The sequence below is a fragment of the Streptosporangium sp. NPDC002607 genome (genome assembly GCF_053592655.1).
The window spans coordinates 1-52,657 of sequence record NZ_JBSFWD010000056.1 but is presented as its reverse complement, the minus strand read 5'-3'; the positions used below and the strand labels follow the sequence as shown (position 1 = coordinate 52,657).

General features: G+C 68.6%; 46 protein-coding genes and 8 pseudogenes. 25 read left to right on the top strand and 29 right to left on the bottom strand.

All coding sequences use genetic code 11. The features are described from left to right. Both ACWD3H_RS39580 and ACWD3H_RS39575 read right to left on the bottom strand, forming a co-directional pair. Nucleotides 1–200 (bottom strand): annotated as a pseudogene (locus ACWD3H_RS39580) (permease); the annotation flags it as partial. 138 nt (nucleotides 201–338) lie between these two features. Continuing rightward, nucleotides 339–632 carry a DUF2795 domain-containing protein gene (locus ACWD3H_RS39575; RefSeq protein ID WP_350926108.1) on the bottom strand — a complete coding sequence of 98 codons (294 nt, stop codon included), beginning with the start codon at nucleotides 630–632 and terminating at the stop codon, nucleotides 339–341. An 827-nt stretch (nucleotides 633–1,459) separates the two neighbouring features. Here ACWD3H_RS39575 and ACWD3H_RS39570 point away from each other — a divergent pair. Next, nucleotides 1,460–1,849 carry an effector-associated constant component EACC1 gene (locus ACWD3H_RS39570; protein WP_451958669.1) on the top strand — a complete coding sequence of 130 codons (390 nt, stop codon included), beginning with the start codon at nucleotides 1,460–1,462 and terminating at the stop codon, nucleotides 1,847–1,849. Between the two features lie 10 nt (nucleotides 1,850–1,859). Further along, nucleotides 1,860–6,200 carry a caspase, EACC1-associated type gene (locus tag ACWD3H_RS39565; RefSeq protein WP_451958668.1) on the top strand — a complete coding sequence of 1,447 codons (4,341 nt, stop codon included), beginning with the start codon at nucleotides 1,860–1,862 and terminating at the stop codon, nucleotides 6,198–6,200. Nucleotides 6,201–6,253: 53 nt separating this feature from the next. Here the strand turns inward: ACWD3H_RS39565 and ACWD3H_RS39560 are convergent, their stop codons facing one another. Then, nucleotides 6,254–7,099, bottom strand: a complete 846-nt coding sequence (locus ACWD3H_RS39560; RefSeq protein ID WP_451958667.1) for an SGNH/GDSL hydrolase family protein — start codon at nucleotides 7,097–7,099, stop codon at nucleotides 6,254–6,256. After that, nucleotides 7,086–7,655 (bottom strand): PadR family transcriptional regulator, encoded by a 570-nt coding sequence (locus ACWD3H_RS39555; protein WP_451958666.1) that lies wholly within the window; start codon nucleotides 7,653–7,655, stop codon nucleotides 7,086–7,088. The genes ACWD3H_RS39560 and ACWD3H_RS39555 overlap by 14 nt, the downstream gene beginning before the upstream one ends. Nucleotides 7,656–7,748: 93 nt before the next feature. Between ACWD3H_RS39555 and ACWD3H_RS39550 the strand changes: the two genes are divergently transcribed. Next, entirely contained in the window at nucleotides 7,749–8,180 is a 432-nt protein-coding gene (locus tag ACWD3H_RS39550) for a nuclear transport factor 2 family protein (protein WP_350926118.1), read from the top strand. 174 nt (nucleotides 8,181–8,354) lie between these two features. Here the strand turns inward: ACWD3H_RS39550 and trpD are convergent. Beyond that, nucleotides 8,355–9,062: pseudogene (trpD, locus tag ACWD3H_RS39545) on the bottom strand (anthranilate phosphoribosyltransferase); the annotation flags it as partial. 162 nt (nucleotides 9,063–9,224) lie between these two features. Between trpD and ACWD3H_RS39540 the strand changes: the two are divergent. Further along, entirely contained in the window at nucleotides 9,225–9,785 is a 561-nt protein-coding gene (locus ACWD3H_RS39540) for an isochorismatase family protein (protein WP_355556017.1), read from the top strand. 120 nt (nucleotides 9,786–9,905) lie between these two features. Here ACWD3H_RS39540 and ACWD3H_RS39535 read toward each other — a convergent pair whose 3' ends face one another. Genes ACWD3H_RS39535 through ACWD3H_RS39525 form a run of 3 tightly spaced genes read right to left on the bottom strand, consistent with a single transcriptional unit; the run spans nucleotide 9,906 to nucleotide 11,773 of the window. Then, entirely contained in the window at nucleotides 9,906–10,694 is a 789-nt protein-coding gene (locus ACWD3H_RS39535; protein ID WP_451958665.1) for an inositol monophosphatase family protein, read from the bottom strand. A gap of 15 nt (nucleotides 10,695–10,709) precedes the next feature. Next, entirely contained in the window at nucleotides 10,710–10,844 is a 135-nt protein-coding gene (locus ACWD3H_RS39530; protein WP_451958664.1) for a hypothetical protein, read from the bottom strand. An 8-nt stretch (nucleotides 10,845–10,852) separates the two neighbouring features. After that, entirely contained in the window at nucleotides 10,853–11,773 is a 921-nt protein-coding gene (locus ACWD3H_RS39525) for a LysR family transcriptional regulator (RefSeq protein WP_451958663.1), read from the bottom strand. Nucleotides 11,774–11,889: 116 nt separating this feature from the next. On the opposite strand from ACWD3H_RS39525, the gene ACWD3H_RS39520 reads away from it, so the two are divergent. Further along, nucleotides 11,890–12,990 (top strand): diaminopropionate ammonia-lyase, encoded by a 1,101-nt coding sequence (locus ACWD3H_RS39520; protein WP_355556025.1) that lies wholly within the window; start codon nucleotides 11,890–11,892, stop codon nucleotides 12,988–12,990. A gap of 206 nt (nucleotides 12,991–13,196) precedes the next feature. After that, entirely contained in the window at nucleotides 13,197–14,363 is a 1,167-nt protein-coding gene (locus ACWD3H_RS39515) for an ArgE/DapE family deacylase (RefSeq protein ID WP_451958662.1), read from the top strand. Between the two features lie 112 nt (nucleotides 14,364–14,475). Here the strand turns inward: ACWD3H_RS39515 and ACWD3H_RS39510 are convergent, their stop codons facing one another. Together ACWD3H_RS39510 and ACWD3H_RS39505 are read right to left on the bottom strand one after the other, a co-directional pair. Continuing rightward, nucleotides 14,476–16,020, bottom strand: a complete 1,545-nt coding sequence (locus ACWD3H_RS39510) for an OmpA family protein (protein WP_451958661.1) — start codon at nucleotides 16,018–16,020, stop codon at nucleotides 14,476–14,478. Between the two features lie 369 nt (nucleotides 16,021–16,389). After that, complete coding sequence (locus tag ACWD3H_RS39505) at nucleotides 16,390–16,710, bottom strand: hypothetical protein (RefSeq protein WP_451958660.1); 321 nt, start codon at nucleotides 16,708–16,710, stop codon at nucleotides 16,390–16,392. A gap of 187 nt (nucleotides 16,711–16,897) precedes the next feature. Between ACWD3H_RS39505 and ACWD3H_RS39500 the strand changes: the two genes are divergently transcribed. Continuing rightward, nucleotides 16,898–17,257, top strand: a complete 360-nt coding sequence (locus ACWD3H_RS39500) for a DoxX family protein (protein ID WP_355556035.1) — start codon at nucleotides 16,898–16,900, stop codon at nucleotides 17,255–17,257. 58 nt (nucleotides 17,258–17,315) lie between these two features. Continuing rightward, complete coding sequence (locus ACWD3H_RS39495; protein WP_355556038.1) at nucleotides 17,316–17,885, top strand: TetR/AcrR family transcriptional regulator; 570 nt, start codon at nucleotides 17,316–17,318, stop codon at nucleotides 17,883–17,885. Nucleotides 17,886–18,081: 196 nt separating this feature from the next. Here ACWD3H_RS39495 and ACWD3H_RS39490 read toward each other — a convergent pair whose 3' ends face one another. From ACWD3H_RS39490 to ACWD3H_RS39480, 3 genes are all read right to left on the bottom strand, one after another. Then, entirely contained in the window at nucleotides 18,082–18,441 is a 360-nt protein-coding gene (locus ACWD3H_RS39490) for a VOC family protein (RefSeq protein ID WP_451958659.1), read from the bottom strand. Between the two features lie 133 nt (nucleotides 18,442–18,574). Next, nucleotides 18,575–19,375, bottom strand: coding sequence for a helix-turn-helix domain-containing protein (locus ACWD3H_RS39485; RefSeq protein WP_451958658.1), 801 nt, complete (start codon nucleotides 19,373–19,375; stop codon nucleotides 18,575–18,577). Between the two features lie 175 nt (nucleotides 19,376–19,550). Beyond that, complete coding sequence (locus ACWD3H_RS39480) at nucleotides 19,551–20,204, bottom strand: hypothetical protein (RefSeq protein ID WP_451958657.1); 654 nt, start codon at nucleotides 20,202–20,204, stop codon at nucleotides 19,551–19,553. Nucleotides 20,205–20,651: 447 nt separating this feature from the next. On the opposite strand from ACWD3H_RS39480, the pseudogene ACWD3H_RS39475 reads away from it, so the two are divergent. The 3 pseudogenes from ACWD3H_RS39475 to ACWD3H_RS39465 form a co-directional block, all read left to right on the top strand. Continuing rightward, a pseudogene (locus ACWD3H_RS39475) lies at nucleotides 20,652–20,936 on the top strand (hypothetical protein); the annotation flags it as partial. Between the two features lie 107 nt (nucleotides 20,937–21,043). After that, nucleotides 21,044–21,325 (top strand): annotated as a pseudogene (locus ACWD3H_RS39470) (recombinase family protein); the annotation flags it as partial. A 178-nt stretch (nucleotides 21,326–21,503) separates the two neighbouring features. Further along, nucleotides 21,504–21,596 (top strand): annotated as a pseudogene (locus tag ACWD3H_RS39465) (IS5/IS1182 family transposase); the annotation flags it as partial. Here the strand turns inward: ACWD3H_RS39465 and ACWD3H_RS39460 are convergent. Then, complete coding sequence (locus ACWD3H_RS39460; RefSeq protein ID WP_451958656.1) at nucleotides 21,597–21,974, bottom strand: winged helix-turn-helix transcriptional regulator; 378 nt, start codon at nucleotides 21,972–21,974, stop codon at nucleotides 21,597–21,599. Nucleotides 21,975–22,094: 120 nt separating this feature from the next. On the opposite strand from ACWD3H_RS39460, the gene ACWD3H_RS39455 reads away from it, so the two are divergent. Further along, on the top strand, nucleotides 22,095–22,970 hold the full coding sequence (locus ACWD3H_RS39455; protein WP_451958655.1) for an NAD(P)-dependent oxidoreductase: 876 nt from the start codon (nucleotides 22,095–22,097) through the stop codon (nucleotides 22,968–22,970). Between the two features lie 21 nt (nucleotides 22,971–22,991). Here the strand turns inward: ACWD3H_RS39455 and ACWD3H_RS39450 are convergent. From ACWD3H_RS39450 to ACWD3H_RS39425, 6 genes and pseudogenes are all read right to left on the bottom strand, one after another. Further along, nucleotides 22,992–23,833: pseudogene (locus ACWD3H_RS39450) on the bottom strand (IS5 family transposase). A 205-nt stretch (nucleotides 23,834–24,038) separates the two neighbouring features. After that, nucleotides 24,039–24,206 carry a hypothetical protein gene (locus ACWD3H_RS39445; protein ID WP_451958654.1) on the bottom strand — a complete coding sequence of 56 codons (168 nt, stop codon included), beginning with the start codon at nucleotides 24,204–24,206 and terminating at the stop codon, nucleotides 24,039–24,041. Nucleotides 24,207–24,697: 491 nt separating this feature from the next. Further along, nucleotides 24,698–27,217 carry an excinuclease ABC subunit UvrA gene (locus ACWD3H_RS39440; RefSeq protein WP_451958653.1) on the bottom strand — a complete coding sequence of 840 codons (2,520 nt, stop codon included), beginning with the start codon at nucleotides 27,215–27,217 and terminating at the stop codon, nucleotides 24,698–24,700. Between the two features lie 172 nt (nucleotides 27,218–27,389). Further along, nucleotides 27,390–27,917 (bottom strand): pyridoxamine 5'-phosphate oxidase family protein, encoded by a 528-nt coding sequence (locus tag ACWD3H_RS39435; RefSeq protein WP_451958652.1) that lies wholly within the window; start codon nucleotides 27,915–27,917, stop codon nucleotides 27,390–27,392. A gap of 605 nt (nucleotides 27,918–28,522) precedes the next feature. Continuing rightward, the gene (locus tag ACWD3H_RS39430) at nucleotides 28,523–28,765 is read right to left on the bottom strand and encodes a hypothetical protein (protein ID WP_451958651.1); all 243 of its coding nucleotides are present in this window, start codon (nucleotides 28,763–28,765) and stop codon (nucleotides 28,523–28,525) included. A 110-nt stretch (nucleotides 28,766–28,875) separates the two neighbouring features. Continuing rightward, on the bottom strand, nucleotides 28,876–29,163 hold the full coding sequence (locus tag ACWD3H_RS39425; RefSeq protein ID WP_451958650.1) for a MerR family DNA-binding transcriptional regulator: 288 nt from the start codon (nucleotides 29,161–29,163) through the stop codon (nucleotides 28,876–28,878). Between the two features lie 79 nt (nucleotides 29,164–29,242). On the opposite strand from ACWD3H_RS39425, the gene ACWD3H_RS39420 reads away from it, so the two are divergent. Continuing rightward, on the top strand, nucleotides 29,243–30,448 hold the full coding sequence (locus tag ACWD3H_RS39420) for an erythromycin esterase family protein (RefSeq protein WP_451958649.1): 1,206 nt from the start codon (nucleotides 29,243–29,245) through the stop codon (nucleotides 30,446–30,448). A 434-nt stretch (nucleotides 30,449–30,882) separates the two neighbouring features. On the opposite strand, the gene ACWD3H_RS39415 is transcribed toward ACWD3H_RS39420, so the two are convergent. Together ACWD3H_RS39415 and ACWD3H_RS39410 are read right to left on the bottom strand one after the other, a co-directional pair. Then, nucleotides 30,883–31,386: a hypothetical protein gene (locus ACWD3H_RS39415; RefSeq protein WP_451958648.1), complete on the bottom strand. Its 504-nt coding sequence runs from the start codon at nucleotides 31,384–31,386 to the stop codon at nucleotides 30,883–30,885. Between the two features lie 251 nt (nucleotides 31,387–31,637). Beyond that, nucleotides 31,638–32,165, bottom strand: a complete 528-nt coding sequence (locus ACWD3H_RS39410) for a DUF2306 domain-containing protein (protein ID WP_451958647.1) — start codon at nucleotides 32,163–32,165, stop codon at nucleotides 31,638–31,640. 378 nt (nucleotides 32,166–32,543) lie between these two features. Between ACWD3H_RS39410 and ACWD3H_RS39405 the strand changes: the two genes are divergently transcribed. Continuing rightward, complete coding sequence (locus ACWD3H_RS39405; RefSeq protein ID WP_451958646.1) at nucleotides 32,544–35,270, top strand: ATP-binding protein; 2,727 nt, start codon at nucleotides 32,544–32,546, stop codon at nucleotides 35,268–35,270. A 161-nt stretch (nucleotides 35,271–35,431) separates the two neighbouring features. Continuing rightward, entirely contained in the window at nucleotides 35,432–35,674 is a 243-nt protein-coding gene (locus ACWD3H_RS39400) for an imine reductase family protein (protein ID WP_451958645.1), read from the top strand. 108 nt (nucleotides 35,675–35,782) lie between these two features. On the opposite strand, the pseudogene ACWD3H_RS39395 reads toward ACWD3H_RS39400, so the two are convergent. Beyond that, nucleotides 35,783–36,271: pseudogene (locus tag ACWD3H_RS39395) on the bottom strand (transposase); the annotation flags it as partial. Nucleotides 36,272–36,427: 156 nt separating this feature from the next. Here ACWD3H_RS39395 and ACWD3H_RS39390 point away from each other — a divergent pair. Continuing rightward, nucleotides 36,428–36,745: a hypothetical protein gene (locus ACWD3H_RS39390; protein ID WP_451958644.1), complete on the top strand. Its 318-nt coding sequence runs from the start codon at nucleotides 36,428–36,430 to the stop codon at nucleotides 36,743–36,745. A 191-nt stretch (nucleotides 36,746–36,936) separates the two neighbouring features. On the opposite strand, the pseudogene ACWD3H_RS39385 reads toward ACWD3H_RS39390, so the two are convergent. Beyond that, nucleotides 36,937–37,323: pseudogene (locus ACWD3H_RS39385) on the bottom strand (tyrosine-type recombinase/integrase); the annotation flags it as partial. Between the two features lie 935 nt (nucleotides 37,324–38,258). Between ACWD3H_RS39385 and ACWD3H_RS39380 the strand changes: the two are divergent. Both ACWD3H_RS39380 and ACWD3H_RS39375 read left to right on the top strand, forming a co-directional pair. Beyond that, on the top strand, nucleotides 38,259–42,140 hold the full coding sequence (locus tag ACWD3H_RS39380) for a metallophosphoesterase (protein WP_451958643.1): 3,882 nt from the start codon (nucleotides 38,259–38,261) through the stop codon (nucleotides 42,138–42,140). A gap of 134 nt (nucleotides 42,141–42,274) precedes the next feature. Next, on the top strand, nucleotides 42,275–42,706 hold the full coding sequence (locus ACWD3H_RS39375) for a hypothetical protein (RefSeq protein ID WP_451958642.1): 432 nt from the start codon (nucleotides 42,275–42,277) through the stop codon (nucleotides 42,704–42,706). Between the two features lie 238 nt (nucleotides 42,707–42,944). Here ACWD3H_RS39375 and ACWD3H_RS39370 read toward each other — a convergent pair whose 3' ends face one another. The 5 genes from ACWD3H_RS39370 to ACWD3H_RS39350 all read right to left on the bottom strand — a co-directional run bounded on the left by ACWD3H_RS39370 (nucleotide 42,945) and on the right by ACWD3H_RS39350 (nucleotide 46,417). Further along, on the bottom strand, nucleotides 42,945–44,375 hold the full coding sequence (locus ACWD3H_RS39370) for an aldehyde dehydrogenase (RefSeq protein WP_451958641.1): 1,431 nt from the start codon (nucleotides 44,373–44,375) through the stop codon (nucleotides 42,945–42,947). A gap of 1 nt (nucleotide 44,376) precedes the next feature. After that, on the bottom strand, nucleotides 44,377–44,583 hold the full coding sequence (locus ACWD3H_RS39365; protein ID WP_364221861.1) for a tautomerase family protein: 207 nt from the start codon (nucleotides 44,581–44,583) through the stop codon (nucleotides 44,377–44,379). 1 nt (nucleotide 44,584) lies between these two features. Further along, nucleotides 44,585–44,818, bottom strand: coding sequence for a hypothetical protein (locus ACWD3H_RS39360; protein WP_451958640.1), 234 nt, complete (start codon nucleotides 44,816–44,818; stop codon nucleotides 44,585–44,587). 67 nt (nucleotides 44,819–44,885) lie between these two features. Then, the gene (locus ACWD3H_RS39355) at nucleotides 44,886–45,776 is read right to left on the bottom strand and encodes a VOC family protein (protein ID WP_355556069.1); all 891 of its coding nucleotides are present in this window, start codon (nucleotides 45,774–45,776) and stop codon (nucleotides 44,886–44,888) included. Further along, nucleotides 45,773–46,417: a class II aldolase/adducin family protein gene (locus tag ACWD3H_RS39350; protein WP_355556072.1), complete on the bottom strand. Its 645-nt coding sequence runs from the start codon at nucleotides 46,415–46,417 to the stop codon at nucleotides 45,773–45,775. Before ACWD3H_RS39350 ends, ACWD3H_RS39355 begins: the two co-directional genes overlap by 4 nt. Nucleotides 46,418–46,519: 102 nt before the next feature. Between ACWD3H_RS39350 and ACWD3H_RS39345 the strand changes: the two genes are divergently transcribed. The 7 genes from ACWD3H_RS39345 to ACWD3H_RS39315 form a co-directional block, all read left to right on the top strand. Next, nucleotides 46,520–47,098 (top strand): PadR family transcriptional regulator, encoded by a 579-nt coding sequence (locus ACWD3H_RS39345; RefSeq protein ID WP_451958639.1) that lies wholly within the window; start codon nucleotides 46,520–46,522, stop codon nucleotides 47,096–47,098. Between the two features lie 242 nt (nucleotides 47,099–47,340). Further along, nucleotides 47,341–48,192, top strand: a complete 852-nt coding sequence (locus ACWD3H_RS39340; protein ID WP_451958638.1) for a helix-turn-helix domain-containing protein — start codon at nucleotides 47,341–47,343, stop codon at nucleotides 48,190–48,192. Nucleotides 48,193–48,390: 198 nt separating this feature from the next. Next, nucleotides 48,391–49,227: an aldo/keto reductase gene (locus tag ACWD3H_RS39335; RefSeq protein ID WP_451958637.1), complete on the top strand. Its 837-nt coding sequence runs from the start codon at nucleotides 48,391–48,393 to the stop codon at nucleotides 49,225–49,227. Between the two features lie 385 nt (nucleotides 49,228–49,612). Further along, the gene (locus tag ACWD3H_RS39330; protein ID WP_355618943.1) at nucleotides 49,613–49,981 is read left to right on the top strand and encodes a BlaI/MecI/CopY family transcriptional regulator; all 369 of its coding nucleotides are present in this window, start codon (nucleotides 49,613–49,615) and stop codon (nucleotides 49,979–49,981) included. Beyond that, nucleotides 49,978–50,928, top strand: coding sequence for a M56 family metallopeptidase (locus ACWD3H_RS39325; RefSeq protein ID WP_451958636.1), 951 nt, complete (start codon nucleotides 49,978–49,980; stop codon nucleotides 50,926–50,928). Before ACWD3H_RS39330 ends, ACWD3H_RS39325 begins: the two co-directional genes overlap by 4 nt. A gap of 49 nt (nucleotides 50,929–50,977) precedes the next feature. Beyond that, nucleotides 50,978–51,862 (top strand): F510_1955 family glycosylhydrolase, encoded by an 885-nt coding sequence (locus ACWD3H_RS39320; RefSeq protein ID WP_451958635.1) that lies wholly within the window; start codon nucleotides 50,978–50,980, stop codon nucleotides 51,860–51,862. Nucleotides 51,863–51,956: 94 nt separating this feature from the next. After that, nucleotides 51,957–52,657 (top strand): class I SAM-dependent methyltransferase (locus ACWD3H_RS39315; RefSeq protein WP_451958634.1); only part of this gene is annotated, 701 nt, incomplete at its 3' end.

Here is a 52,657-nt window from a genome sequence, read left to right as displayed (position 1 = left end):
ATCGTGGCCCACGTCTGCAGCGCGGGCGCCGTCAGATACGGCGCCAACGTGAATCGGCCCACCACCAGCAGCACGATGACGAGCGTGAACCCCCATGGCAGAGCGCTTCTCGCGGACCCCGCGCGTCCCCAGGAGTCAGGGGGGAGCGGGCTGTCGTCGTCGGTCCACACGCTCCGCTGACCGGTTCGAAGCTCAGACATGCGCCCTATCGTGTCAGGTCGTCCCAGTGCTCCCGACGGAATCCTGATCTCTGAGCTTGGACTTGCCGCCTGGGCTCGGGTCACCTACTTGGCCAGGGGGAAAGCCATGAGTCGTCCGAACGGCCGTGAGCGGTGCGGTCAGTCGTGCTGCTCCCCGCCGAGGCCGAGTTCCTGGGCGACGCCTTCCATGTTCTCGTAGGTGCGATCGGGCAGCGACCGGATGGCCGAGAGCACCTCGTCGGGTGCCGACTGGGCGCGCGCCCGCTCCAGTAAAGTCTCGCGATCGGCCGGAAACGCGTGCGTGCCGCTGATCCAGGTGGCCAGGTCGCTTCGGCTGTCCATCTCCTGCGCGCTCAACCCTTCGGGTGAGCCTGGCTGGTGCGCACGATCGGTGCCCAGTTTTTGCCTGTCGTTGGCGTTGTCCCGTTCCATCCGCTGTTCCCTTCGTGCGTTGTGACAGGGGGGCATACCCGCCTTACGCTGGGCAAACATCTCCGCCACCTCGAAGCTCCCCCGCGACTCGGCAAGCTGGACTCGTGGGACGGTAGCGGCTCGTGTTTCTCTGGGAAACGGCGGACATAATTTCAATATTTAGCATGAAACGAATAACCTGCTCACAGTAATCCGCTGTACGGACGGGCCGCCCCATGGGGCGGGAGAGAGGAAGAGAAAAGCGTCGTCGCGCCCGGCCGGGCCCGCTGGCCTGGAAATACGTCTCAGGAGTGCGCGCCGCCGCGATCCGCCGAGAAAGACAGCTCTTTCCGAATCGATCGAACTTCCACCGGAACAATTTCAACAGCGGGCGTCGCCGACCTCGTTTCGCCCGGCACAAAACGCGATGGTCAAGGCCGTCCCGGCTTTCCGCCGTTTCGTGATGGGAAGGACGCGGTTGCTCGCCCGGACCTTTGCCGGGGCTCCCGCGGAAGAATCGGTGACCTGTGTGGAGCGAGAGGTCCGGAGCCCCCGTCCTTTGGCGTCGAGGTGCCCGTCGGCCTCCGCCCGAACCCGGCCGCCCGGCGGTTCCGGCGGCGGTGCCACGAAAGGGCATGCGCACCGAACGCAATCCGTTTACAAAACGAGCCTGTGACGGCATCCTCGGATACAAACAAAACCTCCTTGGCCGCGCCGTGAAGCCGAGGAGGCCCGAAGGTCGTGCCAGAGATAAGCGTCAGCCTGGAGTTCCAGGTGCCTCACATTCAAAGCGGTCCGCAGCCGGTATTTCCAGTGCGTTCATCGGATAAGCGCGAGACGAGCAGCCCATGGATATTGAGATTTCCGTTTCCGAACCGGATTCGGTAGACGCCGCGAACGATCTGTACGAATGGCTGGTTGAGGAACCCGAGCTCGCGGGCCGGGTTCGCTCCCTTGAGGCCCCGCCGGTCCCGGGCACCCTCGGGCCTTTGACCGAGGCGCTGCGGATCGCGCTCGAACCGGGTGGAGCGGTGATGGTGCTGGCCACCCTGGTGGTCGCCTGGCTGCGATACCGGACGGGCAAGGTGACGATCACGATCGTCACCAAGGACGGGGAGTCCAGAGTCGACGTGCTCGCGGAACGGGTGAAGGCCCTCGACGCGGCGGGCACCCAGGCGCTGGTGTCGGAGGTCGTCCGAGCCGTCGAGGGCCAGATGCCTGACGAGGGAGGTGCCTAGGATGCCGGGCATGCTCGCCGGCCCCGGCTCCCGGGCCCTGCTGGTCGGATCCTCCACGCACTCTCCCGACTCGATCCTCCAGCCGGTCCCGTCGGTCGCGACGACGGTCGCGGCGCTCGCCGACTGCCTGGTGGAACGGGCGGGACTCGACCCGCTGAACCTGACCAGGGTCATGGACCCCCAGACCCCGAACGCGATCGGCGCCGCCCTGGTGTCGGCGGCCGAGTCGGCCACCGACGTGCTCTTCCTCTACTACGTGGGGCACGGCCTGATCGGCCCGAACCGGGAACTGCATCTGGCCACGCGGGCCACCGTCGATCTGAGCCGGGGCGTGGCGGCCTACCAGGCACTGCCGTTCCCGACGGTGAGAGAGGTCCTGTCCCGCTGCCGGGCCCGTCTCATCGTCATCGGCCTGGACTGCTGTTTCTCCGGCAGGGCGTCCGGGCCGGTGGCGGCGGCGACTGACGAGGTGTTTGGGACCACCTGGCGGCACGGCACCTACCTGCTCGCCTCGGCGAGCGGGCAGGAAAGCGCCTGGACCCGTCCGGGGCAGCCGCACACCGCCTTCACCGGCGAGCTGATCCGGCTGCTCACCGAGGGAGATCCCCGAGGTCCGCGCGAGTTCACCCTTGACGCGCTCTACCGCTCCTTGGATCGTTCCCTGGCCGGGGAGGGACTGCCACGGCCACGCCGCCAGGCCACCGATCACACCGACACCCTTCCACTGGCCCCCAACCCCGCCTACCGGGCTCCCGTTCCCCCCGACCTGCCGTCCGAGGCAGGCGGCCCGGATGGCTTCAGCCCCTACCAGGGACTGGCCGCGTTCGGCCCGCAGGACGCCCACCTTTTCTTCGGCCGTGACGAGCTCACCGAGGTGCTGCGGGCCCGGGTGATGGAGGGCCCCGCCGGTGGTGTCCCGCTCGCGGTGGTGGGGTCCTCGGGCTCGGGGAAGTCGTCGCTGCTGGGGGCAGGGCTGATCCCGGCCCTCCGGCAGGCCGGCCGCCCGCATCTGCTGATCACCCCCGGTGACGACCCTCTGGGCAGACTGGCCGAACGCATGTCGAGGCTCCCGGCGGAGCCGTCCCGTGTTCCGCCCACCGAGATCGCGAAGAATCCGGATGCGCTGAGCGCCGTCCTGCGAGAAGTGCCTCGCGTGTCCGGCAGGCCGGTGGTGATCGTCGACCAGTTCGAGGAGGTGTTCACCGCCTGCGCCGACGAGCGCGCGCGGCGGGCCTTCGTCGAGGCGATCTGCGCGGCCTGCCGCGGGGAGCGGGAAGAGCCCGCGGCCACCGTCGTCATCGGCGTGCGCGCCGACTTCTACGGCCACTGCAGCCGGTACCCCTGGCTGGTCGCGGCCCTGGAACAGCCCATCGTCGTCGGGCCGATGACCGCCGCCCAACTGCGTGAGGCGATCGAGAGGCCGGCGATGCTCTCCGGCCTGGCTCTGCAGGACGGCCTGGTGAATCTCCTGCTGCGTGAGCTCGGCGCGACCAGCAGCGCCATGGCCGCGAGCGCGGGGGCCTCCCTGCCCCTGCTCTCGCACGCGCTGCTCGCCACCTGGCAGCACCGGGAGGGACAGATACTGACCCTGGCCGGGTACCACGCCACCGGCGGCATCGACCGTGCCATCGCCGCCAGCGCGGACGCGGCCCTGTCACGGCTCGACGACGACGGTGCCAGAACGGCACGGCGGATCCTGCTGAGGTTGGTGCATATTCAGGAGGGGGCCGAGGACACCCGCCGGGTCGTCGCGCTGCCTGACCTGCTCCCACCGCCCGCCTCGGCCGGTCATGCGCCCGCCCGGCGAGCGCTGGACGAGTTCGTCGCCGCGCGCCTGGTCACCGTCGACGAGAACACCGTCCAGATCGCCCATGAGGCCCTCATCCGGGCCTGGCCCCAGCTGGGGGCGTGGATCGGCGACAACCGGTCGAACCTCATGATCCAGCAGCAGCTGGCGGAGGACTCCGCCGCCTGGGACCAGCACGGCCGCGACCCCTCGTACCTCTACACCGACACCCGCCTGGTCGCGGCGCGGACGATCACGGCCGAGCTGGAGCAGGGGGATCTCCAACCGCTGGAGACCGCCTTCCTGGACGCGGGCACCCGGCTGGGTCGCCGCCGCACGCGGATCACCCGCCAGGTGATCGCGGCGCTCACCCTGCTCCTGCTGGTCGCCATGGGGGCGGGAGGGACCGCCTTCCTGCAGCGCAGGACCGTCCAGGAACAACGCGACGACGTGACCTCGCAACGGGCCGCCGACATCGGCAACCGGCTCACGGACAGGACGCTGGGCGCCCAGTTGAATCTCGCCGCGTACCAGGTCAGCGTGACCCCCGAATCGCGGGGAGCGCTGCTGTCGACCCTCTCGCGGGCCATGCCGACCAGGATCATCGCCGATCACGCCCAGGCGTACGATGTCACGTTCGCCCCTCAGGGGGGAAGCGTCGCCGTGGCCTACGCGGACGGTGCGGTCGAGATGTGGGACATCTCCGACCGGAGCCGGCCAGGGAAGCTGGCGGAACTGAAGGTGGATTCCCGCCCCGTGACCGGGGTCGCGTTCAGCCGAGACGGTCACCTGCTCGCCACGGCCTCCAGCGGTGGCGTGGCCCGGCTCTGGGACGTCGCCGTTCCCGGGAGGCCGAAGATGACGGCTGTTGTGGCCGGGCATCGGGAAACGGTCACCGGCATCGCTTTCAGTGCCGTCGGGACGATGGCCACCGCCTCGGAGGACGGGACGGCGAAGCTCTGGAATGTCTCGGACCCGGGGCGACCCGGGCTCCTCTCCACGCTGAAAGGCCACCGGGCCGGAGTGCGGGAAGTCGCCTTCAGCACAGACGGGCGGATGCTGGCCACGGCCTCCAACGACACCACCATCCGGCTGTGGAACATCTCGGACGGCAGGCGGCCCAAGCACGTCTCCACACTGAAGGGGCACGTCAACGCGGTGAGCGCCGTCTCCTTCAGCCCTGACGGGAAAACCCTGGCCAGCGCCTCAGAAGACTGGGGCATGTCCCTGTGGGACGTGTCACGACCAGCTCGGCCGGCGAGGTTGAGCAGTTCCTACCCCGCGAAGGAGCGTCTCTACGGAGTCGAGTTCAGCCCGAACGGGTTCATGGTCGCCGCAGCCTCGGCTGACAACCTCGCCTACCTGTGGAACGTGGCCGACCCGAAGAAGCCCTTGTTTCTCCTGGCACTGGGCAGTCACCTCGCGGAGGTTCAGCAGGTGGCTTTCAGCCCGGACGGACATACCCTGGCGACGGCCTCCTCGGACGGCGCAACCCGCCTGTGGAACATAGACGGCCCCGGGATCATCACATCCCTGCCCACACTCAGGGGGCACACCGACGCCGTCACGAGCCTGGCGCTCAGCGCCGACGGAAGGTTCGCCGTCACCGGGTCCATCGACCGCACCGCTCGCCTATGGGACATCTCAAACTTCTCAAAGGCGACATTCCTGGCCAGCCTCCAGGAAGAGAACAACACCATCGAGGGGGTCGCGCTGAGCCGCGACGCGAAACTGCTGGCCACGGCGTGCGGCTGTGGGCTTGGGCGCCTGTGGGACATCGCGAATCCCGCGAAACCCCGGCTCCTGTCCACGCTCAGGAGCAATGCCGGCAGGGCCGACGCGGTGGCGTTCGCCCCGGACGGGAAACTGCTGGCCATGGCGTGCGGGTGCGGTTCCGTCCAGCTGTGGGACCTGTCCACGCCGGCCAAGCCGAAACTGTTGTTCGACAGGCGCGTACACGGCGACGCCGCCTGGGACATCACCTTCAGTCCAGACGGGAGATACCTGGCCACCGCGTCCGCCGACAGGACCGTGACGATATGGAACGCCTCGGACCCAGGTCACCTCTCGATGCTCTCCAAGATCACCGCCCACTCCGTCGACGTCAACTCCGTGACCTTCAACTCCGACGGCACCCGCATGGCCACGGCGTCCAACGACGGAACCGCACGCGTATGGGATGTGTCCACCCCTTCCAAGCCGCGGCAGCTCTCCGAGGTGCGCGGCCACTCGGCGGCGGTGAAGTCGGTGGCGTTCAGCCCCGACGACCGGATGCTGGCGACCGCCTCCGCCGACCAGACGGTGCGCCTCTGGAAGGTGGACGACGTGACGGATCCGCGGCTCTGGGCGGTCCTGTCCGGCCACTGGGGAAAGGTGTCCAGCGTACTGTTTCATCCCAGGACCGGCACCCTTGCCACCACCTCGGCGGACATGACCGCCCAGTTCTGGAGCACCGACGTCACACTGGCCGAGAAGAGGATCTGCGCGGCCTCCGGCACACCCATCACCAGGAAGGAATGGGGACAGTACCTTCCGGACAACTCCTACGCTTCGCCATGCGGGTGAGCCGCGGGGTTTCAGCAAGCTGTGGGCGCGTTCGAATCCGGACAAAGGATCGTTCATGAGAGCCGGGGAGCGTCGCCGGGGCGTGTGCCGTTCTCCTTCGTCTCGCCACTTGCGAAAGCAGCGTGCAGGGGAAGGAGATTCGGGCGTTTGGCCGTGCGGCCGTCGCCGGAGGAGCGGCCGCGCAGGCGCCTGCCGAGCCAGGGACCGAGGAAGGAGGCGGCCCATCGTAGTTCGCCTGCCGCGGTGCGCCAGCCGGCGGGGACGGCTGCTCGCGGGTCGGTCAGCGGCTGGGTCCAGGAGTCGTCGCTACCGGGCAGGTCGAGGGCGTGGGCGACGGCGGCGGCGATCCGTTCGTGGCCGAGCGGGCTGGCGTGGAGCCGGTCCGGGCACCACAGCCGGGGGTCGGTGACCACCGGATGGTGGAAGGTCTCGGCGACGACGACGCGGTGCCGGTGTGCCGCCTGCCGGATGCGGTGGTTCAGGGCGATGACGCGGGAGCTGATCGGGCGGGCGAGCGGGGTGATCCGTGCGACGTCGGGGAAGGTGACAGTCGCGACGCGGGCACCTTGGGCGGTGAGCGCCGCGAACATCGCCTCCAGGTGGCCGGCGACCTCGTCAGCGTCGAATCGGGGCCGCAGCAGGTCGTTGACCCCGGCGACGACGGTGGCCAGGTCGGGGCGTAGCGCGAGGGCGGGTGCGAGCTGTTCCCGGTGAACCTGCGCGGCGAGGCGGCCGCGTACGGCCAGGTTGGCGTACTGGACGCCGGGGTCGTGCAGCGCGAGCCGCTCGGCGAGCCGGTCGGCCCACCCCCGCAGGCCCACGGTGTCGTCGCCGTCGCCGAGCCCCTCGGTCTGGCTGTCGCCCAGGGCGACGAAGCGCAGGTGGTCATCGCTGGGCATGGGCCGCCCGCCGCTCCCGCAGGATCGCCACGGCGCGTTCGCACCAGTCCCGGTTGCCCCGTTCGAAGTCCAGGCCGCGCAGGCAGGTCAGATAGGGCCCGATCCGCTCGCCGTAGCGCAGGAAATCCTCCTCGCTGCGGTCACCGCGTATCTTCCGCAACAGTGCGTCGAACAGCGCGATCTTGGCCTCGGCGAAGGTGGCCCGTTCGGTGAGCTGCGCGATCAGTATCTCGGTGTCGACGTGGCCGGCGGCCTGGACCTTGACGAGCAGGTCGTCACGGATGAAGGAGGGCTTGGGGGTGCTCGCCGCGAACTGTTCCAGCTCGGCCAGTCCGGCGTCGGTGACCCGGAACAGGCGCTTGTTGGGCCGGGTTTCCTGGACCACCTCACGGCCGGTGATCAGCTCTTCCTTCTCCAGCCTGGTCAGCTCGGCGTACAGCTGCTGTGGCAGCGCGTGCCAGAAGTTCGCCACCCCCAGGTCAAACGCCTTGGCCAACTGGTATCCGCTCAGCTCCTCGTCGAGAAGCGCCGCCAGCACGGCGTGACGCAAAGCCATCGGACCACCTCTTTTCCACCTCTGTCCACGGAACTCACGCCCATGGTAGTAAAGAAACTGACTAATCACATCCATGACTATCTGGGAGAAGCCATGGCCACCGCGGACCGCTTCCGCGCCGCTGTCGACAGCCGCGACCTCACCGCTCTGGACGACCTGTTCACCGAGGACGTCCGGCTCTACAGTCCGGTGAAGTTCAGTCCCTTCGAGGGCAGGCCGATGGTGTTGGGGCTCTTCGGGGTCCTCATGCGTACCTTCGAGGACTTCCGCTACATCGGGCACTTCGACGGCACCGCCGAGACCTGCGCCGACGGTACTGAGGCCCCGTCGGTGGTCCTGCTCTTCCGGGCCACCGTGAACGGCAGGCAGATTCACGGCATCGACCTGTTGCATCTCGACCACGAGGAGCGGATCAAGGAGTTCACCGTGATGGTCCGTCCGCAGTCCGCGGTGCACGCCCTGGGCGAGGCGGTCCTCGCCGGTCTGGTCGCCGACGGCCTCGTCCCGGCCCCGGCCGATCACTAGAAAGAGTCATGGCAGCACGGGCGGCCCTGCCTTCAGGCTGACCGGTGTGAGCCGCCCGGCTCTGCCGACGCGGCTGCCTCGGCAGAGCGCGAGTGACATGCCGACCGGAAACCCCGGGTCGAGCCGCTTGTCCATGACACCGAACAGGTCCCTTCCCTGATGGGCCGGGTCAGGTCAGGTCCGCGAAGGCCGATCGGTGTGATTGGTGGAGATCCATCGGCCCAGTGTCGCCTCGGCCGCTCCGTTGTCGACGGCCTCGGCGCAGCGTGCCATCCCCGCGGCGAGCCGGTCGGTGAGGGGGGCCGTAGAAGGGGTGACCGTCACCAGGGCGGCCGCGGCGTTGAGGAGGACGACGTCGCGGATCGGTCCGCGTTCTCCGCCGAGTAGGGCTCGCAGGACGCGGGCGTTGCCGGCCGCGTCGCCGCCGCGCAGCGCCGAGGGTTCGGCACGCGGCACACCGAGGTCGCGAGGGTCGAGCAAGGTCTCGGTGACGTCGCCGTCGCACACCACCCAGACCTGTGACGTGGTCACAGTGGTGAGTTTGTCGAGTCCGTCGTGCCCCCGAACGACCAGAGCGGACAATCCGTGTGCGGCCAGGAGTTCAGCCACCACCGGTGTCATCCGCGGATCCGCCACGCCGACGACCTGGTGCCGGGGGTCGGCCGGATTGACCAACGGTCCCAGGATGTTGAACGCGGTCGGCACGGCCAACTCCCGGCGTACCGCGGCGACGTGGCGCAGGGCGGGGTTGAAGTTCGGGGCGAACAGGAAGGTGATGCCCGCTTCGGCGGCTTCCCGTGCCGCCTGCTCCGGGGCCGAGGCCAGGGACACGCCGAGGTGTTCGATCAGGTCGGCGGCCCCACCGGACGAGGGTGACGCGACGCCGGAGGCCCGCGGTTCGCAGGCGAGGGCGAAGGCCGCGGGAGGGTTTCCTCCTCACCTCCATGTCATTGGGCGGGGCGGTCCGAGGTTCGTTCCGCCCGTTGTCGGTGGGCCGGTCTACCGTGAGTGGGCACAGAAACCCAGCGTGAGTAAGGGGAGACCATGACCACCCTCGAGAACCGGCCGAACACCGCACTTCTCGTCGTCGACGTGCAGAACGGTGTCGTCGTGGGAGCTCACGAGCGCGACGCGGTCGTCGCGAACGTTGGCAGCCTTGTCGAGAAGGCGCGGCGGGAGCGGGTCCCCGTTGTCTGGATCCAGCACTCCGATGAGCAGCTCGCGAGAGGGAGCGACGACTGGCGGATCGTCCCCGAGCTGACTCCGGGCGACGCCGAGCCGCTTGTCGAGAAGAACTACGGCGACTCCTTCGAAGACACCGCGCTGGAGACCGTGCTGTCGGGCCTTGGCGTCGGGCGACTCGTCGTCGTCGGCGCGCAGACCGATTGGTGCATCCGCTCGACGCTCCATGGCGCGTTCGTCAGGGGATACGACACGACCCTTGTCGGCGACGCCCACACGACGGAGGACCAGACGGCATGGGGGGCGCCGCCGCCGGACCGGGTCATCGCGCACACGAACCTGTACTGGACCCACCAGACGGCGCCGGGGCGGACGGCTGGGACGGTCGAGACCAAGGATGTCGACTTCGGCGGCACCTCCTGAAGCCTGTGCGACACGGACCGGGTCCGTCCGCGGGCTGAGCGGTCAGGACTCGGACAACAGTTGACCTGCGGCGATGTACGGTTCTGTGGACGAGCTCTCGATTCGCTCCCGCTGACGGGACTACTGGTTGCGGATGAGGTCCAGCAGCGCCGCGTGGGTTTCCTGGTCGGCCGCGACGATGAGCCCGCCCGCGCCGGTATGCGGCGGCCGACCGTCGAGGCCGGTCAGCACACAGCCGGCGGCCCGGCACAACGCGATCCCGGCGGCGAAGTGCACGCTGTCATGGAGCCGGCCGTCGGTGACGTAGGCGGCTCGCCGACCGGCGGCGACCCAGGCCACCGCCAGGGTGGTGGAGACGACGCGCGGGCGGAACCGCTCGGCGAACCCCGGATCGGCGAGCAGGGCGGCAGCACGGAAGGCGGGTGAGTTCGGGAACGGCGGGTCGAGGTTGACGTCCACCAGCCGCGAATCCGGCGACGGCTTGAGCGGCTCGTCCAGGCCGCCGCGGCGGATGTAGGCGCGGACGCCGTCGGTCCAGAACACTTCGTCGGCGAACGGGTCGGCCGAGGCCGCCACCGTGATGTCCGGGCCCACGCGCAGGGCGACGTTCACCGCCGCCAGCATGGTGTGCACGGCGTAGTTCAGCGTGCCGCACAGAGGGTCGACCAGCCACATGCGCTCCGCCCCCGCCGGGCCCGTAGACCCGCTCTCCTCGCCGGTCACGGCATCACCGGGCCGGGCGGTGCGAATGACATCAAGGATGGCCTGCTCCGCTTGCACGTCGGCGGCCGTGGCGAAGTCACCACCGGATTTCTCCAGGCGCGTCAGCGGCGCGCCGAACATGGTGCGCACGACGGCTGCTCCCGCCTGCGTCGCCGTACGGGCCAGCTCAACGTCGGTGATCGGCATGAGCCGCAGGATAGATCAGGCGGGGTCGGCCGCCTGACACCGGTGCACAGTGCGGCGGAAGGCCGCGAGCTCGTCGTAGACCTTGCGGCCCCGCAGGCAGCCGAGCATCCGGTACTCGACGGTGGCGGCCTTGATGACCCGGTTGCGCACCCTCCCTGTCAGGTGTCGATCGGGGCCGTCGCTTCTGTGGCGGCCTGCCGGAGTGCGTGGCGGCATGCCTTGATGGCGGGGTGCTGGCTGCGGCCTCGGCGTACCGCGGTGAAGATGCGGCGTGTCCGCTGGCCGCGGGGAAGTTGCCGCAGTGTGACGGTCGGGGACTGTCCGATCCATACGAGGTCGGGAAGCAGTGCGACGGCGTGGCCCTGTTCGACGAGGCGAAGATGGATCAGGAGGTCGGTGGTCTCGAACCGTACGTCGGGTTCGAAGCCGGCGTTCCGGCACAGGGTCATGGCCCAGTGGCGGGCTGCCGTACCCTCGGGTTCCATGGCCCAGGGACGGTCGGCGAGTGAGCGCAGCGACGCCGTGGGGCCGTCCGCGTCATCGGCCGGTTCGGGCAGCGCGAGGCGGAGGAAGTCGTCGAGCAGGTCTTCCTGTTCCAGTTCGGCGGGCCGGGGGTTGGGATTGCCCGGGTACTCCTCGGCGATGACCAGGTCGAAGTCGCGGGCCTGAAGTGCGGGCAGGGCCGTTTCCGGCGGCATCTGTGTGACGTGGGTCCGAAGGCCGGGGTGAAGATCGCGCAGGATGTTCAGTGCGCTGGGTATCAGGGCGAGGGTGGCGGTCTGGAACGAGGCGACGCGCAGGGTCCCGGTCAGATCGGTCAGGGAGGCGGCGATGTCCGCCTCGGCGCGCTCCAGGCGTTTCAGCACCGCTTCGGTATGGGCGACGAGGATCTCCGCCTGCTCGGTCAGCCGCACGCGTCGCCCGATCGGCTCCAGTAGCCGGACACCGGCCTCCGCCTCCAGTTGGGAGAGCTGCTGGGAGACGGAGGAAGGGCTGTAGGAGAGGGCGGCGGCGACGGCCGCGAGGGTGCCGCGGTGCTTGAGCTCGCGCAGCAGGCGTAGTCGGTGCAGGTCGAACATCGGCGGACCGTTCTCTTCGTCGCCGCGGCGAGCTTTTGATCAGTTGGTTTCTCCGATGAATATAGGTCGGAAACATTCGCTGGACCGATTGGAGTGTGTGCCGCACGCTGGCTGCGATGCCTGAGATCGCTTCTTCCGTCCGTACGCTGCCGTGGTTCGCGCGGCCCGCCGCCAGGTTCTGGACCTGTGCGCCCGCCCCCGCCGAGGTGCGGGAGTTCCATGCCTCCCTGTTCGAGTACGCCCCCACCTCGCTGATCGAACTTCCCTGGCTCGCCGTCGAGCTGGGGGTTGGGCGGGTCTTCGTCAAGGATGAGTCGTCTCGTCTGGGGCTTCCCGCTTTCAAGGTGCTGGGCGCATCCTGGGCGGTGCACCGTGCCCTTGCCGAGCGGGCGGGTCCGGTCACGTTGGTGACCGCCACCGACGGCAACCATGGCCGCGCTGTGGCTCATATGGCACGTCTGCTCGGCCAGCGCGCCCGCGTTTTCATCCCGTGGGGTGTTCATCCGAGGGCTGTGGCGGCCATCGCCGCCGAGCAGGCCGAGGTCGTTCAGGTCGCGGGCTCGTACGACGAGGCGGTGCGCCGGGCGGCCGAGGCGGCCGCCGCGTTGGATACGGTTCTGGTCCAGGACACCGCCTGGCCGGGCTATGAGCAGATCCCCGGTTGGATCGTCGAGGGCTATTCCACCCTCTGTGCCGAAATCGACGAGCAGTTGACGGCGGCTGGAGCCGGGATGCCCGATCTTGTCGCCATCCCGGTGGGCGTGGGCTCGCTGGCCCAGGCCGTCGTCACCCACTACCGCAGTCGTCCGGCGGGGCCGGCCCCGGCGCTGTTGTCGGTGGAACCTGTGGCCGCCCCCTGTGTCATCGAGAGCCTCGTGCGTGGCGAACCGGTCAGCGTTACCACCGGTGAGACCATCATGGCCGGTCTGAACTGCGGCACACCCTCCACTATCGCCTGGCCTTACCTGCGTGATGGGCTGGATGCCGCCGTGGCCATCGCCGATGCCGACAGCGCCCGCGCAGCCGGTGACCTCGCCGCCCTCGGTGTTTCCTGTGGCCCCTGCGGTGCGGCCTCGCTCGCCGGCGTCCGCGCTGTGCTCACCGGCGACGGCGCCGGCGAGCGCCGTACCACGCTGGGGCTTGGTCCTGCCTCGACGGTGGTGTTGCTGTGCACCGAGGGCAGTGCGGCCAATCCGCATGCCACTCCGGATGTCTGAGCTCATCTGTTTTGGCCTGTCGGGCTGGTTCGCATACGTCGACGCAGGCCCTTCCCGGCTTCGAGACGGCGACCGTTCGGGGCTTCCGAAGCGTACTGCTCAGAATTTTTCGCTGGACGAGGTGAAACGAGTGGTGCACGGTGCTCGAAGGTAGATCGTCTCGCACTCCTTACCGTCTCGCCCGTTCCCGTGCCAGGGAGGCGACAGTGCTGTGGAAGGTCCGCATGCTCCCCGATACGTCAGACCCGGCTGCCCTCCTCGCCAGGCTCATCGCCATCGACTCCGTCAACCCCGAACTGGTGCCCGGCGGTGTGGGCGAGACGGTCATCGCCGATTTCTGCGGTGAATGGTTGGCCACCCGTGGCTTCGAGGTGCACCGCCTGGAGAAGCGTGCCGGCCGTCCCTCACTGGTCGCGATCGCTCGTGGCACCGGCGGTGGACGGTCACTGATGCTCAATGGCCATCTCGACACCGTCGGCCTGGCCGGCTACGAGGGCGACCCGCTCGAACCGCGGATCCGTGACGGAAAGATGTTCGGTCGCGGAGCCTTCGACATGAAGAGCGGTATCGCGGCCATGATGATCGCCGCCGCGCGCGCCACGGCCCAGGGGCGCCTCCGGGGAGATGTCGTCCTCGCCTGCGTCGCCGACGAGGAGCACGGCAGTCTGGGCACCGAAGAGGTCCTCAACTCCTTCAGCGCCGATGCGGCGATCGTCACCGAGCCGAGTCATCTCGAAGTGACCCTCGCGCACAAGGGTTTCGCCTGGTTCGAGGTGGAGATCGAGGGGCGAGCGGCTCACGGGTCCCGTCCTGAGCTGGGCATCGACGCCATCGTCAAGGCCGGTCACTTCCTCGTCGCGCTGGAGGAGCTGGGGCAGCGCCTCGCCCGGGGGCCGGCGCACCCGCTTCTGGGGACGGGGACGGTGCACGCCTCCGTTATCCAGGGTGGGGAGGAGCCGTCCACCTACCCGGCGCGCTGCCGCGTCACGCTGGAGCGCCGCACCGTACCCGGCGAGAACGCCGACACCGTGGAACGGGAGCTGACCGCGGTCCTCGACCACCTGGCCGCCGTGGTCCCGGACTTCCGCTACCGGCTGTCCCGCGGTCTGTGTCGCCGGCCCTTCGAGGCCGACCCGCAGGCCGCGATCGTATGCACCCTCACGCGCCACGCGACAAGGGCCCTCGGCCATCCGCCTGTGGTGCGAGCCGAGTCTTTCTGGACCGACTGTGCGTTGCTGGATCGGGCCGGCATTCCCTGTCTGCTCTTCGGCGTCGACGGCGGGGGTGCCCACGCGGCCACTGAGTGGGTCGACATCGCCTCCCTGCACCGAGTGGCCGAGATCCTCACCGACACCATCGCGGACTTCTGTTGATGATGTAGCGATCACTCACAGCTACTTTGCCTCTGGTGGCGTCGACCCGAGTGGAGGGCCTACATGTCGAATCACTATCTGTGTTGTGCCGATCGCCGCATCCCCCCGGCCGTTACTGGATGGGGACCTGGAGGTCGCGGAACGGGCCGATCTTGACTTTGAGGGTGTCGGCGGTGTCGGGCAGGGCGAAGAGGTTCCAGAACTGGCGGGTCTGGCCCGGTGCGAACTTCTCGGTGCTGATGCGGACGCCGGAGACGTCGGTGCATGCGCAGTAGGAGTCCACGCCGTCGTCGGTGGGGACCTCCAGGCGGCCGGGCAGGTACTGGCGGCGGGCGGCGGCGTCGGTCACGCGGACGTTGCTTGCGGCCTGGTATTTGTACGCCTCCCAGTCCTGGGCGTGGTGAAGGTCGTTGAACCAGGTCTCGGCCGATCCCCCGTTGGTGATCTTGTAGGTGAGCAGGCCGAGGCCGCCGGGCAGCCGGCGCAGGCCCGTGACCTCCATGGCGATGGGCTGGCCGTCCGCCTTGGTGGTGCCGGTCAGGCCGGTCGCGCCGGGGGAGGTCGTGGCCACCGGTTCCTGGGCAGCGGGCTGAGGTTTGGGGAAGGTCACCGTGACGCGGCGGTTGCGGCGCCTGCCCTCATCGCTGTCGTTGTTGTACAGCGGGCGGCGCGAGCCGTACCCCTTGGCCTGGAAGCGGACCCCGTCCCGGGACAGCAGTGCCGACAGGGTGCGCTGCACCGCCTGGGCGCGGCGCAGCGACAGTGGGTCGTTGATGGCGTCGTTGCCGGAGGAGTCGGCGTGGCCCGCCACCGTCACCACGGTGGAGGGGGAGGCGTCGATGAGTTTGGCCGTGCGGGCCATGATCGTCTTGGCATTGGGGGTGAGGGTGGCCTTGTCCACCGCGAACAGCACGTCGGAGGAGAGGTTGACCTGCAGGTCCTTGCCGTCATCGGCGGTCTCCTCTGATTTGTCCAGGGACTCGGAGGGGAGGATGAGGCGGCGGGTGACCGGGGTGACGGGCTCGGCATCGGGGTCGGGAAAGTCGCCGGTCGGAGCTTCGTCGCTGATGGGCACGTTGAGCATCGGCGGGCCCACGGGGGTGACGACGGTGGTCGTCGCAGGGTTGCCCGCCGGTGCGGGCAGCACCGCGTAGACGGTGATCGACTGGCCAGGGTCGATGAAGCGGCCGAGGCCGTCGCGGTCGAGGTCGCTGCAGAGGCACGGGGAGCCGACGGGTTTGTACGGCAGGATCCAGGTGCGGGCCTGCGCGTCGAGGACGCCGATGCCGGAGGCCCACTTGATCTCGCCAAGGGGGCGGGTCCGGTCGCCCATCTCGCCGGCCCAGGACAGGTGCTTCTCGGTGCCGGTGTTGGACAGACGGATCTGGGCGATGAGGTGCTTGCCCTTGACGCTATTGAGGCCGACGACCTCGACCTTGAGATTCTCGGTCATGGTACTGCGGGTTTCGGCCAGGGCCGGCCGGGTGTCTTGACCTGATGCCGTGGCGGTGGCGGGCGGAGCGCTGGTGGCCGGGGCACTCGACGTCGGCGTGGTGGTGGCGGCGGGCGGGGGCGCGGCTTCCTTTATCGGCAGCACCCCACACCCGGCCGCTGCCAACGTGAGTACGGCGGTCAGGGCCAGGATCCGATTAGGCATGGGGGAGAATGTATCCGTTCCGAAATGTTGGTGCTCAGGCCGCGTGAGAGCGGTGCACACGTCCCGGCCTGAGGTGTGCCGCCCGTCAGCCGCGCGCATCGGCGAGCGCATGCGACACCACCAGGAACGAGCTCGGAGCCACCACGTCCATCACCGACTTGACGATCGCGTGCGGGGCGTACTCCTGCACGCTGGTCCCGGTAGGGATTGCACCAGCGAGGCCTGCGGCAACTCCTGCAGCCCGTAGCTTTCTTTGCATTAGAGACCCCTTTTTCGGATGGCCTTGGGTAATACGTGCAGAGTGGGGACGGCGAGCTACGGCAGCTCGTCGTCACCGGCGCGCTGCGGTCGTTCGAACGTGGTCCTTACTTACTCAATGCGAACCCGTAGCAACCAAGCGCTGTCCCAGTCGCACTTGTAGTCGATGACGATTCCAGCGCCCGTCATGTCGCGTTCGCGCTGCCTGCAGCCTTCGTGCGTGGGGTAGTTCGCGAAAGGCGCCCACACGGCTTCGATCGAGGTCCGGACCTGAAATCGCTGCGTTGATTCCGCTTGAGCGGCCGCGGTCGTGAAGAGAGCTCCGCCGCGCACATCAGGACTGCCGCCGACATCAGCGTTGTGGCTGACTGCGCCACTTTGCGCCGCGCACTCTTTCTCTCCCAAACGCGCACAGTCGATCGTGTCACGCACACCTCTTCCTCATAGGCGGCAGGACCGGCGCATCGCCCATCCGGTGCCCGGTCGGCCGCGAGATGGCCGCTGAGGACAAGATCGCCCACGTCTGGCTCCGGCAAGGCTAGTCCTCATAAAACAACCGTACCATACGGTATAGTATGGTCCGAATGCATCGTGATCAACTCATTGTCCGAGGAGAGATATGTCGGCATTGCCCGATCCGGTTTGGCCGGTTGTCGTCCTAGCGATCATCCAGGCCGGTGACGCCGTCATGTGCATCAAGCCCGTTCCGTTCATCGCCCAGTGCTTCGAAAACGTGAACTGGCCGCGACGTTACTGGTGGATCATGCCACCGCTGAAGTTCGCCGCCGCGGCCGGTCTGATCCTGGGCATCTGGCTTCCGTATCTCGGCGCTGCGACCTGTGCTGCGCTCGTCCTCTACTTCATGGTCGCCATCGCGATGCACATCGCGGCCCGAGACTTCGGCCGTAACCTCTTCCTCAACGCCACCGCCATGCTGCTGATCTGCATCGCAGTCGGCTTCTACAGCTTCATGGCATGAAGCTCGCATGCGCCTCGGCGAGCGCGGACCGCTCCATACCTGGTGGTACGTTTGCCGGATGAGCACGGCACGCGAGCGGTGGCTGAACGAAGGCCTGAAGGTCCTCGCAGAAGAAGGTGCAGCAGGGATTCGAATCGACCGGATCGCCGCTCGACTTAACCTGTCGAAAGGGTCGTTCCACCATCACTTCGATGGCGCCGAGGGATACAAGAAAGCACTTCTCGCCCATTTCGAGCACCTATCGATCGAAACTCTCGAGAATGCAATTGCCGACGTCGGGGAATCGGCCGGAGCCCGTGTAATCCTCGCACGGCTGACGAAACTCGTTCGCCCTGGCGGCACAGGACTCTATCGTCCAGAAATCGATATCGCATTGAGGGCATGGGCGACATGGGATGCGGATGCGCGTGCCGTGCAGACTCGCCTTGACGAGGCCAGACTGTCTGCACTCCAGCGGGTGTGGCGATCAGCCGTCGCCAGCGACGAGGAGGCCCGGACGGCGGCCCTGTTGCCCTACCTGCTTGCGGTTGGAGCAACTGTCGTCTTCCCCCCGGTCGACGCTGACCAGCTTCGCGACCTCTATGAAATCCTCCTACCACTCGTACCGGATAGCTCCAGCCAGAAATGAACACCGAGGCCTGGCTCGCGATCATCTGGACCCGCCCCGGACCTGCGAGAACTCCGCTAACGGCGGTTTCCGTTCCGATTCACTCCGAGCCCCGATCCCGGCCGCGGAACTGCTGATGGACGGCACCACCGAGAGCTCCGCGGCCGGGTCGGGTCGGGCCTGGACCGGGTGCCCACCTCCTACGCCCAGCCCACCCTCAGCGAAGCCCACCAGTGATGATCCACAGGTGGCCGAACGGGTCACGGACGCGGCCCGAACGCTTGCCGTAGGACCGGTTCTCGATCGGCACGACCACTTCGGCGCCGTGGGCGATCATGCGTTCGCCGACCACGTCCGGGGCGTCGACCTCGATCTCGAGGAGGACCGCGGAGCCGCCGAGGTCACCGGGTGAGAGCCACCCCCACGAGGAGACGGCCGGGGAGACCCGGAGGGACGAACCACCGATGCGGTGATGAACGACGCTGGGTCGGCCGTCGTCGCTCAGGGGAGCACGGAACACTTCCTCGGCGCCAAGGGCGTCCTGGTAGAACGCCGACGCACGGTCTGGGTCGGGCACGATAAGACGAGGGCAAATGTGTGTGTTCGGTGTCATGGACCCATCGTTGGGCCTGGTGCCGACGGGGTCTTGAACATCTGGGAACGAACCGCGCCCGGATGGGGTGTCACCTGAACGCGCGCTCTTCGTTTGGCTACCGGTCGCCGACCGGCGGTCCCTGCACGGCCAGGCCTTCGGCGCGTAGCCACTCAGTGGGCGTACACCCGGCCATGGCCCGCCACTCCCGGGTGAGGTGCGCCTGATCGGCGAATCCCGACGCGGCGGCGACCGCCGCCAGACCGACCCCCCTGGAACGAGCGGCGTCCACGAGCCGGCCCCGGGCAGTCTCGAAGCGGACGAGCCGTTGGTACTCCTTCGGCGTCACCCCGAACTCGGCTCGAACCAGACTGCTCAGGTGCCGCCGGGAGCACCCGAGCCGGTAAGCGGCCTCCTGCACCCGGGTGGTCCCGGACAAGGCTGCGATCGCGGATCGCAGTTCGTGGTGGTTGGCGCGTTCGCCGTGCCGGCCGAGGCCGGTGAGCAGGGACTGCGCGACGAGGGCGCGACGCTGCGGCCATGTCCGGCAGGCCGCAAGCCGCTCCGGCAGGTCCGCCATCGCCGGGACGACGTCGGCGAGATCCACGATGTGCCCGGCCAGCGCCGACGCCGGGAGCCCCAGCAGTGCGTCGGCGCCCAGCGGGCTGAGCGTCAACCACACCCCGCGCGTGCATCCCACCTGCCTCAGCTCGGCCGCGTCCAGATGGAGCCCGGCCACAACAGCCCGGCGCCGCTGGCTCGAGCCGGGCCGCCCGACCCACGAGATCTCGAGCGAGTCCTCCTCGGGGATCGTGATCGACACCGTGGACGAGGGAAGTCCGCGATGGACGGCGACCGGGCCGGACCCAAGTTCGTACGCACCCAGCGTCGCCACGAAGGGCGCCAGGGCGGTGGGCATTGGGTCAGCGGGCACGGTCACTCTGGCACAGTACGACGGCTGAGGTGGTGCAGGTGAATTCGAGTGATCATCGCCACGGGGTCAGTTTTTTTCAGGCGGCGTCGACAACTAGGGCTCAGCCGCCGTGGTCGCGGCGGTGATATTGCGATAACCGGCCCCGCTCAGCCTCGCGCGCCTATTCGTCCACGTCCGGATAGTTCGGCTTGCGCGCCAACCACCACCAGCCGTCACTCAGCCGGCTGCACCACCAGTAATCGTCGAACGTGGTCGCGGTGAGATCACAGGGACTTACCCGCGCGGCGTCAGGCTGGTCATATATGTAGAGGAACATGTTCTCCGACACCTCTTCGTTCGACAGACCCATCATGAGAACACGTCCGGGATACAGCTCGATCGGCACATCCTGCGTATTGAGATGATCAAAATGCAGGACATCGAACTCATCAGGCAGATGCACCCAGCCACCCGAAGGCATGTCCGCCGACAGCTTCCTGTCCTTGGCCAGCTGGGCCAGCGCGGTGAACTTGCCGCGATGGACCGCGAACCACGTACGCCCGAAGATCCCATTCCAGGGCAGCAGCACAACGGCAGCGCACAGGACGACCGCCGCACCGACCGCGACGTAACCGCGGATGTCACCACAGCGGCGTACAAGTCTCTGCACCCACCACGACGTGGAAAGCACGGCCACGATGAACGCGATCCCAAGGGTCAGCTGCTCGCTGATCCGGCCGTAGTACTCCAGCCACAGCAGATACCGTCCGGTCACGACCACGATCCAGCTCGCCACCATGGTCGCGGTCAACGCATACGATCGCTTCTCGATCACGCCTCCAGACCCGGTCGGCGAGCACTGCCCCACGTGAGGACGGCCTCCCGCCAACCTGTGAATCCAACCCGCGCACTGCAACCCGCCTCATCCAACAGGACACCGCACAACCCGCCGCCCTCCGCGACGTACCGGACCTCGAACGCGCCGTCGGTGAGGAGCGTCTAGCCCGCCAGCCAGCGCACGCAAAGCCGTCATGGCCGCCAAGCATTCTGCAACACCAAGATCAGAGATAAAGCGGAATCCGACAACTCAACCTGAACACCGGCACCAGCAACGACAACCACACGCGAACAACGACACCTTCAACTGCAACGGACACCCATCGACTCGCGAGCCCGACGGGGTCGAGAGCCGGTTTCAACACCAGCAAGATATGTGATCCGGCGCCGGATCACTTTGCGGGTTTTCACCCGGTTGATCTCCTCTCCTATCGTCTGAGAGGAGATGTCCCGCCGGGGGGCGGGTCGCTCCGCTGGGGGAGGCCGGGTGACGGCAGAAGACGATCGGGGCGCGGATCGTCAGCGCGCGGGCAGGTCGCCGGTGCGGCAGCGGCGCCAGCAGGGCGGGCGGCCGCACAAGCATTCGGTGCGGATGTCGAATGCCGAGCAGGCCGTCGTTGAGGCGCGGGCCGGGCGGGCGGGGGTGAGCGTGCCGCGCTTCTCGGTGGAGGCGGGCCTGGCCGGGGACGCGGCGACCGCGAGCCAGTTACGCGCGAACGCGGCGGAGTTGTTGGCCGCGCGGCGGTTGGTGGCGGCCGCGGGGGCTAACCTCAACCAGCTGGCCAAGGTCGCCTCTGCCGCGGGTGCGGTGCCGGCCTCGCTGGAGGCGACGCTGCGATTCCTGGAAAGGCTGGACGCGGCGGCCGCCGTCTACGGCCCGGGAGGCCTAGCTCAGACACCCTCATCGTTCCTTCCCTGGACCGCTATGGCCGTTCCATGGCCGACCTCGTCACCATGGTCGGAGACCTGCGCGTCCGGGAGATCGGGTTCACCTCGCTGCACGAGAGGCTCGACACCACCCCCGGTGGCCGCCTGGTCTTCCACGTCTTCGCCGCCCGGGCCGAGTTCATCCGCGAGCTCATCGTGGCCGGCACCCACGAGGGCTTGGCCGTCGCGCGTGCCCGCGGCCGTACCGGCGGACGCCCCACCGTCGTCACCGAGGACATCCTGTCCGCCGCCCGCACCTTGCTGCCCGAGCCGGGCCGCTCGGTCACCTCGATCGTCAACCTCAGGAGCAGAACAGGCACCGAGCCTGGTGATCATGGAGTTGCGACGCTCTGTGATCGCCGGGATACCTGTGCCTGCACTGCCATCATGGCTGACCGACCCCCTGTGGGACCGATTCGTGGTGCTGTCACAGCGCCCGATCTACGGTCCGCCCCATTCACTTCTATCGACGAACCGTCGCGGCAACGTTAACGGAGACCTTTTCGGCCCCGATCCGCTGCATGCGTTCGGTGCCCCATTTTCCCAAGGGGGCCAGGGCCGCGTTGAGCGAGACGCCGTGCTCCGTCAGGGAGTACTCGACCTTCGGTGGCACCTCACGGTACACCTCACGATGCACGAGCCCGTCTTCTTCCATCTCCCGCAGATGTTGAATCAGCATCTTCTCACTGACGCCCGGCAGACCGCGTCGGAGCTCGGCGAACCGGCGTGTCCCGTAGTTGTGCAGCTCCCAGAGAATTAGCGACTTCCACTTGCCGGCGACTACGTCCATCGCCGCGTCGATGCCGCAGAAGTAGGGACCTCGTCGTGCTGATGTCGCCATCCGCCCTCTCCAAGACGTACTTACCCACGGGTGAGTACCTGACTAAATAGTCCGTACTGGTCAACTCTACCGGTGACGGAAAGGATTGGCCGAACGATGAATTCGAGGGGAGCCCCAAGAATGACAAGCAACAACAGCGTCCAGGTGAGCGTTCTCGGGCTGGGGGCGATGGGTAGCGCTCTGGCAGGCGCCCTGGTGAAGGCCGGATACGCGACAACAGTCTGGAACCGCTCACTAGGCAAGGCGGACGACCTTGTGGCGCAGGGCGCGCAGGCCGCTGCCACGGCCGGTGACGCGGTCCGGGCCAGCCGACTGGTGATCGCATGCCTGCTGGACCACGCGTCGGTCCATGAGGTGCTTGATCCGCTCTCCAATGAGCTGGCTGGCCGAACCTTGATCAACGTAACCACGACGACGCCGGCTCAGTCACGGGAGTTGGCCGCCTGGGCTGCCCATGCTGGGGTTGCGTATCTGGACGGCGGCATCATGGCCGTACCGCAGATGATCGGCCAGCCTGGGGCATCGATCCTCTACAGCGGATCGGCCGATGTCTTCAACGAGTGCAAGCCGCTGCTCGACCTATGGGCAACCAGTACCTACTTCGGTGAGGATGCCGGGCTGGCGTCCCTGTACGACCTCGCCCTACTCGCGGGCATGTACGTCATGTTCGCCGGGTTCATGCACGGCGCCGCCATGGTTGCGCCGGCCGGTGTGACGGCGGGCCAGTTCGCTGCCATGGCCACACCTTGGCTGACCGCCATGACCGGTGCCTTCCAAGGGTTCGCCGCAGTCATCGACGGTGGGAACTACACCGTCGAAGGGCAGCAGAGCCTTGAGTTCTCCAACCTCAGTGACCTCTTGGCTGCCAGTTCCGACCAGGGCATCAGCACCGAGGTAGTCGCCATGGTCCAGAGGCTCATCCAACGCCAGATTGATGCAGGCCACGGAGAGGAAGGCTTCGCCCGGATCATCGAGAGCATCAAGCAGCCGGGCTAAAGCTCGCGCGACGGCGTGGGGTCATGGTCGCCTGGTGGGGCGCTCGTCCCAGCGGTGGGGGGCCAGGCGCGGCGAATGAGGCTACGGACGGTGATGACCGCGTCGGCCAGGTCGAAGAACGCCTCGATGACGCATGTACACCGTTCGTAGCAGCGCGCCAGCCGGGTGAAGGCGTTGTGCCAGGCGTTGGTCCGCTCGATGTGTCAGCGCTGCGTCGCCTGCACGGGGGCTTTGACGCCCTTGCGAGCGATCTCGCCGGTCAGGTCACGGCCTTCCAGCAGGTCGCGGGTCTTGTCGGAGTCATAGCCCGCGTCCAGGTGAACAGTGATGTTGTCGGGCAGCGGTCCGAGGTCGTCCAGCAGGTCCAGGGTGGGCGCCAGGAGAGGTGAGTCGTCGCGGTTGGCCGGGGCCGGCACCCGGCCCAGCGGGATGCCGTAGCCCCCGACCGGCAGAGACCGCTTCATGCCGAGCTTGCGACGATCCACGGGGGACGGTCCGGCGAGTTCGCCGCCGCCAGGCGCCTTGCTGATGCATCCGTCGATGGCCACGTCCTCCAGCAGGAGGCCGACGATCCGGTCGTAGGCATCCAGGGCGATCTGCTTGAGCTGGGCGAAGATCCCCAGCTCGATCCACTCATCGCGACGGGTGCGCAGCGTGGTGGCCGAGCAGGTCGTGTCGGCGATCGCGTCATACGAGCAGCCGAACCGCAGGACCTGCAGGAGCTTGTCGAACACGATTCGATCCAGGACTCGGCGCCGGTGACAGCCCAGCGGATGGGCGGGGTCGTAAGTCAGACGCTCAGGCAGCAGCACTTCGAACTGGATCCACAGCGGTTCAGCAAGCCATGATGGCAGGACGGGCACGGATGATCCTCGTTGTCGATCACGGAGCGTAGACAACTACGTGATCTTGAGGCTCCGTGTCTGTGTTACATTCTCGCCCGGCAGACGCCCCCTATCCGCGCGACCTCATAGGCGGAGTTACCGCCGCCCACCCTTCCGATGCGGGTCAGCGGGGCCTGCACGCGGCGGGGTCGGCGTGGGCGGCAGCCCGGAGATCGGCGCCGCGTCAGCGGAAGCGGTCAAGCGCGTCGGAGTGGCTCGCCATCCTGTGACTCGCGCTGTCCAGGGCGCTTGCGTGCTCGTTCAACGCCGTCGAGTGGTCGGCCAGCGCCACCGTCTGCGCGGCCGCCTGGTCGTGGCCGTGGCGCAGCTCGTGGTAGATCGCCTGGAGCATCAGCAGCTGCGCATCGGCCGGCCGCTCGCCGGGAGTCCGATCGGCCAGCTCAGCCGCGGTCCTGTCCTCGTAGCCGATTTGGCCGTAGGCGTGCTCGGCGAGCTAGAAGGGGGGCCGGTAAAAAACGTGTCATGAGCCCCAAACGAGCTTGATCGCGGGACCAACGACTTGAGCGTCAGGCGCTGAGGGCTGAGGGCAGCTTCTTACGACCTCAACTGGGTGAGCACGACGATGAGTTGGAGCATGCCGTAGGGCGGCCGTCATGGTCTCGGCGTCGAACACGACGGTGCGCCCGTTTCCGGTGACAGGGCTCGGAGCGAATCGGAACGGAAACCGCCGTAGCGGGGGTTCTCGCAGGTCTGCGCGGACATGTTGTTCGGCGGCGGCCAGATGCTCGCAGCGCTCCGGTGCCGATTTCAGGCGCGGGCGCTCGTCCTCGGAGAGGGCGCGGACGACAGTGCAGGACGTGACGCAAGACGCGCCCCGCCCCCTCAGCAGCGCGCGCCTTCCCGCACTTCCAGGAGCGGCAGGCCCGCCGCGTACCGCCGGAAGAAACCGGCGGTCTGGGTGTCCGCGGTCGCGACGGCGTCCGGGGTGCCCTCCGCGACCACCGCACCCCCGTTCGGACCGGCTCCCGGCCCCAGGTCGATCACCCAGTCCGCGGACGCGGCGACGGGGATGTCATGTTCGGCCACGACGACGGTGTTGCCCGAGTCGAGCAACACATCGAGCGCATCCACCACACGCTGGATGTCAGACGGGTGCAGGCCCGAGACGGGTTCGTCGAGAACGACAAGGCCGGCCTTGCGGCCCGCGGCACCGCGCTGGATCGCGGACGCCAGCTTCAGCCGCTGCGCCTCGCCGCCGGACAACTCTGTGGCGCTCTGGCCGAGCTGGAGATAGCCAAGCCCGACCTGGTTCAAGGCTCCCAGGGTTTCCGCGAGTTGCCGGGGTTCGGAGAACTGCTCCACAGCCTCGGCGACGGTCAGCTCCAGCACCTGATCGACGGCCAACCCCTGATACCTGATTTCCAAAGCCTCCGGCTTGTAGCGCCGACCCTCGCACGCGTCGCAGACCACCCACACATCCGGCAGGAAGTGCATGTCGACCAGCTTGCGGCCATAACCGGTGCAGGTTTCGCAGCGGCCGCCACCCGCCGTGTTGAAGCTGAACCAGGAGGCATTGACCCCGCGTCCGCGCGCCACGTCGGTTTCGGCGAACAGCTTGCGGACAATGTCGAACGCCTTGCTGTAGGTGGCCGGGTTGGACCGCGGCGTCCGCCCAAGCGGTTCCTGATCGACGACGGCGACCCAGTCGAACCCCTCGAGGCCGGTCACCTGTCGCACCGTGTCGGTCGTCGTCCCGTTCAGGGCGGCCTCCACGCTCGCCGCGAGCGCGCCGAGCAGGCTGCTCTTGCCGCTGCCGCTCACCCCGGTCAGGCAGGTGAGCCGACCGGCGGGGAAACGCACCAGGTCCGCGGTCACGTTGTGCGCACGCAGGCCGTGCAGTTCCACCCAGCCGGTGTCATCCCCGGCCGGACGGCGGGTCCGGCGCAGCCGCGGCCCCTTACCGGCCAGATAGCGTCCGGTCAGCGACGTCGGGTGGGCGGCCGCGTCGGCGGGAGGCCCCGATACCAGGATCTCACCGCCGAGGCGGCCCGCACCGGGCCCCATATCGATCACCCAGTCGGCCCGGGCGATCAGTTCGGGGTCGTGCTCGACCAGGAGCACCGTGTTGCCGGCCTTGCGTAGCTCCAGGGCGATGTCGAGCAGGTGCGCCTTGTCCGCCGGATGCAGTCCGGTCCCAGGCTCGTCCAGGACGAAGACGATGCCGCTCAGCTCGGTGCTGAGCTGCGCGGCGAGCCGGGTTCGCTGCAACTCACCCCCGGATAGCGTCGCCGCGCTCCGGGACAGCTGGAGATGGGCCAGGCCGAGCCGGTCGAGGATCCCGAGCCTGCGGCCCAGGTCCTGTAGCAGCGGCTCACCCACCTCGCGCTGCCGGGCGTCCAGGTCGTCCGCCACGCGCTTCGCCCAGCTGCGCACCTCCCGTACTTCCACCTCGAGCAGGTCGGGATAGGTCAGCCCGCCGAGCCGCACGGACCGGGCCACCTGGTCGTACCCGCTGCCGCCGCAGGTGCCGCACGGCTGCTTGCGCATGTACGGCAGGTAGCGCTGCTTGGCGCCGGAGGTCTGGGCGTTCACGAACACCCGCTCCACCTCGGCGAGCGCGCCCCGCAGCGGCTGACTCGAGGTGTAGGTCACCGAGACCGTCTCCTTCTTGTTCGACATGTCGACGGTCGCCTCGACCTTCTCCTCACCCGTGCCGTACAGCACACAGTGACGGAACTCCTCAGGCAGCGACTGCCACGGCCGACCAAGGTCCACACCCCGCTTCTCGGCAAGCGCCGGTACGAACGCGTGCTCCCCCGACCGCCACTTCGCGTACCAGGGCGAGGCCCCCTCGAAGAGCGGAAGCTCCGGATGGGTGATGACCAGGTCCTCCTGCGCCTGCCAGCGCCCGCCCACCCCGTGGCAGTCCGCACAGCTCCCTTCCGGCGTATTGCGGTCGAAATGAGCGGTCGTCAGATGCCCGTCCCCACTCTCCGCCGCCGGGTCCGCGCCGATCCCCGGAAGGCGCGAGTACAGCAGACCTAGATGCCCGTCGATGCCGGTGATCGTCGCGACCGTGGACCGGGGGTTGCGGTTCAGACGGCGCTGGTCGACCGCGAGCGTCGCGCCGAGTCCCAGGATGCGGTCGACCTTCGGCCGATTGCGCTGGGTGATGTACTGCCGCACGAACGGCGAAAGCCCCTCCAGATACCGCAGCTGGGCCTCGTTGTGCAGGGTGTCGATGGCCAGCGAGGTCTTGCCGCTGCCGCTCACTCCGGTGAAGGCGATGAGCCGCCCCTTGGGGATGCTCACCGACACGTCCCGCAGATTGTTGGTACGAGCCCCCACCACCTCGATGGCCTCGCACCCCATACTCGCGACGTCCCGTACGAACGCAGTCAACCTTCGTCCACCCTCTCGCAACACAGCGGAACATGGGCGGACAGGCGTCCCACCCATGCCGAACAAACCGATCACGCCACTACGCGGCGGCCGCTCGTCACAATGACGCTGAGCGGCCGCTTCACCAGATCTCTCAGCACGTGGCCGGTCTCGATGCGGCCCGTGCTGCAGATCAGGACCGGAACACCGCGGTGAGCTTGTCGACGCAGGGGGCGTAGACGGTCATCCAGTGCGGATGCAGCCGGTAGTAGACCACGTCGTTGTCCCAGTCGAAGGAGTCGTCGCCGTAGAAGTCCTTGAAGTAGGCGAGCAGGTCCGGCCAGTCTGCGGCCGGCTCGCTGTGCTGGGGGTTGAGGATCTCCACCGTGCCGTGCGTGAACACGCCCAGGTCCTCCCCGCGCATGTGCGCGGCGCTGACGGCGGGGCGGGCGGCGAGGTGGCGGGCCTTGGCGGCGCCGCGCGCCGTGCCGAAGTGCCACTTTCCGTGCAGGAAGTGCCCGTCCACACCGCTGATCCGCGGCTCGCCCTTCGCCGTCACGGTGGACAGGGCGAGGGTGCACATGCCGGTCAGGATCCGGGTGACCTGCTCCGCGGTCAGGGTGTTCTCGGTGACGATCGAGCGGAGGTGCGAGGTGGAGCGGGAAAGGGAGGCTTCGAGGAGAGCCTGAAGCTCCTTGAGCTCCTCGGGCGTTTCGCGCATTGAGGTCCTTGTCTATCCGTGAGGCCCCGGTCCACGTCTACATCGGTGCCGACCGGTGAACCCATGATCGCTCTAAAACATGACGTCTTGTGTCATGTTTTTCATCCGTTCTGCGGACGCCGCCGGGCCGCCTGGCCAGCGTCCTTCCTTCGGACTTGTCCCCAGCCGCCCAGATTGGCGAGCGGTCGGTCAAGTCGTCTCGATGGGCGTTCTCCTCCCGAACGTGCCCCCAGCCACCAACTAGCGGCGCGCTCCTGCTCTCGGAAGTGCCGAGCTGGGGCTTCGCCTCTCAGTCGTGCGTGTTCTCGGAGGTCGTGGCCGTCTCCGCTTCCAAAAACACGATCTTTTCGGAAGTCCGGTGACCTGCGCAGATCGGCTCGCTTTGGGGTTAGGGACACGTTCGGGAGGAGGACGCCAACTCAGGTCGGGCTCGGCCAGGCGGCGACGCCGCTCGGCACGGCGGCCGGTGGCCACGGCTGCTTGGTCCAGGTCTTCTACGGTGCGGGCGAGCTCATCGGCGTCGTAGGCGATGCGGCGCAGCGCCGCCACCCGGGGCAGGTCGACGGCCCGGTGGCAGGAGTCCTCATCATCGGCCGGGCGCAGGTTCATCGCTGGCGGAAACCTGTTGGTGGCGAGGTGCTCCAGCCATCCGGCGCACTCCAGTAGCCAGCGCACCTCAGCGACGAGGCGCTCAGCGACGGTGTCGCGGCCGTCGAGTTCGTCGTCGTCGCTGCCGTGGTGCCTTCGCCGAGATCGACGCGCGCCACGACGACGTCGTCGCCCTCCTGCACATGCCGGTAGTTCACGTCACTTTCGGGATGGCGTAGCTCGGCAGGGAGAGCTTTCATCAGCCGCGGGGATCCATCCTGTAGCCGCGCACGCAGCCACGGCCCGTCAAACAGCGTGACCGGACCGACCTGCTTCGGGGGGTGACGAGCATGCGAACGAAAAGTCTCGTTTAGCGGGGCTCGGAGTAGGGGTTAGCGTGAACGGCCGCTTTAACGTGCTTACCTGCGGAATCGTGCTGCTCGGGACGTCGTCTGGGCCGCTTGCGGGTAACGGTTCGCGTGACCGTGCGCGGGATCAACGCCAGGAATGTCCGCAACGCCGCCGAATGGCGCGGAGCGTAAAGGCGGTAGCCGTGCGGCGAGCGCTCGGCCGGCGGCAGGATTCCCGCCTCCTCGTAGTTACGCGCCGCTTGGTGTGCAGGCCGTACTCGCGCACCAGATCGATGAGCCTCAATCATGCTTTGAAGGTATGCCATCATTAACAGGCGGAAAGGCCATCAAAGTTTACACTTTGGGTTCAAAGATACAGTCGAAGGCATGACAGTTTTGATCCGGGACGCCGCCCATCCCTTCACCGGCGGCGCCCTCGCTGCGCTCCTGTCTCCCGCCACCCGGCTGCTCGGCCTCGGCGAGCCCACCCACAGCGTCGAAGTCTTTCCCGAGCTGCGCAACGAACTCTTCCGCTACCTCGTCGAACACGAGGGCTACCGCTCGATCACTATGGAGAGCGACTGCCTGTCGGCCCTGGCCGCCGACGCGTACGTCACCGACGGCATCGGGACCCTCGACGACGCGATGAGCCTAGGCTTCAGCCACAGCCTCGGCGCCTCACCCGCCAACCGCGAGCTCGTGCGCTGGATGCGCGCCTACAACGAACAGCGTCCGCCGCACGAGCGGCTCCGCTTCTACGGCTTCGATGGCCCTCTGGAGATGACCGGTCCCGCCAGCCCCCGCCCAGCTTTGACCGCACTGCACGACTACCTCGCCGCCCACCTCGACCTGGCCTGGAGCCGCGAGACCCTCGACGATCTGCTCGGTTCCGACGAGCGCTGGACCAACCCGGCCGCCACCACGGATCCCACCCAGTCCGTCGGCCGCACCCCCGAGGCCAAGGAACTGCGCCTGGTCGCCGACGACCTGCGCGTGCTGCTCACCGCGCACGCCCCCCACCTGACGGCCGCCACCTCCCCCGACGACCGGTGGCGCGCCGACCTGTACGCCCGCACCGCGGCCGGGCTTCTGCGCTACCACGCCGGCATGGCCGACACCGCGGCCACCCGCGTCGGCACGCTGATGTGCCTGCGCGATGCGATGATGGCCGACAACCTCGACGCCCTCGTCGGCCGCGAGGCCCTACGCGGCCCCACCCTCGCCTATGCCCACAACCGCCACCTGCAGAAAGACAGGAGCCGCTGGCTGCTGCCGGAGGGCTGGGGCCCCCTGGCGGGCCGGACGCTGGAATGGTGGAGCGCCGGGGCGATCGTCGGCACACGCCTCGGCGACCAGTACGCCTTCGCCGCCACCACCTTCGGTACCCGCGGCTCCGACATCCCCCAGCCCGACACCCTCGAAGGGCTACTGTCGGCCCTCCCTGACGCCCGCGCCGTCATCGATCCCGTCCGCCTCACCGCGGCCCTCGACTGGAAGCCGACGCCCCGCATCCCGGTCGACCACGCTTACCTCCCCCTCGACCCGGCCACCACCGACCAGGCCGACGCCATCGTCTTCGTCAAGGAAATCTGAGCCACCCTATGGCCAGGGTGTCCACTCGCGACTGTTCCGTAAGAGGATCCCCGCCGGAACACCAACCGCCCGGACAACCGCCCCAGGTCAGGGTGTTCCGTATAGGTGTTCTGCGAGCTGTTCCGGTGAAGGGGGCTATGCGGAACACTTGAGGGGGTGAACGGAACCCGTGCCGGCTACGCCCGCTGCTCCACCGACGAGCAAGACGTCATCATCCAGACCGAGCAACTCTTGGCCCTCGGCGTACCCGAGGACCGGATCTAGGCCCCCACTCGGGTCCGCGTCACCAGCCGCAAAGTAGCGCTGAGCAGCCATTACTGCTCTGTGTGATCGCGAGGTTGGTCATCTCGGTGTCGAATAACGAGGGTCTGTCGACACTCGCGCCGGAAACCGCAAGGTCGCAGGTGGTGAGCGTCGAGAACCCGTGCCGAGAATCAATGTCGGTGAACGGTTCGGTGTGTGGATTCCGACAGGCACCGGTACGACGGCCTGACCTCGGGATACGCCCCTACTTTGCGGCCTATGACACCGGCCCGAGTGGGAGGCCATAACCGTGGACGGTTGACCTCATCGAGCGGACACTCGACGACCTGGCCGGTGAGATTATGCAGCTCAACCTTGTGCCTGAGCTCCAGAAACCGGAAGAACACCGTCAGAGCCGCCGCCCGCCCGGTGCGGGTGGAGGGCTTGGTATCCCGCAACACCTTGCCAAAGTAGACGTCGGCGTCTTCGGACTGCATCTCCCGCAGCGGTTGGCCGAACCAGTCCCGGATCAGCTCCAGATGATTGGCGTCGTTGCGGATGGTGCTGTCGGTCAGCCCGGCCGACGCGCGAGCCAGCACGAACCCCGTCAGGACGTCGGTCTCGAGGGCGGCAAGATCTTCTTCGCTGTTAGGGGCTCGGTGCTCGCGTAGATCTCGTACGACTCCCAGCGCCAACCCACACCCCCGACTTCACCGGCGCTGCTGTCTCGTCGCTCCTGTGACAGAAGCTTCACGGAGAGTGAAGTTGCTTCGGCATGCGGTGATCGATCCGGCAAACGGAAGAAGACGCAGTTTGCAGACAGCGAGCGTGCAAGGAGAGGAGGGTCCAGTGCCCTCAACTCAAGAACTGTTGCTTACCCGAATAGTGATCTGAACCTGGAACAGGCCCTTAGAGCGGGGAGCTTGGTAGATGCGGACGCAACGCGTCACCGCGGCCGCCTGCGGGACTTGGGCTTGCCGGTATGGTCCGTGTACTCCAGCCACCATTCCGCGATCACCAGGTTGACGACCCAGCTGAGCCAAACACCGGCGGCTCCGATCGCCATGATCATCGCCTGCTCGTCGCCGCCGTAGGCGGTGTCGACCCGCGGAAGCTGGACGGTGAGCAGCACAACGGCCCAGAGACGACTCACAACGATGGACGTGGTTAGCGCGAAGCTGCGGATCATCCACCTGCGGTGCTCGGGGAACCGCCGCTGCCGCGCCATCCGCCACCCGGCGAAACCGGTAATCAGCCACATCACGCCCAGCATGGTGTTCCCGGCGTTTCCCCCGAACCCCGTGTGGCCGAACGGGGCGACCCCGAGAACGGTGATGCCGGCGGGGAACACCCCGCCGAAGAAGTACGCCCGCCCCATCCAGCGGTGCACCTTGGGGTACGAGCGGCGGAACCACGGCCACACCTGGAAGCACCCCGCCAGCAGGGCCACCGTGCCGAAGATGATGTGCGCCACGAGCAGGGGATAGAAGAATGGGGGAGAATCGGACACTTCGACCCGTGATTGCGCCGGGTCGAAGGTGAGGTACGGCGGTACGGAATACACCACGAATGCGAGCATCACGATGAACAGTGGAATGATCCAGCCGAGCTGGCGCCGCCGCGGTGGCCGCGCCCTCGGGCGAGGAGGGGGCGACCCTGCCCCCTCCTCGTCGGGTACCGGGCCCGGTATTCCCAGTGTCGTGGCCACAGAAGGTCTCCTCATCGTCGTCGGGGCCGGCGCATCTTGCCCGCCCAATGCCGCCAGCCTCGCGGGGACGTGGCTGCGGGGCCAGAGTCGAACCGACTGCAGTCACCCGGGACACCCCCGGCGGAGACCCGGGACTCGCACGTGATGCACGGTCGGAACGGGGAACAAGAGGCCATCGCCCGGCTGCTCGCCGACGCGCGGGGCGGACACAGTGGGGTGCTGATCCTGCGCGGCGAAGCGGGGATCGGCAAGAGCTCGCTGCTGCGCCATGCCGTCGAGACCGCGGCCGCCGAGCCTATGCGGGTGCTCGCGTGCGCCGGGGTGGAGTCCGAGGTCGAGCACGCGTTCAGCGGGCTGCTCGGGCTGCTGCGGCCGGTGCTCGATCATCTCGACGCGTTGCCCGGCGTCCAGGCCGAGGCGTTGCGCGGCGCGCTCGGCATCACCGACTCCGCGGCCTCGGACTTCCTGGTCTCGGCGGCGGTGCTCACACTGCTCGCGGCAGTGGCGGCGGACCGTCCTTTGCTGGTCATGGTCGACGACGTGCAGTGGCTGGACCGCGCCTCCGCCTCCGCCCTGTTGTTCGCCGCCCGCCGACTGGCCGACGAGCCCGTCGCGATGCTGCTCGCCGTCCGTGATCCCGAGCCGCTGCCGGTCAACACGGCCGGGCTGACCGAACTGGTGCTGCACGGGCTGCCATCCGAAGACGCCGCGCGGCTGCTCGACGCGCACGGCTGGACGCTGCCCACCCGGCAACGCGACGCCCTCGTCGCGGCGACCGGCGGCAACCCGCTCGCGCTGATCGAGTTGGCCCGGCTCGACGACCTCGACCGGGCCATGCCCGACCTCGCCATGACCGGAACCCTGCCCGTGAGCGCCCGCGTCCGGGTAGCGTTCCTGCGCCAGGTCGGTGCCTTGCCCGCGGACGGCCGCGCGGCGCTGCTGGTGGCGGCCGCGGAGGAGACCGGGGACATCGGCACCGTCCTCGGGGCCGCCGCCCGGCTGGGCCTGCCGGCCGACGCCCTGGACCTGGCCGAGCGGATGGGGTTGGTGCAGCTCACCGGGGCCGAGATCCGCTTCCGGCATCCGCTGATCCGCTCCGCCGTCTACGCTGACGCCCCTTTCGACCGCCGCCGCGCCGCGCACCTGGCCATCGCCGCATACCTGAGCGTCGACGGAAAGGACGACCAGGCGACCTGGCACCGCGCCGTGGCCACGACCGCACCGGACGAGAAGATCGCCGACGCGCTGGAGCGCAGCGCCGATGCCGCCCGGCGGCGCGGCGGCGCGGCGGCGGCTATCTCCGTCCTGCAGCAGGCCGCGCGGCTCAGCGAGTCGCCCGCCGACCGCCGCCGCAGGACGGTGACCGCCGCGTTCCTGGCGCTGGACGCCGGCCGGCCCGCCCTGGCCCGGAGGCTCGTCGACCAGGTCATGGCCGAGCCCGTGCCCGCCGTGACATTGGCCCAACTCAACGGGACCATCGAGCTGTACAGCGGGGACCCCGCGATCGCCTACGCACACTTGATGCGGTGCGCCGAGCTCATGGCGCCCAACGAACCCGAGGAGGCCGCCTGGACCCTCACACTTGCGGCGGGATCGGCGCTGCACGCCGGAGACATGGAGGCGACGCTGCTGGCGACCCTGCGTATCACCGATCTGGACTGCGCACCGGCGACGCTCCGCGCCGCCAAAGGTCTTCTCGAGGGCTCCGAGGGCGTCATCACCGGCGCCGAGCTGTGGGAACTGCCGGGTGCTCTGGCCCAGGCCCAGGGCCGGAACGGGGGCGGTGAGCGGCCGTGGATGTGGGCGACCGTGATCGGCTGGATGGGGCCCGACGACCACCAGGCCCTCCGGCTAGCCGAAGCCACCGGCCGCCGGGTCCGCGCCGCAGGCTCTCCCGCGCTCCTGACCGAGGTGCTGTTCTACCACGCCGACATTGAGTTCCGGCTCGGGCGCTGGCTGGAAGGGGCCGCGCATGCCGAGGAGGGCCTGCGGTTCGGCTACGAGACCGGCCAGCAGGGATGGACAGCCAATTTCCTCGCCCAGTTGGCCCGGTTCGCCGCAGTGCGCGGCGAGGCGGCGGAATGCCGCAGGTATGCCCGGCAGGCGCTGGAGATCGCGCTCCCGCTGCGCGAGCGCGTCGCCGCGGCGATGGCGACCGGCGCCCTGGGTCTGCTGGCGCTGGGGGAGGGCGCGTCCGGGGAGGCGTTCGCGGAGCTGATGCGCCTGGTCGACCGGGGTTCGCCTCGATCCAATGATTTCGTCGCCTTCGCGATGCTCCCGGACCTGATCGAGGCCGCCGTGGGTGCCGGGGACCCGGAGCCGGCCCAGCGGGTCGCCGCGGCCATGGAACCTCGGACTGGCGGTATCCGCGGGCCCGCCGCCCTGGCCCGGAAGCACCGCTGCCGCGCGATTCTGGCGGACGACGCCCAGGCCGAGTCGCACTACCGGAGCGCGCTGGCGAGCAGCGGACTCGACCAGCGCCCCTTCGACCGGGCGCGGACCGAACTCCTCTACGGCGAGTGGCTGCGCCGCAACCTCCGTAGGGCGGAGGCCCAGTCGATGCTGAGGGCCGCAGGCGAGGCGTTCGACGCGCTGGGAGCGGCACCGTGGACACGGCGCGCGGTCGCCCAGTTCCGCGCGGCCGGCGGCGCCGTACCCCGCAAGAGCAGGGCGGTCGCCGTGCTGCTCAGCCCGCAGGAGTTGGAGGTGTCCAGGTTGGCGTCCGAGGGGCTGAGCAACCGCGAGATCGGCAGCCGGATGCACCTCAGCCCGCGGACGGTGGGCTCGCACCTGTATCGGGCGTTTCCCAAACTCGGGATATCCACGCGCGCTGAGCTTCGCGGCCTCGACCTTGACCTCGACCTCGGCTGACGAGGGCGCGACCGGTGGCGGAGTCCGGGTAGTAATCGCCGCAAAGGCAACGTATATGCTGGTCAGACCCTCGGCGAACGACCTTCCAAGGCCAACCTTGGAAGAGCTCCTGGCCGGTATTTACGTTGGAAACTCGTTGGGTACCACCGGAATCCAAGACCATGGACCTCCGCTATTTCCTGGAGTTCTACGCGCCACGCATCACCGCGGGCAACCACGAGGGGGACGTTGACCGAATCTCCATGGGCGTGGCGAGCGTGGAACACGTGCTGCGCATCACACAGGCATCCGGCGTTGATGACTCACTTCCCGCCGCAGTCCTGAAGATCTTCCGCCAAGGCGTCACCGCCGGCCACAGCCAGAACAGCCTCACGAGCTTGATCGGCGTGCTGAAGCGGCGCTGATGTATCACCGATCCAGCCCCAGGAGAGGGCCTCGACGCTTCCATGTGCGCTTGCCTGCTCGTCGGACGGGGCCGTCATCTTGACCTGGCCGATGTAGTGCTCCGTTCCTCAAAGCAGGTAGATAAAACGACGTCGGCGCTGACGAGGCTCGGGGGCCGGGCGACCCCAGGTCCAGGGGCGGGCGAGGGTGTTGAGCTGGGTGGTCGCCACAGCGGTGGCGTAGGCGATCTCGTCGGGGTCGGCGAAGGTCTGCCCGGCCAGGGCCTGGCGGCGGAAGATGCGCCACCAGGCTTCCTGCAGGTTGAGCCGGCAGGCCCCCTTGGGGATGAACACCTGCTGAATCCGCGGGTGCTCGGTGAGCCATTCGCGGGTGGAGACGCTGTTGTGGCTGGACAGGTTGTCGATGATCACCACAATTGAGCCGGCCGGGTTGGCCTTCTCCAGCAGGGCCAGGAAGCGCTGCCAGCCGATACTGTTGCGCGATGCGGCGGTCATGGTGACTGTGTGACCGTCAGCGATGCGCAGGCCACCGTACACCCAGGTCTTCTCCGGCCCGCGACTGTATTCCAGACTGACCTTGATCCGTCGGCCGTCGGTGCTCCAGCTGGCGCACCAGCCTGTGGTGCCCTCACATCAGAGCAGGTTAGAGGCATATCCGTTGGGTTTTCCGCGATTACTACCGGGACCCCCATTCGGGGGTCCTCCTTCGGTAGCGGGGGTGGACCGGCCAGGGCGGGAACGAAGGCGCCGGCGGTGCGGCCCGGTAGGGCCGTCCCTACCATTCTCGGCAAGCTCGGCAAGCCCACGGGCCGGTTGCTGAAGGCGATCAGGGAGAACGACACGACGTGCCGCGACCTGCGCGCCGGGGCGCCGGTGCGGCTCTTCGCCGCCGCCGGTGACCGCGACGTGGTTCTCGCCAACTCCGCGAGCTGCCTGAAGGATCTGCGGGCGCGGCACGTCGACGCGACCCTCACGGAGGTGGGCGACGTGAACCACTTCACCTCGCTCAGGCTCTCGCTGCCCAAGGTGCTGGCCTGGTTCCAGCAGAGGTCCGGCACCGCTGCCGGCTGAACAGCCGGCAGGCGGTGCTTACGGGTCGCCATCCGTGGCAACCCGGCGGGGGAAACCGCTCCCCTGCGGCCGTCGAGCGGTTCGAGATCGAGGGCGAGAAGATGACGTTCGGTGCCCAGCGCGCCGCAGCGGGGTTCCCCGCCGCGAGCACCGCGCGGGCCCCGGCGTTCCTGACTCAAGTGGGTTGGTGGTCATCTCGCCCAAGCTTGCCAGCGGTCAACGGTGAGGTGGCGCAGGGCGACCTGTTTGTCGTCGTCGGTGGGTTGGCTGTAGACGCGCAGCGTGTCGAGGCGGGCGTGGCCAGCCGGTTCGGCCATGGTGACGAGGTCTTCGCCGCCGCGAATCAGCTGGGTGACGAAGGTGTGCCGGCCGATGTGGGCGGTGGTGGAGTCTTCCAGCCCGGCGGCCTGGGCGATGGCGCTGAATACGGTGGAGGCGGCGCGGGCGGACAGGCGGCCGCCCCGGCGGTTGAGGAACAGGGCCTTGCCGGTGGCGGCGCCCGGCCAGGTGCGGCGCTCGTCCAGCCAGTCGAGCAGGGGCTGGCGCAGCTGGGGGTGGGCGGGCACCTCGCGCACTTTGCCGCCCTTGCCCTACACGATCAGCACGCCCTTGCGGGCGGAGATGCGGACGTCGGGCACGTCCAGGGCGATGGCGTCGCCGATGCGCAGGCCAGCGTAGAAGGGCAGCAGGGCCAGGGCGCGGTCGCGGGGTGCGGCCAGTCCTCGATGGCGCGCAGCCAGCGAATCCGGGCGGGGACGTTCATCGCTTTGGGCGCTGTTTGGGGATGTCCTCGCGGGCGATGTCGGCCTTGCCCAGGCCGCGCCGGACATGGAAGTCGTCGAGGGCGGCCAGGATGTTGTTGACGTGGCGCACCGAGCGTTTAGGGCCCCTCCCGAACGTGACCCCAGACAAAAGTACTTCCCGGAGTTGAACCCCGGCGAGTGGGGCTGGAAGAACTGAAACACGACCGCGTCTGAAGTCGTCGGCGCTGGGAGTGTTTCGCCGCTTTCGGAAACCGCCGGGAGTCGTGCACGGATTCTTCGTCGATCCCAGGCTCGCCTACGTCGCCGGATAGCCACGATCAGTCCAGGTATTAGCAGCTTCGGGAGTCCTGGGCCTTCGCTGCTGGAACAGGGCGGCCACACCACCACCCTCTCCGCGACGCGGTACTCCAGCGCCGCCGATCCGGGGGCCTGATGGTGACGGGTTTCTCGGTCAGCCGCCGATGTCAATGTTCAGATATATGGCTATTTGTCGACCTTGTGACCTATTTGGTCCCGTCTCGTAATAGATGACCAGAATGAGTCGATAGTTTCGCTTCCCTTCAGTCCCTTCATGCACACCGTTCACTCGCCCGCTCCAGTGTGTCCGCCCGAAGGGCAAACCGCTCGATCGGTGCTTGTCGGAATAGAAGGGACTGCACCTGATGCAGCCAATGGCAGCGCGAAAGTTACTGGGTGGCCTGGGGAGCCGACGGCGTTTCGCCGCAGCCGGCGCAATCGCGGTGCTGCTGGTGAGCAGCCTTGTGACGGCGGCCTACGCCGACCCGGGACCGGGGGAACAGAATCGGGGACGGCCTAGCCCGACGCCGACGAGCTCGCAGATCCCTCCGACGCTCACCCCCGCCAACGGTTCGTACCTCGTAGGCACGGCGAAGGTCGCGGCGGTCCCGGCCGCGGCCGGTGACAGTGTCACGAAACTCGCCATCGACGACACCGCACTCGACGCCACCCGGACGGTGGGCGTCTCCAAGCTCAGCTTCGACGTCGGCTCGAACTCGACGGAGGCGCAGTACCACAGCTACGTGCTCGTCAACGGCGGGTACCGCAGCGACATCGGCGACCATGTGAACGAGCGGGCGACCATCGAGATCCCGAACGAGCACCTCGTCAGGGGAGAGAACACCGTCGAGATCGTCGTCGGTACGATCCAGTCCTCATGCGGCCTCAACTACGACGACTTCGTGCTGTCCGATGTGGGCCTCGAACTGCTCGGTGAGGTCGCGGACGGCGAGGAGAACCCCTATACCCTCTCCTTCGGCGACGGCAGCTGCGGCACGAACTCCTCGCTGCTGAAGCGCGCCACGCTCAAGTTCTTCGTCCAGTCCGACCCGCAGGGCACCACGGGTCTCACCGCGGACGTGGACACGACGGAGCTGGCCAACGGCGAGCACGTCATCACCGCCACGACCGCGGCCGGGGCGACCGTCAAGAACACCGTGACCGTGAACAACGCACCGGCCGGGGCACCGTGGCTGCTGCCCGTGGACGGCACGCTCGTGGCGGGCACCAAGCCGGTCTTCGCGACGGTCCCGGCCGGCGGCGAGGGCGGCGTCGCGTCCCTGACCGTAGACGGCGGCAAGCCTGCCACGAAGGCCACGCTCGGCAACGGCGCCGCGAAGTTCAGCTTCGACGTGGGATCGGACTCGATCGACGACAAGTTCGACAACTTCCTGCTCGTCAACGGCAAACGCATCGACCTGGGCGGCTCCTGGGTGAGCCGGCGCGTGACCATCGCGGTTCCGGCCCGGTTCCTGGTGCCCGGCGACAACACGATCAAGGTCGTCACCGGTGACTTCAAGGAGTCCTGCGGCAACAACCGCGACGATTTCACGATCGCCAACCTGGACCTCGCCCTTGACGGCGCCACCGTGACCGGCCAGGACGTCAAGCCGTCGTACGACATGGGCGACGGCGACTGTGGCAGCAGCCAGACCCTCTTTCGCGAGGTCGAGTTGCGCTACACGATCGACGCCCCGGCGGTGAACGTCATCGAGACGCTCGGCTCGGGTAACGCCACTCTCAGCTTCAACGTGGGCAGCAACTCGATCGAGGCGCGCTACCAGAACTTCGTCCTCGTCAACGGCCAGAAGGTCGTACTCGACGGCGACTTCGTGAGCCGGCGCGTCGACCTCACGATTCCGAACGAGTACCTCGTGCCCGGCTGGAACACGATCGACTTCGTGACCGGCACCTTCCCGACGTCGTGTGGCAACAACCGCGACGACTTCGCGATCTCGAACATCGTCCTGACCCCGGTGCGGGGCACGGCGACCGGCCAGATGCTCAAGACCTCGTACGGCATGGGCGACGGCAACTGCGGCGACAACGTGAACCCGCTGACCGAGATCGACCTCGAATTCCTGGTGGACGCGCCGGCCCGCGGCCTGCGCGCAGACCTCGACACCACCGCCATCAAGGACGGCAAGCACACCCTCGCCGCGGCGTCGACCACGGGCGAGGTCGCCACCCGCCTGTTGATCACCGACAACTCGGCGCCGACGGTCGCCAAGAGCGTCCCGGCCGCGGGTGAGAAGATCAACGCCTCGGTCGTGCTGGACGTCAAGCTCGAGGACGCCTCCGGCGTCGTGTCCGGGCCGGACGTCAAACTCGACGGCCGGCCGATCGAACTGGGCGCCCAGGTGGGCCCGGGCCTGCACGCCGGTAAGCACACCCTGGCGGTGACCGGCACAGATGGGCTCGGCAACACCACGAGCCGCGAGATCGTGTTCGAATCCGCGGGCATCCCGGACGTCCCCACCGAGCTGACCCCGGCGTTGGGGGCCGTCGGGGTGTCGGATCCCGTCACCCTCTCGGCGAAGGTGGCCGAACCTGATGGCGGCCAGGTGACGGCGACGTTCTCCGAGGCCGAGATCCTGACGCCGAACCAGGTGTTCCAGGGCACGGCCAGGTCCGTCCCCACGACCCTGAAGGTCCCGGGCGAGAGGAAGGTCAAGGCCGAAGGGCTCGAACCCGCCGATGGCAGGACGCTCGACGCGCCCGCCGGCCAGGACGTCACCTACCAGCGGTACGACGTCCAGGTGAAGGGGCACGCGGACTCCCCGGTCCTGCGCTGGGAGGGCGTCATCGACCCCGAGCGCCTGGCCTCGCTGCGGGCGTGGAACACGAGGACCAAGGCATGGGATCTGCTGACGAGCGCCCGTGGCGCCGCCGAGGGCAAGACCGTTCTCACGGCCGTCGTCGATGGGGACCACATCGACAAGCAGCAGGTTCACGTCATGGTGACGGGCGAGGACCCGTTCGCCGACGACATCGAGCCCGGTGACCCGAACGGTTTCGCCGACCCCGCCTCCTACGACTTCTCGATCGTCCACTTCACCGACACGCAGTACATCTCCGAGGGCGCGGTGGAGCAGGAGAGTGCCGAGGAGCGCGCGGTGTGGGAGTCCGCCTACGCCGGCATCGTCGACTGGATCGGCGCGAACAAGGACCAGCGCAAGATCTCGTACGTCGCGCACACCGGCGACATCATCGAGAACAACATCCGCAAGCCCGCCGACGAGGCCATGCAGCAGCAGGTCGTCGGCGAGTTCGAGGTGTCCTCAAGGCAGCAGCGCGTGCTGGACGACGCGGACATCCCGAACGGCGTGATCGCCGGCAACCACGACAACCAGTCGGGCACCGAGAACGGGCCGGACGCGATCTACAACAAGTACTACGGCCCCAGCCGGTATCAGGAGGCGTCACAGGGCTGGCAGCACGCCAACTACGGCGGGCCGTGGAGGGAAGGCGACAACCAGAACCACTACGACCTGTTCTCCGCGGGCGGGCTGGACTTCGTCGTGGTCGGCCTGTCGTACGGTGTGACGAGGGAGGAGGCCGAATGGGCCGACTCCATCTTCAAGAAGTTCCCCGACCGCAACGGCATCCTGCTCTCGCACGACTACATCGTGCCGAGCACCAACCCCGACGGGCGTGGCGCTGGATTCTCCGCCCCCGACGGCTCGATGCTCTACAAGACGGTGGTTGAGAAGAACTCGAACGTCTTCCTCATCCTGGCCGGACACGAGCACGGCGTGGGCACCAACGTGAAGCCGAAGGTCGGCCAGGTCGGCAAGGGCGTGGTCGAACTTCTGGCGGACTACCAGTTCTACACGGTGTCGGCCGACCGGCTCGGGCTCACCGAGATCGGCGGGTACAACCCGACGGACCAGCTCCAGTTCGGCGCGAGCTTCTTCCGGCTGCTGCAGTTCGACGTCGAGCGAGCGGAGCTGACCGTGGACACCTACTCCCCGCTGCTCAACGACTTCGGCGCCACCGAGTTCGACCCGCTGCGCCGCTACAACGGGCACGAGGACAACATGGTGCTGCCGGTCGATCTCACCTCCCGCACGACGAGCTTCCAGACCGACTCGCTGGCGCTCTACAAGCCCACCCGGGTCGTCGGCAGGAGCAAGGTCGCGTCGGGTCAGGTCGCCTCGGTGACCTGGGACCGTCTCAAGGACGACACGGCCTACGCCTGGTTCGTCACGGCACGCTCCGCCGGCGGCGGCGTGACCGCCTCCGAGCCGAGCGTCTTCGTCACGAAGGACGAGCGCGGCCGTCCCGGCAAGTGGGGACCTGACTCGCCCATGTACCACTGGTTCCGCCGCTGACCCATCACCGCCGCCCCGGACCGGGTCCGGGGCGGCATTCACCGTAATTGCAGTGTGGAGGCCTCGTCGTTCACGGCGGGAGGAAACGCGGGAAAACGGTGCCGTCCGGTGGCGGTGAGTGACAGACTCGGTGCGTGCTGGTGACGGAGCTGTTGAAACTCGCGCCCTCCCCCGAACAGGGGCAGGCTTTACTGGCGACGATGCGTGCCTGTAACGCCGCCGCGACCAGGGCCGCCGAGGTCGCGTTCGCGCACCGCACCGCGAACAAGATCGCCCTGCAAAGGCTCGTCTACACCGAGCTGCGTCACGAGTTCGGGCTGTCGGCGCAGATGGCCGTCCGTTCCATCGCCAAGGCCTGCGAGGCCTACAAACGTGACAAGACCATCAAACCGGTCTTTCGGGAGTTGGGGGCGGTCGCCTACGACCCGCGCATCCTCACCTGGAAAGGCTCTGATGCGGTCAGTCTCCTCTGTGTTTCGTGCGGGCTCGCTGGTCCCGCGGACTACTTCGCGGCGATCAACATCGGTCGCCGGGCAGTGTGTCACGCTGCCGACGACGCGGCCTGAACCGTACCCGCCAGGTACGGCGAGGAGTTGCAAGCTCGGTTCCTTCAGGGCCGAGAAGTTGACTCATCCCCGATCTGGAGAGACGAGACATGTCCTGCAGGCGCTGGCTGTTCGCCGTCGTCCCCGCCGTCATTCTCGGCGGTGTGTCGGCCACCCCACCACCCGGTTCGCCGACGGCCCCACTCACCTGGTTGTGACGCCGCAAACGCCACTCGCCGCAGTCAGGTCCCGCCGCGGATCAGTCGATCTGCATGACGACGGCCTTCGGCTCGGTGAAGAACTCGCGGCTGAAGGTGCCGCCCTCGCGCCCGACACCTGAGTCGCCCGCCCCGCCGAACGGGGCGCGCAGGTCGCGGACGAAGAAGCAGTTCACCCAGACGGTCCCGGCCCGCAGGCGGGCGGAGACTCGGTGCGCCCGGGACAGGTTCTCGGTGAACAGCATCGCGTTGAGCCCGTAGCGCGTGTCGTTCATCAGCGTCACGACCTCGTCCTCGGTGTCGAACGGCGTCACCGTGACGACCGGGCCGAAGATCTCCTCGCGCTGGTGGCGGCCGGTGGCGGGCATGCCGGTGATCACCGTGGGACGGACGAACCAGCCGTCGCCGAGGCCGCCGGAGCGGATGGAACCGCCCTCCTCGGCGACGGTCTCGACGTAGCCGCGCACCTTGCGGTAATGGGTCTCCGAGGCCAGCGGGCCGAGTTGGGTGGAGTCCAGCTTGGGGTCGCCCAGGCACATCGCCTCGGCCGCGGCGGTGAAGCGGGCGATGAACTCGTCGAACACCGGACGCTGGACGTACAGACGCGAACCCGCCAGGCACACCTGCCCGGCGTTGGTGAAGATCGCCTTGATGGACCAGCTCACCGCGTTGTCGAGGTCGGCGTCGGCGAAGACCGCGTTGCCGCCCTTGCCGCCGAGCTCCAGGCTGACCGGCACGAGGTGCCCCGCCGCCGCGGCCGAGATGACCCGGCCGGTCGCGGACTCGCCGGTGAACGTGATCCGGTCGATCCCAGGGTGCTCGGTGAGCGCCTGCCCGGCGGAGTCCGGGCCGTGGCCGTGGACGACGTTGAGCACCCCGGGCGGCAGGCCCGCCTCCAGCGCGAGCCTGGCGAGGATGGTGGCGGAGGCGGGGGTGTCCTCGGCGGGCTTGAGCACGACCGTGTTGCCCCAGGCCAGTGCGGGCGCGATCTTCCAGGTCTCCAGCATCAGCGGGAAGTTCCACGGGGCGATGGCGGCGGCGACCCCGACGGGCTCGTAGCGGGTGTAGGCGTGGTGGCCGGAGTCCATCGGCAGCGTCTCGGCCGTGGTCAGCCGGGCGTGGTCGGCGAAGAAGCGGAAGTTGTCGGCGGCGCGGGGCACATCGTTGCCGCGGCTCTGGGTGATCGGCTTGCCCATGTCGCGGGTGTCGGCCAGGCCGAGCTCGTCGGCGTGCTCGAGGATGAGGTCGGCGAGGCGATGCAGCAGCCTGCCGCGCTCGGCGCGGCCCATGCGCGGCCACGGCCCCTCGTCGAATGCCCGCCGCGCCGCCGCCACGGCCCGCTCCACCTCGGCCGCGCCGCCGAGCGCGACCTCTGCCCACGGCTCGCGGGTGTAGGGGTCGACGCTGGTGAACGTCTCGCCGCCGGAGGACTTCACTTCAGCACCGTCGATCACGTGTCCGAAGAATTCCATGTCAATCACCTTTGTTGATCTCGTCGCGTTCGGCGAGCGTCTGGTCTCCGGCCGCCCAGTGGGTGCGCGGCACCTCGCGTACGATCACCCGGATGCTCTGAGCAGGGGCGCCGAGCGAGCGCTCGACGGCGGCGTGCACCTCGTGGATGAGCGCCCGGATCGCGCCGGGTTCGCGGCCCTCGGCCAAGGTCACCTCGACCAGCGGCATGTCACACCCCCGCCACGGACACGGAGCCGAGGCCGCTGAAGCGCAGGGTCACCGACGAGCCGCGCTGGAGCGGCATCGCGCCGGTCATCTCGCTCGTCAGCGGCGCGTGCTGCGACCGGTAGGCGGTGGCCGGGTCCGGACCCGGCCGTTCTTCGGTGGTGGGGCCGTGGTCGGCGCGGTTCCGCCCGGCCTCCAGCAGCACCTCGGCGGTGCGTTCTATGGTCCATTCACTCATGCGATCGATCACTTTCCGATGGCCGCCGTTTCGGCCGGGTGAGGCGCGGGGGAGTAGGGGAGAGGGCTCAGCTCTGGCCGAGAGGGCGGCGGATCTGAGGTTGGCTGTGGACGCGGCGTGTGGGGCCCTGCCACATGTCGATCGAGCCCGGCTCGGCCGGGTCGAAGTAGCGGGGCCGCCAGGCGTCCTCGTCGGTGATGAGCCGCACGCCCCAGGAATACTCGTACGTGATCCCCTCCGGCCCCTTGAAGTAGACGAACACCGCCGTCGACTGCGGATGGCGGCCGGGGCCCATCTCGATCTCGACCCCGTTGGCCTCCAGGAAGTGACAGTTGCGCATCAACGCGTCGAGCGAGTCGACCTGGAAGTTGATGTGACACAGCCCCGGCTGGCTGCCCTGGAACACGGCCAGCTTGTGGTGGACCTGGTCGATGCGCATGAGACAGGCCCAGTCGCCGATCCAGTCCGACACGCGGGCGTTGAACAGGCCGGACCAGAAGCGGTACGCCTCGCGCACGTCCGGGGCGTCCAGGCACAGGTGCCCGAACTCGGTGATGCCGGCCTCGCGTCCGTAGCGGACCGGTGCGGTTAGCGCCACCTGGTCGATCACCAGGTCGATGCGGTTGCCGAACGGGTCGTCGAACGACAGGAAGTCCCGGACCCGGCGTGAGTTGGCCTCCTTGGCGTCGCCCCGTACGACGGTGACGCCGGCCTTCTCCAACTCGGTCTCGGCGGCGGCGAGCGCGTCCTCGTCCCGGACGGTGAACCCGGAGCTGATGACCCCGGACTCCCCCTCGACCAGGGCAAGGCAGTGGTGGCGCTGGTCGGCGCGCAGGTAGGCGACGCCGTCCTCTTGGGCGGTGAGCTCCAGGCCGACGATGTCCACGGCGAACCGTATGGCGGCGTCCAGGTCGGCGGCGCCGGACCGGACGTAGGCGATGTCGTCGAGCTCGATCATGACAACTCCCGGAGATAGGACCAGATGCGGTTGGACAACTCGGATCGCACGGCCCGCCACGCCTCCTGCTCGGCGGGCGTGAGGGGGGTGGGGGTGCCGGAGGCGGTGGCGGTGGCGTTCATGCGGGCGGAGGCCTCCAGCACCCACATGAGGGCGACGGCCTGGCCGACGCTTTCGCCGACGGTCACGGCGCCGTTGCCCCGCATGATCAGGGCAGGCGCCTCACCCAGGCGCTCGGCCAGCGCCCGCCCGCGCGTGCGGTCGCGCACCAGCGTCGCGTCGTCGAACACGGGCACCTCGGGCCCGAGGAACGCCCCCTGCCCGTGCAGCGGCAGGATCGGCACCCCCGCCGAGGCCAGAGCCGTGGCAGTGGGCGGCTGTGCCCGGCAGATCGCCCGCACGCCGGGTCGCGCCCGGAAGATCTCCAGGTGGATCCACGCCTCGCGCGGCGTGCCGTCGGGCAGGTCGGTGGCATCCAGCGGGACCTCGGCGTGCTGCGTGTCAGGCCCGAGCGTCCCGAGCGGCACCGGCGGGGTCATCAGCAGCCGATCGTCCCCGACTCGTAACGACACGTGCCCGAACGCGGTGACCAGCCCGGCTGCTGCCAGCGCCCGCCCGGCGTCCGCCAGCCCTGTGTTCACACCAGTACCTCTCTGCCCGTGCGCATCTACAAAAACAGGCAGGACAATACATGTATATTTGTACATGTTCTAGGGCAAGTTGGACGCCCCTATGCTGAGGGCATGTCGCTTCAGCACGCACTGCTCGGCGTCCTGGAGGCGCGCCCGATGAATGGGTACGAACTGACCCGCTTTTTCGATGCCGCCCCGCGCTGGGTGTGGTCCGCGCCGCAGAGCCAGATCTATCCGACGCTTCGCCAGATGGAGCAGGCCGGGCTCATCGAAGGTCAGAAGGAGATCCGTGGCACGCGGCTGAAGCGGACGGTGTACTCGATCACCGAGCGCGGGCTTGAGGAGCTGAGGACCTGGCTGGGCACCGGCCACGCCCTGGCTCCGGTGCGCGACTCGTTCTTCCTGCAGGCACTCTTCTTCGACATGATCGACGCGGATCGGGCCGCGTCCGTGCTCAAGGCGTACATCGCCGAGCAGGAGCAGCTGATCACGGAGTGGCGCGCGCACCGGGAAGCGCTGCTGGCCAAGGACACCGACCTGCTCAAGGAGCGGCTGAAGAACCGCCCGCCGGCCGAGCACGACCGCATCGCCGGGCTGAAGGCGCACGTCTTCACGGGCCAGATCGCCGTCGCCCAGGCCCGCGCCGACTGGGCCCGCGAAAGCCTCCGCCTCCTCGCGGAAGGCGTCTGACCGAGCGAGGGACGCCCGGACGGCCGCAGCGGAGCCGGAAGACTACTGTCACCGGCTACGCGCGTTGACGTTCGCGCAGGTAAGCGCGGCTATTTGCAGGTCCCTCCAGCGGTCGTGGTCGTCGTGGTGGTCTTGGCAGTCATGCCCCCAACCTGGCCGGGCGGCGGCGCGTAGCGAGGCCGGGCTGAGGCTGGCCCTGACAGGGCGACGATGAGCGCGCCGGGGGCCGGTAGGTTGCGGGTGTGAGCGACAACGAGCTGGGCGCGTTCCTGCGGAGCCGCCGGGAGGCCATCAGTCCCGCCGACGTAGGGCTCCCCGCCGGGTTCCGGCGGCGGACCCCCGGGTTGCGCCGCGCCGAGCTGGCCACGCTCGCGGGGATCAGCATGGAGTACCTCGCACGGCTGGAGCAGGGGCGCGACCGGCATCCGTCCCCGCAGGTGCTCGGCGCGCTCGCCGACGCCCTGCGGATGTCCACCGACGAACGTTTCCACCTCAGGCTCTTGGCGAAGGCGACCGAAGGCGGCAGCGTGTTCGTCTGCCCTTCGGCGCAGCCGCCGGTCGTGTCCGTCCGGCCGACGGTGCGGGCGCTGCTGGACAAGCTGGAACCCGCCCCGGCGGTGCTGATCAACCGGATGACACAGGTGCTCGCGTACACCACAGGCTTCGAGCGCCTGGCCCGGCCCACCGGCCTCCTGGACGCGGCCGAGCCCAGTTTCGTACGATTCGTGTTCACCGGTCCGCGCGCCCGCGACATCTACCCCGACTGGGACGCCGTCGCGACCCAGCAGGTCGCCACCCTCAAGTGCGCGGCCGGTCTCGCCGACCCGCACGTGGCGGCCCTCACCGACGAGCTCACCGTCACGGCCGGCGGACCCTTCGCCGAGCGGCTCACGACGCCGGGCGTCCCCGAGCGGGCAGGTGTCCAGCGCTGGGCGCGTCCGCAGGCCGGGGAACTGCGCCTCGCGTACGAGGCCCTCGAACTCGCCGACGACCAGCGCCTGATCGCCTACCTTCCGGCGGACGAGGCGTCGTCGGCCGCGCTCGATCGCCTGGCCGGCCGCCACCCCGGCACGCTCCGCGTCGTCAACGGCTGACCGCAGAAGGCCGCCTGCCGGGGCCGGCCTGTCCTCCTGGTGAGCTCGGCACTCGGGGTGGGTGCCATGAAGCGGAAAGTGGCTCTGTGTAATCGCTTGCCGGTGTCAGCAGGCCTTCGTCTGGCGACCCTCCGCCGGATATGACGATCACCGGCACTGTTATCTTGATCAACTTTGAGCGAGAGGCGAAACCGACACATGACATCGAGTACCTTCCGCATTGGGGGCACGATCGACGTACGGCGGCTCGGTTTCGGGGCCATGCAACTGCCGACCGAACCCGGACCGGCTCGGGAAGCAGCCATCGCTGTGGCCCGACGAGCCGTCGACCTGGGCGTCACACTGATCGACACCGCGCACCTGTACGGGTGGGGCGCCAACGAGGAGCTCCTCGCCGAGGCGCTGCACCCCTATCCGGACGACCTGCTCATCGCGACGAAGGTCGGGATCGCGCCGCCGAACCCCCCGCACGATGCGGCGATCTGCGGCCGGCCGGACTTCCTGCGGTATCAGGTCGAGCAGGGCCTGCGCCGGCTTCGCGTCGAACGGCTCGAACTGCTCCAGTTGCATCGCATCGATCCGGAGGTGCCGCTCGCCGACCAGCTGGGGGCGCTGCGCGAGCTCCAGACCGAGGGCAAGATCGGCCTCATCGGACTGTCCGAGGTCACCGTCGCCGAGCTTGAGGAGGCGCGGCAGATCATCGACGTCGCGAGCGTGCAGAACCGCTACAGCATGCTCGATCGCGAGCACGAGGCCGTGCTCGAGGCCTGTGCCGCGGCGGGGATCGCCTTCCTGCCCTGGCGGCCCGTCCACCCCGCGGTATCGGCGGCGACGGCCGAGATCGCCGCCGTGGCGGCCGAACTCGGCGCCACCGCGGCGCAGGTCGCGCTGGCGTGGCTGCTCCACCGCTCACCGGTCGTGCTGCCGATTCCGGGCACCGCCACCATCGACCACCTGCGGGAGAACGTCGCCGCGGCGAACCTGCGGCTGAGCGGCGATCAGCGGCGGCGACTCGATCGGCTCCGGCCGCGATGAGTCACCCGCCGTCGCCACGCTACCCCGAGGTCAAGCTCTGCACCCCGGGCAGAAAGAGCTGTGAGTAGAAGATCGCCACCGGGTCCTCCACCACCAGGTGCGCCGGCCGCGAGCAGCCGCGACCGATTGCCGGTCCGGTCCACGCCGACGATCTCCTGGTGCCAGTCGGCGCCTACCTTGCGCAACCCGACTGGGTAATTCCGGCTGCCGTATACGGCTGAAGGTGTACGGGCGATGTCTCTTCCGCCGGAAGGCCCCGGGACTCGGGCTCACCCGGATCGCGATCCCGGCGATTCGCGGGCCGACGGTGGAAGTGATGCACGGCCGGACATCTACGACGGCCGGTAGCATTGAGTGATCCGCTGGTAGATGGGAGTCTCACCTGATGCGTGGTCTGGGAGACCTGGAGTCCACGGTCATGGAGCGCCTGTGGTCGTATCACCGGCCGGCGTCGGTCAGGGACGTGCTCGAAGATCTTCGTCGTGAGCGGGACATCGCCTACACGACCGTCATGACGGTGATGGACAAGCTGCACAAGAAAGGCCTGCTCCGCAGGAAGCCGATCGGCCGGGCGTATGTCTACGAGACGGTGGCCAGCAAGGAGGCCTACACCGCCGAGTTGATGCGCAGCAGTCTCGCCTCCAGCGGAAACCAGGCGGCCACGCTGGTGCACTTCCTGGAGCGGCTGACCCCCGAGGAGGCGACCGCGCTGGAGGCCGCCCTGAAGGTGTATCCGCCCGGGGGGCGCACATGATGGCCGCGGCCGTCCTGGCCCTGTACGCGGTGGTCGCGGTGGTCGTGCTGCCCCGCCTGCTGGGCCGGGGCGAATGGGCTGATCGCGCACCTCGTCTGGCGATCTCCGTCTGGCTGGCCGGCTGCGCCTCCGTGGCCGCCTCTGCGATCTTCTCGATGCTCGCTGTCGCGATCCCGGCCAGTGTGATCGGCCATGGCCTGGCCGAGTTCTTCGAGGCGTGCGCGGACATGCTCTCCGACGGCGCGTCCCTTGCCGCCCCGGGCGCTCGCGCCGCCTTGCTCGGCGCCGGGCTGATCGCGGGCAGGATCGCCTACTGCGGAGCGGCCATCCTGGTCAGGGCACGACGGGAACGGCGACGTCACGCCGAGATGCTGAACCTCCTCGGCCGCCACGACGGCGCGCTGGACGCGGTCGTGCTCGATCACGACGAGGCCGCCGCCTACTGCCTGCCCGGCCGCGACGGCAGAGCGGTCATCACGACCGCGGCCCTGCGGTCCCTGGCTCCCGAGCAGGTCGCCGCTGTCCTCGCTCACGAGCAGGCGCACCTGCGCGGGCGCCATCATCTCGTCTTGGCCGCCGCCGAGGCCTTCTGTCGCGCCCTCCCTTATCTGCCGTTGTTCGCCCGGGCCCGGAGCGAGATCGCACGGCTGATCGAGCTCCTCGCCGATGACGTCGCGGCCCGCCGCCACCCGCGTATCCACATCGCCGCCGCGCTGGTCCGGCTCGCCACGGGGCGGGCGCCGGCGTTCGCGCTGGGCGCGGGTGGCGAGACGGCCCTCACCCGTGTCCGGCGCATGCTCAGCCCGGCGGCTCCGCTCGGAGCCCGGGAACGCGTCGCGGGCCTGGCCGCGGTCGCCCTCCTTCTCATCGGCCCCGCGGCCGTGGCGGCGATTCCCGGGGTGGGCTCGTTCCTGGCCCATCACTGCCACGGCGTCTCACTGTTCTAGCCACCTACTAACTACGATGGTAGATAGTAGGTGGCGATAGGGTGCTGTCATGGTCTCCATCAACCGGCGTCCTTGCCTGCGTACGGGCGTCGCCCTGGCCTTCCTGGCTCTTGCCGGCACGGCGTGCACCGAGGAGCCCCCATCGGGCGCCGCCGATTCGGCCGATCCCGGAATCGGGCACGTTCACGGTCTCGGTGTTGATCCGGCGGATGGCACGGTCTATGTCGCGGGGCATTACGGCCTGTTCCAGATCCGGTCCACGAACACGGCTCGGCGTATGGCCGATCGGATCCAGGACCACATGGGTTTCACCGTCGTCGGGCCCAGGACCTTCCTGGCCAGCGGACACCCGGGGGAGGCCGATGCCTCATCCGGGGTCTCCCCGCACCTGGGGCTGATCCGCACGACGGACGCCGGCGCCACCTGGACCTCGGTGTCGGAGGCGGGCACCGCTGACTTCCACGCCATTCAACCGGCGGGCGCCACCCTCTACGCCTACGACAGCCAGAAGGGGCAGATACGGCGCAGCGGTGATCAAGGCAAGAGCTGGGTGCCGGGAGCGAGAGCAGAGGTGATCGATCTGGCCGCTCATCACGAGAAGCCGAATCGCGTGTACGCGACCACACCGACCGGGCTCCGGGTCAGCGATGACGGCGGCGTGAACTTCACCGCGCTCGCCGATTCCCCGCTCATGTCCCACGTGGACTCTGTCGGCAAAGACGATCTCGTCGGAGCCGGGACCGACGGCCAGGTGCACACCAGCAGGGACTCCGGCAGGACCTGGCAGGTGGCGGGCCGGCTGCCAGGCCAGGTCGCCGCCTTCGCGGCTGTCGACCGGCAGCGTCTCCTCGCGGCCATGGAGGACGCAACCGTCGTGGAGTCAACAGACGGAGGACGCCGGTTCTCCGTGATCTACCGTCCCGCCTCGAGCTGAGGTCTCCCGCGGGCCGTGGCTCGATCGCTCCAGCTCGGGGGGAGGGGGGCAGAGCCGCCGGTGAGCCGGCGGGTGATGATGGGAGCGGGAGGAGATGATGACGAAGACCGGCATAAGCCATCCGATCTTCGCGCGGTTCTATGCCCGCGTCAGCCAGGTGGTGGAACGCGCAGGTCTGGCCGAGCGTCGCGAGGCGCTGCTGGCCGGGCTCTCGGGAAAGGTGATCGAGGTGGGTGCCGGCAACGGGCTGACCTTTGCTCATTACCCGCCGGCCGTCACCCGGGTGCTTGCGGTCGAACCGGAGCCGTGTCTGCGTCGGCTCGCACGGGCCAATGCCGGCAAGGCACTCGTTCCGATCGACGTCGTCGACGGCCTCGCCGACCGGCTGCCGGGTGAGGACGCGAGCTTCGACGCCGCGGTCATGTCGCTGGTGTTGTGCTCGCTTCCCGACCAGGGCTCGGCGTTGCGGGAGGTGCGCCGGGTGCTCAAGCCCGGAGGGCAGCTGCGTTTCCTGGAGCACGTCCGGGCCGACTCGCCCGGCATGATTCGCGTCCAGCGTCTGCTGGACGCGACGATATGGCCCGGCCTTTTCGGGGGCTGCCACACCGGCCGCGACACCGCGGCGGTGATCGAGCGGTCCGGATTCACCCTTGAGCGGCTGGAACGGTTCCTGTTTCCCGACGTTCGCACGCCGTTGTCCTATCTCATTCTCGGCGTGGCCCGCCGGTGGGATAGGAACCGAGCCCCGGCCGGGGCCAGCGGACCCCGAGCGCGCCCGGCCCGGCACGCACAAAG

What these genes read in the sequence shown, in the direction of transcription:
- ACWD3H_RS39575 (WP_350926108.1), bottom strand. Translation starts at nt 632, where the DNA reads ATGGAACGGGACAACGCCAACGACAGGCAAAAACTGGGCACCGATCGT.
- ACWD3H_RS39570 (WP_451958669.1), top strand. Translation starts at nt 1,460, where the DNA reads ATGGATATTGAGATTTCCGTTTCCGAACCGGATTCGGTAGACGCCGCG.
- ACWD3H_RS39565 (WP_451958668.1), top strand. Translation starts at nt 1,860, where the DNA reads ATGCTCGCCGGCCCCGGCTCCCGGGCCCTGCTGGTCGGATCCTCCACG.
- ACWD3H_RS39560 (WP_451958667.1), bottom strand. Translation starts at nt 7,099, where the DNA reads ATGCCCAGCGATGACCACCTGCGCTTCGTCGCCCTGGGCGACAGCCAG.
- ACWD3H_RS39555 (WP_451958666.1), bottom strand. Translation starts at nt 7,655, where the DNA reads ATGGCTTTGCGTCACGCCGTGCTGGCGGCGCTTCTCGACGAGGAGCTG.
- ACWD3H_RS39550 (WP_350926118.1), top strand. Translation starts at nt 7,749, where the DNA reads ATGGCCACCGCGGACCGCTTCCGCGCCGCTGTCGACAGCCGCGACCTC.
- ACWD3H_RS39540 (WP_355556017.1), top strand. Translation starts at nt 9,225, where the DNA reads ATGACCACCCTCGAGAACCGGCCGAACACCGCACTTCTCGTCGTCGAC.
- ACWD3H_RS39535 (WP_451958665.1), bottom strand. Translation starts at nt 10,694, where the DNA reads ATGCCGATCACCGACGTTGAGCTGGCCCGTACGGCGACGCAGGCGGGA.
- ACWD3H_RS39525 (WP_451958663.1), bottom strand. Translation starts at nt 11,773, where the DNA reads ATGTTCGACCTGCACCGACTACGCCTGCTGCGCGAGCTCAAGCACCGC.
- ACWD3H_RS39520 (WP_355556025.1), top strand. Translation starts at nt 11,890, where the DNA reads ATGCCTGAGATCGCTTCTTCCGTCCGTACGCTGCCGTGGTTCGCGCGG.
- ACWD3H_RS39510 (WP_451958661.1), bottom strand. Translation starts at nt 16,020, where the DNA reads ATGCCTAATCGGATCCTGGCCCTGACCGCCGTACTCACGTTGGCAGCG.
- ACWD3H_RS39500 (WP_355556035.1), top strand. Translation starts at nt 16,898, where the DNA reads ATGTCGGCATTGCCCGATCCGGTTTGGCCGGTTGTCGTCCTAGCGATC.
- ACWD3H_RS39495 (WP_355556038.1), top strand. Translation starts at nt 17,316, where the DNA reads ATGAGCACGGCACGCGAGCGGTGGCTGAACGAAGGCCTGAAGGTCCTC.
- ACWD3H_RS39485 (WP_451958658.1), bottom strand. Translation starts at nt 19,375, where the DNA reads ATGCCCACCGCCCTGGCGCCCTTCGTGGCGACGCTGGGTGCGTACGAA.
- ACWD3H_RS39460 (WP_451958656.1), bottom strand. Translation starts at nt 21,974, where the DNA reads ATGGCGACATCAGCACGACGAGGTCCCTACTTCTGCGGCATCGACGCG.
- ACWD3H_RS39455 (WP_451958655.1), top strand. Translation starts at nt 22,095, where the DNA reads ATGACAAGCAACAACAGCGTCCAGGTGAGCGTTCTCGGGCTGGGGGCG.
- ACWD3H_RS39445 (WP_451958654.1), bottom strand. Translation starts at nt 24,206, where the DNA reads ATGCTCCAGGCGATCTACCACGAGCTGCGCCACGGCCACGACCAGGCG.
- ACWD3H_RS39435 (WP_451958652.1), bottom strand. Translation starts at nt 27,917, where the DNA reads ATGCGCGAAACGCCCGAGGAGCTCAAGGAGCTTCAGGCTCTCCTCGAA.
- ACWD3H_RS39430 (WP_451958651.1), bottom strand. Translation starts at nt 28,765, where the DNA reads ATGAAAGCTCTCCCTGCCGAGCTACGCCATCCCGAAAGTGACGTGAAC.
- ACWD3H_RS39425 (WP_451958650.1), bottom strand. Translation starts at nt 29,163, where the DNA reads ATGATTGAGGCTCATCGATCTGGTGCGCGAGTACGGCCTGCACACCAA.
- ACWD3H_RS39420 (WP_451958649.1), top strand. Translation starts at nt 29,243, where the DNA reads ATGACAGTTTTGATCCGGGACGCCGCCCATCCCTTCACCGGCGGCGCC.
- ACWD3H_RS39405 (WP_451958646.1), top strand. Translation starts at nt 32,544, where the DNA reads ATGCACGGTCGGAACGGGGAACAAGAGGCCATCGCCCGGCTGCTCGCC.
- ACWD3H_RS39400 (WP_451958645.1), top strand. Translation starts at nt 35,432, where the DNA reads ATGGACCTCCGCTATTTCCTGGAGTTCTACGCGCCACGCATCACCGCG.
- ACWD3H_RS39370 (WP_451958641.1), bottom strand. Translation starts at nt 44,375, where the DNA reads ATGGAATTCTTCGGACACGTGATCGACGGTGCTGAAGTGAAGTCCTCC.
- ACWD3H_RS39365 (WP_364221861.1), bottom strand. Translation starts at nt 44,583, where the DNA reads ATGCCGCTGGTCGAGGTGACCTTGGCCGAGGGCCGCGAACCCGGCGCG.
- ACWD3H_RS39360 (WP_451958640.1), bottom strand. Translation starts at nt 44,818, where the DNA reads ATGAGTGAATGGACCATAGAACGCACCGCCGAGGTGCTGCTGGAGGCC.
- ACWD3H_RS39355 (WP_355556069.1), bottom strand. Translation starts at nt 45,776, where the DNA reads ATGATCGAGCTCGACGACATCGCCTACGTCCGGTCCGGCGCCGCCGAC.
- ACWD3H_RS39345 (WP_451958639.1), top strand. Translation starts at nt 46,520, where the DNA reads ATGTCGCTTCAGCACGCACTGCTCGGCGTCCTGGAGGCGCGCCCGATG.
- ACWD3H_RS39335 (WP_451958637.1), top strand. Translation starts at nt 48,391, where the DNA reads ATGACATCGAGTACCTTCCGCATTGGGGGCACGATCGACGTACGGCGG.
- ACWD3H_RS39330 (WP_355618943.1), top strand. Translation starts at nt 49,613, where the DNA reads ATGCGTGGTCTGGGAGACCTGGAGTCCACGGTCATGGAGCGCCTGTGG.
- ACWD3H_RS39325 (WP_451958636.1), top strand. Translation starts at nt 49,978, where the DNA reads ATGATGGCCGCGGCCGTCCTGGCCCTGTACGCGGTGGTCGCGGTGGTC.
- ACWD3H_RS39320 (WP_451958635.1), top strand. Translation starts at nt 50,978, where the DNA reads ATGGTCTCCATCAACCGGCGTCCTTGCCTGCGTACGGGCGTCGCCCTG.